This window comes from Streptomyces sp. SID12488, assembly GCF_010548275.1.
Taxonomy (GTDB): Bacteria; Actinomycetota; Actinomycetes; order Streptomycetales; family Streptomycetaceae; genus Streptomyces.
Genome location: NZ_JAAGLT010000001.1, coordinates 794,602 through 850,023, shown reverse-complemented (window position 1 = coordinate 850,023; position 55,422 = coordinate 794,602). Strand labels below are relative to the sequence as shown.

Sequence of the window (55,422 nt, the reverse complement as noted above, 5' to 3'; positions counted from 1 at the left end):
GAACTGGCGTTCAAGATCGCCGGCTCGCAGGCCTTCAAGGAGGCCGCGCGCAAGGCCAGCCCCGTGCTCCTGGAGCCGATGATGGCCGTTGAGGTCACCACGCCCGAGGACTACATGGGTGAAGTCATCGGTGACATCAACTCCCGCCGTGGCCAGATCCAGGCCATGGAGGAGCGTGCCGGTGCCCGCGTCGTGAAGGGCCTCGTGCCCCTCTCGGAGATGTTCGGCTACGTCGGTGACCTCCGCAGCAAGACTTCGGGTCGCGCAAGCTACTCGATGCAGTTCGACTCCTACGCCGAGGTTCCCAGGAACGTCGCCGAGGAGATCATCGCGAAGGCCAAGGGCGAGTAACGCACCCCCTTTACACGCTTTAGGCTTGACCCGACCGCCGGGGGAGACCCGGGAGGGAAATCCCCGGCGGACGGCATCCCAGCAAAGATCACCTGGCGCCGATGAGTAAGGCGTACCAGAACCACTCCGCAGGAGGACCCCAGTGGCGAAGGCAAAGTTCGAGCGGACTAAGCCGCACGTCAACATCGGCACCATCGGTCACATCGACCACGGTAAGACGACCCTCACGGCCGCCATTACCAAGGTGCTGCACGACAAGTTCCCCAACCTGAACGAGGCCTCGGCCTTCGATCAGATTGACAAGGCTCCGGAAGAGCGTCAGCGCGGTATCACGATCTCGATCGCGCACGTCGAGTACCAGACGGAGGGTCGTCACTACGCCCACGTCGACTGCCCGGGTCACGCGGACTACATCAAGAACATGATCACCGGTGCCGCGCAGATGGACGGCGCGATCCTGGTCGTGGCCGCCACCGACGGTCCGATGCCGCAGACCAAGGAGCACGTGCTCCTGGCCCGCCAGGTCGGCGTGCCGTACATCGTCGTCGCCCTGAACAAGGCCGACATGGTGGACGACGAGGAGATCCTGGAGCTCGTCGAGCTCGAGGTTCGTGAGCTCCTCTCCGAGTACGAGTTCCCGGGCGACGACCTTCCGGTCGTCAAGGTCTCGGCGCTCAAGGCGCTCGAGGGCGACGCCGAGTGGGGTCAGTCGGTTCTCGACCTCATGGCCGCCGTCGACGAGGCGATCCCGACCCCCGAGCGTGACGTCGACAAGCCGTTCCTCATGCCCGTCGAGGACGTCTTCACGATCACCGGTCGCGGTACGGTCGTCACCGGCCGTATCGAGCGTGGTGTCCTGAAGGTCAACGAGACCGTTGACATCATCGGCATCAAGCAGGAGAAGACCACCACCACGGTCACCGGCATCGAGATGTTCCGCAAGCTGCTCGACGAGGGCCAGGCGGGCGAGAACGTCGGTCTGCTCCTCCGTGGCATCAAGCGCGAGGACGTCGAGCGCGGCCAGGTCATCATCAAGCCGGGCTCGGTCACCCCGCACACCTCGTTCGAGGCGCAGGCGTACATCCTGTCCAAGGACGAGGGCGGCCGTCACACGCCGTTCTTCAACAACTACCGCCCCCAGTTCTACTTCCGTACCACGGACGTGACCGGTGTCGTTACCCTCCCCGAGGGCACCGAGATGGTCATGCCGGGCGACAACACTGAGATGACCGTCGAGCTCATCCAGCCCATCGCCATGGAAGAGGGCCTGAAGTTCGCTATCCGTGAGGGTGGCCGGACCGTGGGCGCCGGCCAGGTCATCAAGATCAACAAGTAGTTCTTGTTGGCTTGACAGCCTGACCCCGGCAGCTCTCACGAGCTTCCTGAGGAGGCCCGTACGACTTCGGTCGTACGGGCCTCTTCGCTGTGCCCGGGTTTGCCTGGTTGCTGTAACGAAACTATTCGGCGCGCACGACCCGTTCCCCCCGCTGGTCACTCCCCCCACTATTTGTCATGCCACTGACCAAATTCGGGCGGAGGGGTGGGTACGTCATGTCTGGGTCCGTCAGCCGAAGGGCTGTGCTCGGTGCGGGGGCCGGTCTTGCCGCGGTGCCGGTGCTGTCGGGGGTCGCGTGGGCTGGGGAGGGCGCGGTGCGCCGCACGGACTCCGGTGCGTACATCTCGTTCACCGGCGGCGCGTTCGCGGTTGTCGGGGCGCCGGTCGTCGTCAGCGCCGAGGACCACCCCGGAGTCGTACGCGTCGCCGGTGACCTGCGGGACGACATCGAACGCGTCACGGGTGTACGTCCGGCCGCCACCATCGCCCGCGAGGTGATCCTTGTCGGCACGATCGGGCGCAGCCCGCTGATCGACGGTCTGATCCGCGCCGGCAAGCTGGACGTCAGGGGCATCGCCGGCCGCTGGGAGACCTCGCTCCAGGCGGTCGTGGAGCGCCCGATGCCCGGCGTCGACCGGGCGTTCGTCATCGCGGGCAGCGACCCGCGCGGCACGATCTTCGGGGCGTACGACGTCTCGTACGGCATCGGAGTCTCGCCCTGGTACTGGTGGGACGACGTGCCGCCGGTCCACCGGGACGCGGTGTACGTGCTGCCGGGGAGGCATACACAGGGCAGCCCGGCCGTGAAGTACCGGGGCGTCTTCATCAACGACGAGAACCCGGCACTGGGGACCTGGGCCCCTCGCTTCTTCGGCCCCGGAAAGGCGCCGGGTCACCCCGGAGGCTTCAACGCGGCCTTCTTCGAGCGGGTCTTCGAGGTGCTGCTGCGCCTGAAGGCGAACTATCTCTGGCCGGCCGTGTGGGGCAGGGCGTTCGCCGAGGACGACCCGGAGAACCATGCTCGGGCGAAGGCGTACGGCATCGTCATGGGCACGTCCCACGAGGCGCCGATGATGCGGGGCATCGAGGAGTGGAACCGGCACGCGGTACCGGCCGTGCGCGACAGCGCGGGGAACGTGGTTACTCCGGGGCGGGACCCGTACGGGGGCACGGGAGAGTGGTCGTACCGTCGGAACGCGGCGGCCGTCCGGGCCTACTGGCGGGACGGCATCCAGCGGATGGTGGACGAGGACTTCGAGGGCGTCGTCACCCTGGGCATGCGCGGCAACGGCGACACGAGCCTCCCGGACGGCGACGGCATCGAGCTGATGCGGGAGATCATCGGGACGCAGCGCGAAATCATCGCGGAAGTGACCGGCAAACCGGCGCGGGAAACCCCGCAGGTGTGGACCCTCTACAAGGAGGTCCAGCGCTACTGGGACCGGGGGCTGCGGGTGCCCGGCGACGTCACCGTCGTCCTGACCGACGACAACTGGGGCAACATCCGCAAGCACCCGGACCCGGCGGAGCCGGCGAGGAGCGGCGGATACGGCCTGTACTACCACTTCGACTACGTGGGCGTCGGCCGCAACTACAAGTGGGTGGACACCACCAACCTCCAGAACCTCTGGGACCAGCTCCACCAGGCCCACGCGTACGGCAACCACGGCCTGTGGGTGGCGAACGTCGGAGACCTGAAGGGCAACGAACTCCCGGCGGAGTTCTTCCTCGACTACGCCTGGAACCCGACTCGTTGGGATCTGTCCAACCTGGAGGAGTGGGAACGCCGGTACGCCCGCCAGAACTTCGGCGCCGAGCACGCGACGGCGATCGCCTCGATGCTCGCCGAGTACGGGCGGCTGCAGGCCCGCCGCAAGCCCGAGTTGCTCAACCGCCGCATCACACTCGACCCCGCGAAGGACCCGACGAAGGACGAGTCGGCGATCGTGTACGACGACCAGGAGACCCCCTTCGCCTTCGGCCACCGGGAGTTGGAGCGGGCGACGGAGGACTGGCGGAAGCTGGGGAAGGAAGCGGAACGGGTGGGCAGGCGCCTGCCGGCCCGGTCGAAGGACGCGTGGTACGAGCTGGTCGGATACGCGGTGGAAGCGACCGCCAACCTGTACGGCCTGCGCGAGGCCGAGTTCAAGAACCTCCTCTACGCATCGCAGGGGCGGGCGGCGACCAACGACCGGGCGACGGAGGCGGAAGCCGGCCTGGAACGGGACTTCGCGCTCGCCGACCGCTTCAACCACCAGGTGGCGAGCGGCAAGTGGGAGGGCTTCCAGACCCAGCCGCACATCGACTACGGGGACGTGGCACGGTACGGCCCCAACGCGCCCTGGCAGCAGCCGGAGAAGGACAACGTGGCGCTCCCGGATGTGCTGTTCCCGGCGGTGCGGCGCGTGGAGCTGCCGGTGGGCGGGGAGTTGGGGGTGGCGGTCGACGGATCCGAGGACTCGGGGGAGTGGTGGCCGGGGGGATCCTCCGGTCCGGCCGCGCTGCCGGTGTTCAGCCCGTACCAGACGCGGCCCGGCCAGTACGTCGAGGTGTTCAACCGCGGGCGTACGCCCTTCGAGTACCGGGTGGAGTCGTCGGTGCCGTGGCTGGTGGTCGACCGGAGGAGGGGGCGGGTCGAGCAGCAGGTGCGGTTGGCGGTTTCGGTGGACTGGGCGCGGGTGCCGGAGGGGCGTACGGATGCGTTGCTGACGGTGTCGGGTGCGGGGGCGTCGGTCACGGTCGGGTGCGCCGCGGAGAAGCCGTCGCGCAAGCAGCAGCGGGGGCTGCGGGGATTTGTGGAGGCGGGGGGCTATGTGGCGATCGACGCCGACAACTACGCGCGACTGGTGGGGAGTTGGCGGCGGCTGGACCGCATCGGCCGTACGGGAGCGGGGATGACACCGTGGCCGGTGACGGCTCCGCGCCGCACGCCGGGTGGGGCTTCGTCCGCACGCCTGGAGTACGAGGTCGGCCTGCTGGCGGCGGGTGAGGTGACGGTGTGGGCGTATCTGTCGCCGCGCAACCCGACGCTCCCGACGGGCGGGCTGCGCTACGCGGTCTCGTTCGACGGGGCCGAGCCGCAGCAGGTCGACATCCACGCGGTCACGGGTGCGAACGACGGCCTGATGAACAAGCAGTGGGCCCGCCACACGTCCGACAACGTGAACATGACGGCGACCAGGCACACGGTGGCTGCGGCGGGCGTCCACCGGCTGAAGTTCTGGGTGGTCGACCCGACGGTGGTGGTGCAGCGGCTGGTGATCGACACGGGCGGGCTGACACCGACGTATCTGGGGCCGCTGGAGAGCCGGCGCGTTCGCTGAGCACGAGCAGGCAGGAAACACACCGAGTGAGGGGACCGTACATGAACGTCTTCCGCATGCCCGTTTCCGCCGTGGCGCTGGCGGGGGTGGCGCTCCTGATCACCGGCGCGGGTGCGCAGCCGGCGTCGGCGCACCCGAAGCCCGTCCCGCTGCGGACACTGGCGGCCGGTACCGGCGTACGCATCGGTACCGCCGTGGACATGGCGGCGCTGGCCGACGACACGATGTACCGCAGAACGACCGCACGGGAGTTCAACTCGGTGACGGCCGAGAACGTCATGAAGTGGGAGTCGGTGGAGCCGACCCGGGGGACGTACGAGTGGGGGCCGGCGGACGACCTGGTCCGCTTCGCACGGGCGCACGGGCAGGCGGTACGGGGACACACGCTGGTGTGGCACAACCAGTTGCCGGGATGGCTGACGGCGGGGGTGGCGGACGGCTCGATAGGGGCGGAGGAGTTGCGGGGGATACTGCGGGACCACATCACTGCCGAGGTGAAGCGGTACAAGGGCCGGATTTACCAGTGGGATGTGGTGAACGAGGTCTTCGAGGACGACGGCTCGTTCCGGAACTCCATCTGGCTGCGTGAGCTGGGCCCGTCGTACATCGAGGACGCCTTCCGCTGGGCCCACGCGGCCGACCCGAAGGCCAGGCTGTTCCTGAACGACTACAACGTCGAGGGCGTCAACGCGAAGTCGACCGCCTACTACGACCTGGCGAAGCGGCTGCGGGCGCAACGGGTCCCGGTCCAGGGCTTCGGCATCCAGGGGCACCTGGCCATCCAGTACGGCTTCCCGGGCCAGGTCGCCGAGAACCTCGCCCGCTTCGAGAAGCTGGGCATGCAGACGGCGTTCACCGAGGTCGACGTACGCATGATCCTGCCGGTGGAGGAAGGGAAGCTGGCGGCGCAGGCGACGTACTTCCGGGGGCTGCTGGACGCGTGCGTCCAGGCGCGACGCTGCACTTCGTTCACGGTGTGGGGCTTCAGCGACAAGTACTCGTGGGTGCCTGGGGTCTTCGGCGGGCAGGGGGCGGCGACGCTCATGGACGAGGAGTTCGGGCGGAAGCCGGCGTTCGCGGCGGTGGGTGAGGGGCTGAGGGAGGGGGCCTGACGGTTTCGACAGGATGCCGGGGATGCCGGGGACTCGTACCCGATCCCGGTGTCAGGGTCAGAGGAAGTGCCCGCTGGCCAGGTAGGGAGCCGGGGCAGGCATGTCACGGACGGCGATGTAGCCCTCCTGGCCGATGTCGAGACGGGCGGCGAGGCCGACGTCGACCGCCCACTGGTTCGGCGTGGTGATGCAGTTGACGAGGGTCCGCCCACGCGCTGAGGCCAGGGCCTCCCACAGCAGGCTCTGCGCGGTCTCGGGGCGCGCGGCGGCGAGCAGGGATGCTCGTCCCCGGTCGTCGATGTAGACGTACCCGGGTTTCTCGCGGTCCTCGGACACGACCAGTCGCAAGGTGTCGAGCATGTAGAAGTGGTCGGGGCCGTGGCCCGCGCCCCGGAGGTCCCGGTCCAGCCGGTCCATCCACTCGAAGTCGTCAGCCCGGCCCTCCCTGAGGCCGCCGATCGCGGGGAGCGTGGACCGGTCGACGGTGCCCGTCATCCGCATCTGGGGGTGCAGGGAGAAGCCCGCGAGCCGGTAGCGGCGGGTGGCGCCGGGGTGGACGCTGGACGAGAAGATGCCGGGGCGCCCGGCGGCGTGGGCGAGGGCGGCGTCGATCAGGCGCTTGCCGAGGCCCTGTCCCTGGTGGCTGGGCAGGACGCCGTAGGTCGCGAGGAACCAGAGGCCGTCGCGGTTCTGCGAGATGGCGAACCCGACTGTCCGGTCGGACCGGTCGGACCGGTCCGATCCCGTCTCCTTCTCCACGGCGACCCAGCAACCATCCGGATCCACGCCCAGGAAGAAGCGCATCCGGTCGATCCACCGCTTCGAGGTGATCGCCGAACGCGGCTCGGCCTCGGGATCACTCACCCGCCTGGTACTGCTCTCCGCCTCGAAGAAGGTCACGGCGGAAGCCCGTTCCGCTGATGGGAGATCGGCTTCTTCCATCGGCCTGACCGATACGGAGTCCATTCGGGCAGGGTAGGTAACGGCCGGGCCGGGCCGCATCAGGGTTTCGCGCCTCCCGCTCCCCTCCACCCCTCATCCCACCCCGCACTCCGCCCAGACCGTCTTCCGAGGGCGCGGCCCCAGCCACACGCCCCACCGGTCCGCCAGCGCCTCGACGATCACCAGCCCCCGCCCCGACTCGCTGTCCGGCGCCGACTCCCGCACCCCCGGCAGCAGGTCGTCCCGGGTGTCCGTCACCTCGATGCGGAGGGTGGCGCCGATGACGTACAGCATGAGCCTGAAATCGCGGCCCGGTACGCGCCCGTGGGTCACCACGTTCGCCGCGAGTTCCGCGACGAGGTGCTCCGCGGGGTCCAACGGGAGTCCCCAGTCGCACAGTTGCTGGACGGCGAGCTGACGGGCCTGCCGGGCTCCACGGGGCGTGGGCGGCAGCAGGGCGCTGAAGTTGCGGATGTGGCCGGGGTGTTGGGTCCGGTGATCGGCGGTTTCCTGATTCATGTCACTCAGCGTGGCTGAACATGCTTGCCTTGACGTGCGGTGACGCCTGTGCGTATCCGCGCTGTCCGGTTCTTGTCTCGCTCTGTCTCGGCTGTCTCGGATGACGTGCGGGTACGGGTGCGCGTTGGAGGTGGGTGGGCATGAGCAACGAAAACGAAGGTAACCAGGGTGTGGACGAGTCCGGCTGGGATCTCGAACCCGGCGACGAGAGTGCGCCGTTGATCGAGGCGGTCGGGCGACTCGTCAGGTTCTGCCGTGAGCAGGCCGGGATGAGGGTGGCCGACTTCGCCCAAGTCATGGGGTACGGCGAGGACATGATCCGCAAGATCGAGCGCGGGGCGCGGATCCCGAGGGTGGAGTTCCTGGACCGGGCCGACGATGTTCTGAACGCGCATGGGCACCTGCGGGCGTTCATGGAGGACGTGGAGAGGGCTCAGTACCCGAAGAAGGTGCGTGAGCTGAAGGAATTGGAGGACCGGGCCGTTGAGATGCTGCTGTACAGCAACCACAACGTCCACGGGTTGTTGCAGACGCGGGAGTTTGCGCAGGCGCTGCTCGCCACTTGGCGGCCCAAGCTCTCGGTCGAGGGCCTGGACGGGGCTGTCGCCGGGCGCATGGCTCGGCAGGCCGTCTTCCAGCGGGAGCCCGCTGCAGAACTCAGTTTCGTCCAGGAACAGGTGACTCTTGAACGCCCGATCGGCGGGACAATGGTGCTGCGCCGACAGCTCGAACACCTGCTGGAGATCGCCCAATTGCCGAACGTCGAGTTCCAGGTGATGCCGACGGCACGCGCGGATCACCCGGGAACAAGCGGTCGTATCCAGGTGCTGAAATTCGGGGACGGGACGGGAGCCGGGCGCACCGACGACGAGTTCGGAGGACGGCCGGTCTCCAGCCCGAGGCAGCTCCAGATCCTCGAACTGCGGTATGGCATCATCCGGACTCAGGCGCTCTCCCCGGGGGAGTCGCTGGCCTTCATCGAGCAAGCGCTGGGAGCACTATGAGCGCCACGGAACTCAACTGGTTCAAGAGCAGTTACAGCGACAGCAGCAACCCCAGTGACTGCGTCGAGATAGCCACAGCCCCCGGTGCCGTCCACATCCGCGACTCCAAAGCCACCCAGGGCCCCCGCCTCACCCTCGCCCCCACCACCTGGGCCGAGTTCATCTCGTACGCTTCCGGCAGTTGATCGAGTAACTGCCAGAAGAAGGTGTGCATGAACGCAGGTATACGGGGCCGAAGACGTACCGTCGCAGTGATCGCGACAGCCGGAGCCCTCGCGCTCTCGGTGCTCAACGCGCCGGCCGCGCAGGCGACGGACACGGGCATCGTCGTGACGGACCTCGTCATCAACGACAACAAGCCGATCGTTGTCGGCACTTCGAGGGTGGTGGAACCGCCCGTCAGCCTCTACGTGACCCTGCCTGCCGGGTACAGCACGGCCGATCCGTTCCGCTGGGACGTGTCCCCCTTCCTTTACCGGGGAAGCCTGGCCAACTATGGGCACAACTACGTGGGGCTGGGCAGTCTCACCTGCTACGAGCTCAGCTCCCGGAAGGCCCGTTGTGAGGGTCACCTCCGTATCGATCCCGATCCGACGCACTACGAAGTCGACTCCAACAGCGACGCCACAAAGTGGAAGATCGCCTTGCACCTCATGCTGTTCAAGGCCAATGGCAACCTCCAGGCCGAGGAGCGTGAGTCGAGGCCGGGAACCGTTCCCCTCCGACGCGCCGCGAATCTCACAGTCGCCGACGCCACCCCCGAGCCGGTCGCCAAGGGCAAGAAGATCACCGTCGCCGGCAAGCTCACCCGGGCGAACTGGACCACCCACAAGAACGGCCCCTACGCCGGCGCCAGCGTGAGACTCCAGTTCCGCGCCAAGGGCGCGTCCGCCTTCAAGACGCTCAAGTGGGTCACCACCAACAGCGCGGGTGCCCTCCGCACCCAGGTCACGGCCTCCACCGACGGGGACTTCCGGTGGATGTTCTACGGCAACGCCGTGACCGGCACCGCGACCAGCGGCCAGGACTACATCGACGTGCGCTGACCGTCGTACGACGTCACCGAGGTCGTACGCAACCGTCCGGTCAGTGAGTGAGCCGTGCTCCCAGCAGGGGCAGCAAACGCTCCCGCAGTAGTCGCCGGGCCGGGTCCCAGGACGGCCACAGGAGTTTGTGGTGGGTGCCGTCCGTCATGACCACCTCCAGACCGGAGGTGGTCACCCCGCCGTGCAGGCGCGCCGCGCCCATCCCCGCGAACGAGATCACCTTGTTCGTGGGATGGGCGGCCAGGACGGTCTCCGCGTCGTGGGCGATGAGCCGGTACGGGTCCCGTGTGGTCAGACCGGAGCCTCCGGAGTTCACCAGTGTCGTCAGCAGACCGCTGCGGATGCGCAGCAGGCCCTCGGGGAGCAGCCACAGCTCGCCGTGGATCCAGTCCAGCCAGCCGGTCGTACAGGTACTGGTCAGCAGGCGGGCCTGTACCAGGCGTACGCGGGACGCGCGGGCCACCGATTGCGTCAGCAGCGCGCTCCACGCGTCGAGGGACGAGACCCGGTGGCGTTCTCCGACAGGCTCGGCCGCCGAGAGGAAGAAGACTCGCGCCCGGCCGGCTCCGTGCAGTTCCACGGTGAGCTGGACCTGCCGGGACGGGGACTCGATTTGTACGGCCAGGGCGCCCGCGTCCCGTGACCAGAGGACGTCCGAGACCTGCAGGCCCTCCGCCCGCCAGGCCCGTATGTGCGATTCCAGGCGGGCTGCCGCCTCGTTCAGGTCCATGTCGTGCGTCACACCGGAATCATGGCCGATGCCGCCGACCGGGGGACACGCGCCGTGCGCGTTTGACCTTCGTCACCCTGGGGGTATTCTCTCCGGCTCGATTGGCGGAGGCGCTGCCCCGTATGGCAGACTGTCCGAGTTGCTCGGTCGAGTTGTCGATGCTGCGCGCCTCCCGCCGGGAGGACCGAAAGCGAGTCCCACAGTACTCGTCGCCCAATCTGTCGTAAGGCAGCGCTGGGGCGGACGTACGGGAATCTTTCGGGAAGCGTCAGTGCGGCACCGGCCAGGCGCCCGGTGGGTTCGCGTCAGGAGAATTTGACGCAGTCGCCCCCGGCCCGCGGTTCCGGAAGGGCCGTGCTTCCCGTGCAGGGACGTCTCATATGGGACATCTGTGTCGGTGAGAGCGCGACACACCCGACCGCGTGGGTCGGACAAGCAGGACGACGAAGTGAGTACGGAACACCGGGTTCCAGAGCGTACGAAGAGACAGGACTACTGAGTAGCCATGGCGGGACAGAAGATCCGCATCCGGCTCAAGGCCTACGACCACGAGGTCATCGATTCCTCGGCGAAGAAGATCGTCGAGACGGTGACACGCACTGGTGCGTCGGTCGCGGGCCCGGTGCCGCTGCCCACTGAGAAGAACGTGTACTGCGTCATCAAGTCCCCGCACAAGTACAAGGACTCGCGGGAGCACTTCGAGATGCGCACGCACAAGCGCCTGATCGACATTCTCGACCCGACGCCCAAGACCGTTGACTCTTTGATGCGACTCGACCTCCCGGCCGGTGTCGACATCGAGATCAAGCTCTAGGGGACGGTGATCTGAGAATGGCTAAGCAGATCAAGGGCATCCTGGGCGAGAAGCTCGGCATGACGCAGGTGTGGGACGAGAACAACCGTGTTGTTCCCGTCACCGTCGTCAAGGCCGGTCCGAACGTCGTGACCCAGGTCCGTACGAATGACTCCGACGGCTACGAGTCGGTCCAGATCGCCTTCGGCGAGATTGACCCTCGCAAGGTGAACAAGCCCCTCAAGGGTCACTTCGCCAAGGCTGACGTCACCCCCCGCCGCCACCTCGTCGAGATCCGTACCGCTGGTGCCAGCGAGTACACCCTCGGCCAGGAGATCACCGCCGAGACCTTCGAGGCCGGCGTCAAGGTGGATGTGACCGGCAACAGCAAGGGCAAGGGCTTCGCCGGTGTCATGAAGCGTCACAACTTCCATGGTCTCGGCGCCGGCCACGGTGTCCAGCGCAAGCACCGCTCTCCCGGCTCCATCGGTGGCTGTGCCACCCCTGGCCGTGTCTTCAAGGGCATGCGCATGGCGGGCCGCATGGGTAACGAGCGGGTCACCACCCAGAACCTGACCGTCCACGCCGTTGACGCGGAGAAGGGTCTGCTGCTCATCAAGGGCGCGATTCCTGGTCCGAACGGCGGCCTCGTCCTGGTCCGCACCGCGGCCAAGGGGGCCTGAGGTACCGATGAGCACTGTTGACATCCTTTCGCCCGCTGGCGAGACAACCGGAAGCGTCGAGCTCCCCGCGGAGATCTTCGGCGTAGAGAAGATCAGCATCCCGCTGCTTCACCAGGTCGTCGTCGCACAGCTGGCCGCTGCCCGTCAGGGCACGCACAAGACCAAGACCCGCGCCGAGGTCCGTGGTGGCGGTAGGAAGCCCTACCGTCAGAAGGGCACCGGCCGCGCCCGTCAGGGTTCGACCCGTGCGCCGCAGTTCGCAGGCGGTGGCGTCGTCCACGGCCCGCAGCCGCGTGACTACTCGCAGCGGACCCCGAAGAAGATGAAGGCCGCGGCCCTGCGCCACGCCCTCACCGACCGGGCCCGCAACGCTCGAATCCACGTCATCACCGGCGTGATCGAGGGCGACACGCCTTCCACCAAGGCCGCGAAGAGCTTCCTCGGCAAGGTCAGCGAGCGCAAGAACGTGCTCCTGGTCATCGAGCGCTCCGACGAGGCCGGGCTGCTTTCTGCCCGCAACCTGCCCCAGGTGCACATCCTGGACCCGGGCCAGCTGAACACGTACGACGTTCTCGTCTCGGACGACGTGGTCTTCACCCAGGCCGCTTTCGAGTCCTTCGTGTCCGGCCCCAAGGCCACTGACACCGAAGGGAGCGAGGTCTGATGGCGATCCGTCACCCCGCCATTGCCTCCAAGGCGGCCAAGGCCGCCAAGGCCGCGCGCGTCGCCAAGGCGAAGCGTCACGAGGCCGAAGGCAAGAACACCGTCGTCACGCCGGTCAGCAAGTCGTACACGGACCCCCGTGACGTCCTGCTGAAGCCGGTCGTGTCCGAGAAGAGCTACGCGCTCATCGACGAGAACAAGTACACGTTCATCGTCGCTCCCGGCACCAACAAGACCCAGATCAAGCAGGCCGTCCAGGCGGTCTTCTCGGTCAAGGTCACCGGGGTCAACACGATCAACCGCATCGGCAAGCGCAAGCGCACCAAGAGCGGTTTCGGTAAGCGTGCTGACACCAAGCGCGCGATCGTGACCCTCGCCGAGGGCGACCGTATCGACATCTTCGGCGGTCCGGCCGCGTAAGCGGGTCGGATCGTCCGATATCGGACGAGGACTGAGAAATGGGAATCCGCAAGTACAAGCCGACTACGCCGGGCCGCCGTGGCTCCAGCGTCGCCGACTTCGTCGAGGTCACGCGGTCCACGCCGGAGAAGTCGCTGGTTCGCCCCCTGCACAGCAAGGGCGGCCGTAACAATTCCGGTCGTGTGACCGTTCGCCACCAGGGTGGCGGACACAAGCGCGCCTACCGCGTCATCGACTTCCGTCGCCATGACAAGGACGGCGTGCCGGCGAAGGTCGCGCACATCGAGTACGACCCCAACCGCACCGCGCGCATCGCGCTGCTGCACTACGCGGACGGCGAGAAGCGCTACATCATCGCGCCCCGCAACCTGTCGCAGGGTGACCGCGTCGAGAACGGTCCCGGGGCCGACATCAAGCCGGGCAACAACCTGGCGCTCCGCAACATCCCGGTCGGTACCACGATCCACGCGATCGAGATCCGACCCGGTGGCGGCGCCAAGTTCGCCCGCTCCGCCGGTGCCTCGGTGCAGCTGCTGGCGAAGGAGGGCACGATGGCCCACCTTCGTATGCCCTCCGGCGAGATCCGTCTGGTCGATCAGCGCTGCCGCGCCACGGTCGGCGAGGTCGGCAACGCCGAGCAGAGCAACATCAACTGGGGCAAGGCCGGCCGTAAGCGCTGGCTGGGCGTCCGCCCGACCGTCCGCGGTGTGGCGATGAACCCGGTTGACCACCCGCACGGTGGTGGTGAAGGCAAGACCTCCGGTGGACGTCACCCGGTCTCGCCGTGGGGTCAGAAGGAGGGTCGTACTCGTTCGCCGAAGAAGGCTTCGAACAAGTACATCGTCCGCCGCCGCAAGACGAACAAGAAGCGCTAGGAGCGGGTTTAGATGCCGCGCAGTCTCAAGAAGGGGCCCTTCGTCGACGACCACCTCATCAAGAAGGTGGACGTACAGAACGAAGCCGGTTCCAAGAACGTCATCAAGACCTGGTCCCGTCGCTCGATGATCATCCCGGCCATGCTGGGCCACACGATCGCGGTGCACAACGGCAAGACCCACATCCCGGTGTTTGTCACCGAGTCGATGGTCGGCCACAAGCTCGGCGAGTTCTCGCCGACGCGCACCTTCCGGGGTCACGTCAAGGACGACCGGAAGTCGAAGCGCCGCTAACGCGGGGTGGAATCGACCATGACAGACACTGGAAGGACAACCATGGAAGCCAGGGCCCAGGCGCGGTACATCCGCGTTACGCCCATGAAGGCCCGCCGCGTGGTGGACCTTATCCGTGGCATGGATGCCACGGAGGCTCAGGCGGTCCTGCGTTTCGCCGCGCAGGCCGCGAGCGTGCCGGTCGGCAAGGTGCTTGACAGCGCCATCGCCAACGCCGCGCACAACTACGACCACACCGACGCCGGCAGCCTCGTCATCACTGAGGCGTACGTCGACGAGGGTCCGACCCTGAAGCGGTTCCGTCCGCGTGCCCAGGGCCGCGCCTACCGGATCCGCAAGCGGACCAGCCACATCACCGTGGTCGTCAGCAGCAAGGAAGGAACCCGGTAATGGGCCAGAAGGTTAACCCGCATGGGTTCCGGCTCGGCATCACCACGGACTTCAAGTCCCGGTGGTACGCCGACAAGCTGTACAAGGACTACGTCGGTGAAGACGTCGCCATCCGTCGGATGATGACGTCCGGCATGGAGCGCGCCGGCATCTCGAAGGTTGAGATCGAGCGCACCCGTGACCGCGTCCGCGTCGACATCCACACCGCGCGTCCGGGCATCGTCATCGGCCGCCGTGGCGCCGAGGCCGACCGTATCCGCGGCGACCTGGAGAAGCTGACCAAGAAGCAGGTCCAGCTCAACATCCTCGAGGTCAAGAACCCCGAGCTCGATGCTCAGCTGGTCGCTCAGGCCGTCGCCGAGCAGCTGTCCTCCCGCGTCTCCTTCCGTCGCGCCATGCGTAAGAGCATGCAGTCGACGATGAAGGCCGGCGCCAAGGGCATCAAGATCCAGTGTGGTGGCCGTCTCGGCGGCGCCGAGATGTCCCGCTCGGAGTTCTACCGCGAGGGCCGTGTGCCCCTGCACACGCTCCGCGCGAACGTGGACTACGGCTTCTTCGAGGCCAAGACGACCTTCGGCCGTATCGGTGTGAAGGTCTGGATCTACAAGGGCGACGTCAAGAACATCGCCGAGGTCCGCGCCGACAACGCCGCTGCCCGTGCGGGTAACCGCCCGGCGCGTGGCGGTGCCGGTGGCGCCGCCGACCGTCCGGCCCGTGGTGGTGGCCGTGGTGGCGAGCGTGGCGGCCGCGGCCGCAAGCCGCAGCAGGCTCCCGCTGCCGAGGCCCCCAAGGCCGAGGCTCCGGCGGCTGCCGCTCCGGCTGCTGAAAGCACCGGAACGGAGGCCTGACCGAAATGCTGATCCCCCGTAGGGTCAAGCACCGCAAGCAGCACCACCCGAAGCGCCGTGGCATGGCCAAGGGCGGTACGGCGGTCTCGTTCGGCGAGTACGGCATTCAGGCCGTCACGCCGGCATACGTGACCAACCGCCAGATCGAGGCGGCCCGTATCGCGATGACCCGCCACATCAAGCGTGGCGGCAAGGTCTGGATCAACATCTATCCGGACCGCCCGCTCACCAAGAAGCCTGCCGAGACCCGCATGGGTTCCGGTAAGGGTTCCCCTGAGTGGTGGATCGCGAACGTGCACCCGGGTCGGGTCATGTTCGAACTGTCCTACCCCAACGAGAAGATCGCCCGTGAGGCCCTCACTCGCGCAGCCCACAAGCTGCCGATGAAGTGCCGGATCGTCAAGCGCGAGGCAGGTGAAGCGTGATGTCGGCCGGTACCAAGGCGTCCGAGCTGCGCGAACTGGGTGACGAGGAGCTTCTCAACAAGCTCCGCGAAGCCAAGGAAGAGCTGTTCAACCTCCGCTTCCAGGCGGCGACGGGTCAGCTCGAGAACCACGGTCGGCTCAAGGCCGTCCGTAAGGACATCGCGCGGATCTACACCCTGATGCGTGAGCGCGAGCTGGGCATCGAGACGGTGGAGAGCGCCTGATGAGCGAGAGCAACGTGACTGAGCAGAGCAGCACCGAAGCCCGTGGCTTCCGCAAGACCCGTGAGGGTCTCGTCGTCAGCGACAAGATGGACAAGACCGTCGTCGTCGCTGTCGAGGACCGCGTGAAGCACGCGCTGTACGGCAAGGTCATCCGCCGTACGAACAAGCTCAAGGCTCACGACGAGCAGAACGCCGCCGGCGTCGGCGACCGTGTCATCATCATGGAGACTCGGCCGCTGTCCGCCTCGAAGCGGTGGCGCATCGTCGAGATCCTCGAGAAGGCCAAGTAGTCCCTGCGGGGTTTTGAACCCGTAGACAGACTCGCCGCTCCGGCGGGAGATCCGTAAGGCGACTTACGGACCTCCCACCGGAACCGGCCGGGCTGCGTGAGTCACTTACGCAGCCCGCCGGGCGGCCCAAGTAATTCCTGCGGGGGCTACCCGCAGGGCAGTTCCGCCAGGCTCCGGTACGGGGTTGTACAGACAACCCCGTATTGGGGAACCGGCAGACAATCAGGAGATAGACGTGATCCAGCAGGAGTCGCGACTGCGTGTCGCCGACAACACTGGTGCGAAGGAAATCCTTTGCATCCGTGTCCTCGGTGGCTCCGGTCGCCGCTACGCGGGCATCGGCGACGTCATCGTCGCCACCGTCAAGGACGCGATCCCCGGTGGCAACGTGAAGAAGGGTGACGTCATCAAGGCCGTCATCGTTCGCACCGTCAAGGAGCGCCGCCGTCCCGACGGCTCGTACATCCGCTTCGACGAGAACGCCGCTGTCGTTCTTAAGAACGACGGCGACCCTCGTGGCACCCGTATCTTCGGCCCGGTGGGCCGGGAGCTGCGCGAGAAGAAGTTCATGAAGATCATCTCGCTCGCGCCGGAGGTGCTGTAAGCATGAAGATCAAGAAGGGCGACCTGGTTCAGGTCATCACCGGTAAGGACAGGGGCAAGCAGGGCAAGGTCATCGCGGCCTTCCCCCGTGAGGACCGCGTCCTGGTCGAGGGTGTCAACCGGGTCAAGAAGCACACCAAGGCCGGCCCGACCGCAAAGGGTTCGCAGGCCGGCGGCATCGTCACGACCGAGGCGCCCGTCCACGTCTCCAACGTCCAGCTGGTCGTTGAGAAGGACGGCAACAAGGTTGTCACGCGTGTCGGTTACCGCTTCGACGACGAGGGCAACAAGATCCGCGTTGCCAAGCGGACGGGTGAGGACATCTGATGACTACCACCACGACTCCGCGTCTCAAGACGAAGTACCGCGAGGAGATCGCGGGCAAGCTGCGTGAGGAGTTCTCCTACGAGAACGTCATGCAGATCCCCGGTCTCGTCAAGATCGTGGTCAACATGGGTGTCGGCGACGCCGCCCGTGACTCGAAGCTCATGGACGGTGCCGTCCGTGACCTGACCACCATCACGGGTCAGAAGCCGGCCGTCACCAAGGCCCGTAAGTCCATCGCGCAGTTCAAGCTGCGCGAGGGCCAGCCGATCGGTGCCCACGTCACGCTTCGTGGCGACCGCATGTGGGAGTTCCTGGACCGCACCCTGTCGCTCGCGCTGCCGCGCATCCGCGACTTCCGTGGTCTGTCTCCCAAGCAGTTCGACGGCCGTGGCAACTACACCTTCGGTCTCACCGAGCAGGTCATGTTCCACGAGATCGACCAGGACAAGATCGACCGCACCCGGGGTATGGACATCACCGTGGTGACCACGGCGACCAACGACGCTGAGGGCCGCGCGCTCCTCCGTCACCTCGGCTTCCCCTTCAAGGAGGCGTAAGCGAGATGGCGAAGAAGGCTCTGATTGCCAAGGCTGCTCGTAAGCCCAAGTTCGGCGTACGTGGTTACACGCGCTGCCAGCGCTGTGGCCGTCCGCACTCCGTGTACCGCAAGTTCGGCCTGTGCCGCGTCTGCCTTCGTGAGATGGCTCACCGTGGCGAGCTGCCGGGCGTGACCAAGAGCTCCTGGTAATCCCGCTTTTTAGGGATTCCCGAAGCTCTCGGTAAGCAAATGGGTTGGTCAGGTGCCCATCCCTCCATGGCTTAGGCTAGGAGGGTTGGGCGCCTGATTGCCGCCCGTACGACTTACTACGCCGTAGGTCCCCCGCACCGCACCCGTCCCGCCACTGAGTGAGTGGGGAGAGGGATGGCGCATCCAGGAAACCCCGGCGAGAGAGGCCGAAGGCCAATTCATGACCATGACTGATCCGATCGCGGACATGCTGACTCGTCTGCGTAACGCGAACTCGGCGTACCACGACGATGTCGCGATGCCGCACAGCAAGATCAAGTCGCACATCGCGGAGATCCTCCAGCAGGAGGGCTTCATCACCGGCTGGAAGGTCGAGGACGCCGAAGTCGGCAAGAAGCTCGTCCTCGAGCTGAAGTTCGGCCCGAACCGTGAGCGCTCCATCGCGGGCATCAAGCGGATCTCGAAGCCGGGTCTGCGTGTGTACGCGAAGTCCACCTCCCTGCCCAAGGTGCTCGGTGGCCTCGGCGTGGCGATCATCTCCACGTCGCACGGTCTCCTCACTGGACAGCAGGCCGGCAAGAAGGGCGTAGGCGGAGAAGTCCTCGCCTACGTCTGGTAGAAGGGAACGGAGGAAACAGCTATGTCGCGTATTGGCAAGCTCCCCATCACGGTTCCCGCCGGCGTGGACGTCACCATCGACGGCCGTACGGTTTCGGTGAAGGGCCCCAAGGGCTCTCTCTCCCACACCGTCGCTGCGCCGATCGACATCGCCAAGGGTGAGGACGGCGTTCTCAACGTCACCCGCCCCAACGACGAGCGTCAGAACAAGGCCCTGCACGGCCTGTCCCGCACGCTGGTGGCGAACATGATCACCGGCGTAACCGCGGGTTACGTGAAGAAGCTCGAGATCAGCGGTGTCGGTTACCGCGTGGCGGCGAAGGGCTCGAACCTCGAGTTCGCGCTCGGCTACAGCCACCCGATCACCGTCGAAGCGCCCGAGGGCATCAGCTTCAAGGTCGAGAACCCGACGCGGTTCTCGGTCGAGGGCATCGACAAGCAGAAGGTCGGCGAGGTTGCGGCCAACATCCGCAAGCTGCGCAAGCCTGACCCGTACAAGGCCAAGGGCGTCAAGTACGAGGGCGAAGTCATCCGGCGCAAGGTCGGAAAGGCGGGTAAGTAAGCCATGGCATACGGTACGAAGATCGCTAAGGGCGACGCTTACAAGCGTGCTGCCATCAAGCGTCGTCACATCCGGATCCGTAAGAAGGTCAACGGAACGGGTGAGCGTCCCCGCCTGGTGGTAACCCGCTCGAACCGCCACATCGTGGCCCAGGTCATCGACGACATCAAGGGTCACACCCTGGCGTCGGCTTCGACCCTGGACGCCTCGATCCGCGGTAACGAGGGCGAAGACAAGTCGGCGCAGGCCGGCAAGGTCGGCGCACTCGTGGCCGAGCGCGCCAAGGCCGCCGGTGTCGAGTCCGTCGTGTTCGACCGTGGTGGCAGCCGGTACGCCGGGCGTATCGCCGCCCTGGCCGACGCCGCCCGCGAAGCCGGGCTCAAGTTCTGAGCCGCCCGTCGCGCTCGCGACTTAACCGTCGCAGCGCAGCGTAGCTAGCGGAAAAAGAGAGAGGTAATCCAATGGCTGGACCCCAGCGCCGCGGAAGCGGTGCCGGTGGCGGCGAGCGGCGGGACCGGAAGGGCCGTGACGGCGGCGCTGCTGCCGCCGAGAAGACCGCGTACGTTGAGCGCGTTGTCGCGATCAACCGCGTCGCCAAGGTTGTGAAGGGTGGTCGTCGCTTCAGCTTCACTGCGCTCGTCGTAGTGGGCGATGGCGATGGCACCGTCGGTGTCGGTTACGGCAAGGCCAAGGAGGTGCCGGCCGCGATCGCCAAGGGTGTTGAAGAGGCCAAGAAGCACTTCTTCAAGGTCCCCCGTATCCAGGGCACCATCCCGCACCCGATCACGGGCGAGAAGGCCGCGGGCGTCGTCCTGCTCAAGCCTGCTTCCCCCGGTACCGGCGTTATCGCCGGTGGCCCGGTGCGTGCTGTCCTGGAGTGCGCCGGCGTTCACGACATCCTGTCGAAGTCGCTCGGCTCGTCCAACGCGATCAACATCGTGCACGCGACCGTGGCGGCCCTCAAGGGCCTGCAGCGTCCCGAGGAGATCGCGGCTCGCCGTGGTCTGCCCCTCGAGGACGTCGCCCCCGCGGCTCTGCTCCGTGCGCGTGCGGGAGCGGGTGCGTAATGGCTCGCCTCAAGGTCACGCAGACGAAGTCGTACATCGGCAGCAAGCAGAACCACCGTGACACCCTGCGCTCCCTTGGTCTCAAGGGCATCAACACGCAGGTCGTCAAGGAGGACCGCCCCGAGTTCCGCGGAATGGTTCACACCGTCCGCCACCTCGTGACGGTTGAGGAGGTCGACTGATCATGGCGGAAAACAGCCCGCTCAAGATCCACAACCTCCGTCCTGCCCCGGGCGCCAAGACCGCCAAGACCCGTGTGGGTCGTGGTGAGGCGTCGAAGGGTAAGACGGCTGGACGTGGTACCAAGGGCACGAAGGCCCGTTACCAGGTTCCGGCGCGTTTCGAGGGTGGCCAGATGCCCCTCCACATGCGTCTCCCGAAGCTCAAGGGCTTCCGGAACCCGTTCAAGACCGAGTACCAGGTCGTGAACCTCGACAAGCTGGGCGCCCTGTACCCGGAGGGTGGCGAAGTCACCGTCGAGGGGCTCGTCGCCAACGGTGCGGTTCGCAAGAACAGCCTCGTCAAGGTCCTCGGCCAGGGCGAGATCTCCGTGGCGCTGCAGGTGACGGTTGACGCCGTCTCCGGCTCCGCCAAGGAGAAGATCACCGCCGCCGGCGGTACCGTCACCGAGTTGCTCTGAACACCACAGGCGTCTCGATGACTTGAGCGATCCCTACCGGGGATACCCCACAAATGGGGTATCCCCGGTTGGTCGTTCCTAGGAGCCATGGTCGCCGGTAAGGTGGCCAGCACTGTCAAGTTGAGTCCGCTGTGTTCATGAGGAACTCCGGACCCCTCTCGGCTGTTAGTTATCTGTCAACGTATTCGTCGAACCTCAAAACCGTCACCTCTACGCAGTAGCGCGGGGGTCGCAGGAGGCACCGTGCTCACCGCGTTCGCCCGGGCGTTCAAGACGCCCGACCTGCGCAAGAAGCTGCTCTTCACGCTCGGCATCATCGTGGTCTATCGGGTGGGCACGCACATCCCGATCCCAGGTGTCGACTATCAGAACGTCCAGACGTGTATCGACTCCGTCTCGAAGAGCGGAAGCCAGGGCCTGTTCGGTCTGGTGAACATGTTCAGCGGCGGGGCGCTGCTGCAGATCACGATCTTCGCGCTGGGCATCATGCCGTACATCACGGCGAGCATCATCCTGCAGCTGCTGACGGTGGTGATCCCGCGGCTGGAAGCCCTCAAGAAGGAGGGCCAGGCGGGCACAGCGAAGATCACGCAGTACACCCGTTACCTGACTGTGGCTCTCGCCATCCTCCAGGGCACCGGCCTGGTCGCCACCGCGCGCAGCGGCGCGCTCTTCAGCGGCTGCACCGTCGCCAGCGAGATCGTCCCGGACCAGTCGATCTTCGTGACCATCACCATGGTCATCACCATGACCGCCGGCACGGCCGTCGTCATGTGGCTCGGTGAGCTCATCACCGACCGCGGTATCGGCAACGGCATGTCCATCCTGATGTTCATCTCGATCGCCGCCACCTTCCCGTCCGCGCTGTGGGCCATCAAGACCCAGGGCACTCTGGCGGACGGTTGGATCGAGTTCGGTACGGTCATCATCGTCGGCCTCGTCATGGTCGCGCTGGTGGTCTTCGTCGAGCAGGCGCAGCGCCGGATCCCGGTCCAGTACGCGAAGCGAATGATCGGCCGCCGGTCCTACGGCGGTACGTCGACGTACATCCCGCTCAAGGTCAACCAGGCCGGCATCATCCCTGTGATCTTTGCCTCGTCGCTGCTCTACATCCCCGCGTTGGTCGCGCAGTTCTCCGGCGGCACTTCCGGCTGGAAGACGTGGATCGAGGCGAACCTGACCAAGGGTGACCACCCGATTTACATCGCCACGTACTTCTTGCTGATCGTTTTCTTCGCGTTCTTCTATGTCGCCATCTCCTTCAACCCCGAAGAAGTAGCCGACAACATGAAGAAGTATGGTGGCTTCATCCCGGGCATCCGGGCTGGTCGGCCGACTGCTGAGTACCTGAGTTACGTACTCAACCGGATCACCTGGCCGGGTTCGCTGTACCTGGGTCTGATCGCTCTCGTCCCGACGATGGCGTTGGTTGGTTTCAATGCAAACCAGAACTTCCCGTTCGGCGGGACCAGCATCCTCATCATCGTGGGTGTCGGTCTTGAGACCGTGAAGCAGATTGAGAGCCAGCTCCAGCAGCGCAATTACGAAGGGTTCCTCCGCTGATGCGTATCGTCCTCGTCGGGCCGCCTGGTGCCGGGAAGGGAACGCAGGCCGCGTTCCTCGCCAAGAACCTGTCGATCCCGCACATCTCCACGGGCGACCTCTTCCGGGCCAACATCAGCAAGCAGACGGAACTCGGGAAACTCGCGAAGTCCTACATGGACGCGGGCAACCTGGTGCCGGACGAGGTCACGATCGCGATGGCCAAGGACCGCATGGAGCAGTCCGACGCGGTGAACGGCTTTCTGCTGGACGGTTTCCCGCGGAACGTTTCGCAGGCCGAGGCGCTGGACGAGATGCTGAAGGCCGAGTCCATGAAGCTGGACGCGGTCCTCGACCTGGAGGTCCCCGAGGACGAGGTGGTCAAGCGCATCGCCGGCCGCCGCATCTGCCGTAACGACTCGGCGCATGTCTTCCACGTGACGTACCAGGCGCCGAAGGCCGAGGGTGTCTGTGACACCTGCGGTGGCGAGCTGTACCAGCGGGACGACGACTCCGAGGAGACGGTTCGCAAGCGGCTGGAGGTCTACCACACGCAGACCGAACCGATCATCGACTACTTCAAGACGCAGGGACTGGTCGTCACCATCTCCGCGCTCGGCAAGGTCGACGAAGTCACCGCTCGGGCCATGAGCGCCCTTCGGCGTGACGAGGACGGTAAGTAGCAGCGTTCGAAATTCTGTAGAGAAGCCCCCGTCGTCCGCCTCGGACGACGGGGGCTTCTTCACTGCTCTGACCCTCGACGATGCTGGCAGTCGCTTTCCCTGATGACCGGGGAGACCACACAGACGCCGCCGCCGTTCCAGCGGGCCGGCCGGGTTTCGAAGCACCGACCGGGGTCTTGCTGTTCGGGACATGACACATTCGCCGTTTCGGCGTACATCCGTACGTACGCGTATCCTGGAGCGCCGCAGTACCAGTGGCCAGGAGGCGCAACTCATAATGGTGCAGATCAAGACCCCCGAGCAGATCGCCAAGATGCGCGAGGCGGGGCTTGTCGTCGCCGCCATCCACGCGGCCACTCGTGAGGCGGCCGTGCCGGGTGCCAGTACGAGGGATCTGGACGAGGTCGCCCGGAAAGTGCTCGCGGAGCACAACGCGAAGCCGAACTTCCTTGGGTACGGCGGGTTCCCGGCCACGATCTGTACCTCTGTCAACGAGGTCGTCGTCCATGGCATCCCGTCCGACGAGGTCGTGCTGAAGGACGGGGACATCATCTCCATCGACTGCGGCGCGATCATCGACGGCTGGCACGGGGACGCGGCGTACACGGCGTTCGTGGGGTCGGGGCACGCTCCCGAGCTGATCGAGCTGTCGCGGGTGACGGAGGAGTCGATGTGGGCGGGGATCGCGGCGATGAAGCTGGGGAACCGGCTGGTCGACATCTCGCGTGCGATCGAGACGTACATCCGCCGTCAGCCCAGGGCGGGCGGCGGGCGGTACGGGATCATCGAGGACTACGGCGGGCATGGCATCGGGACCGAGATGCACATGGACCCGCATCTGCTGAACTACGTCGAGCGCAAGCGGGGGAAGGGGCCGAAGCTGGTCCCCGGGTTCTGTCTCGCGATCGAGCCGATGGTGTCGTTGGGTACGCCGAGGACCGAGGTCCTCGCGGACGACTGGACGGTCATCACGACGGACGGGACCTGGTCGTCGCACTGGGAGCATTCGGTGGCGTTGACCGAGGCGGGGCCGTTGGTGCTTACGTCTCCCGACGGGGGGCTGGCGAAGTTGGCGGAGCATGGGGTGACTGCGGCGCCGGATCCGCTGGCGTAGCGGCTTTTCTCGCCCCCGCCGCCCCTACCCGTCCCATCCCCAGGGGCGCAGCCCCTGCGCCCCTGGCGGGGACTGCGTCCCCTGCGCCCCTGGCGGGGACTGCGTCCCCTGCGCCCCTGGCGGGGACTGCGTCCCCTGTACCCCGCCTGGGGCTATGCCCTTGGGTTCCGGGGTTGTGGCTCTGGAGCTCGGCGGGGCTGTGTCTTCGGGTCTTGGCGGAGGTGCGTCGCCTGTGCCCCGGTTGGGGCTTTGTCCCTGGACCCCGGGGTCCGTCGGGGCTGTGTCCGCCGCCCCTGTGCTGGTTAAGGATCACGGGTGCGGGGCATCCTTCCTCGATTCGTCTTTCCGGGTGTGCTGACGTAGACTGACTCGTCGGCTCTCGTGCACCCGCATGTCCGCATGCGCCCATTAGGGGAACGCAAGGGAGTCGATCAAGGTAGTCGATTCGAAGGGCGAAGCGTGGCCAAGAAGCAAGGTGCCATCGAGATCGAGGGCACTGTCGTCGAGTCTCTTCCGAACGCAATGTTCAAGGTTGAGCTCCAGAACGGCCACCAGGTCCTGGCACACATCAGCGGCAAGATGCGTATGCACTACATCCGCATCCTCCCTGACGACCGGGTCGTGGTGGAGCTGTCTCCGTACGACCTGACTCGAGGCCGCATCGTCTACCGATACAAGTAGATCTTGCCCACGTCCCGTGAAAGCGGGACCGCCGGCACCTGACCCGGAGAACCTCACCCCATGAAGGTCAAGCCGAGCGTCAAGAAGATCTGCGACAAGTGCAGGGTGATCCGCCGTCACGGTCGGGTCATGGTCATCTGCGAGAACCCGCGCCACAAGCAGCGCCAGGGCTGACGCACGACCCACCTTCTGCACCCGCAGAAATTCGCGCGACGCGAGCAGTACATGTTCATACGCAGGGCCCAGGTCCGAAGTTCGGTGATTCATCGTTCAGCGGAGTTGATACCCCCGGTCGGAGGCCGGGGACCCAGTTCGTACCTCATACGGCGGCTGGGAAACGGTCTTGTGGAAGACCTCCGAACGACAACTGGAGCCATTGAATGGCACGCGTTTCCGGTGTTGACATCCCGCGTGAAAAGCGTGTGGAGGTCGCCCTTACCTACGTGTTCGGCATCGGCCGGACCCTTTCCCAGCTGACGCTGGCGGAGACGGGCATCGACCCGAACATCCGTGTTCGGGACCTCTCCGAGGAGCAGCTCGTCGCGATCCGCGAGTACGTGGACGCTCACTTCAAGACCGAGGGTGACCTCCGTCGCGAGATCCAGGGCGACATTCGCCGGAAGATCGAGATCGGCTGCTACCAGGGTATTCGCCACCGCCGTGGCCTGCCCGTCCACGGTCAGCGCACCAGCACGAACGCTCGTACCCGCAAGGGCCCGCGTCGCGCCATCGCCGGCAAGAAGAAGCCGGGCAAGAAGTAGTCCTCAGCGGACAACGCTTCATCAGCGGTCTTCGCTGTAGGACCGACCACCTCCCCGTAGGAGTAGTAGATGCCCCCCAAGGGTCGTCAGGGCGCTGCCAAGAAGGTGCGCCGCAAGGAAAAGAAGAACGTCGCTCATGGGCACGCTCACATCAAGAGCACGTTCAACAACACGATCGTCTCGATCACGGACCCCGCGGGCAACGTGATCTCCTGGGCCTCCGCCGGCCACGTCGGCTTCAAGGGCTCGCGCAAGTCCACCCCCTTCGCCGCGCAGATGGCCGCCGAGTCGGCTGCCCGTCGCGCGCAGGAGCACGGCATGCGCAAGGTTGATGTGTTTGTGAAGGGTCCGGGTTCGGGTCGTGAGACCGCGATCCGTTCGCTCCAGGCCACCGGTCTCGAGGTCGGCTCCATCCAGGACGTCACCCCGACCCCGCACAACGGCTGCCGTCCGCCCAAGCGCCGTCGCGTCTGAGTTGCGGTTGTCTTAGGTTTCGGGCGGTACGGCTCTTCGGAGGCGTGCCGCCCGTACCCTTGTATTACTAGTCGGGCATCAAATAGCGGGTGTCCATGACTGAAGGATTTCCACATGCTGATCGCTCAGCGTCCCTCGTTGACCGAAGAAGTCGTCGACGAGTTCCGCTCCCGGTTCGTCATCGAGCCACTGGAGCCGGGATTCGGCTACACCCTCGGTAACTCCCTCCGCCGGACTCTGCTGTCCTCGATTCCGGGTGCGGCTGTCACCAGCATCCGCGTCGACGGCGTTCTGCACGAGTTCACCACCGTGCCGGGTGTCAAGGAGGACGTCACCGACCTCATCCTCAACATCAAGCAGCTCGTGGTCAGCAGTGAGCACGATGAGCCGGTCGTGATGTACCTGCGCAAGCAGGGGCCGGGTCTCGTCACCGCCGCCGACATCGCGCCGCCGGCCGGTGTCGAGGTGCACAACCCCGATCTCGTCCTCGCCACGCTCAACGGCAAGGGCAAGCTGGAGGTTGAGCTGACCGTCGAGCGCGGTCGCGGCTACGTCTCGGCTGTGCAGAACAAGCAGGTCGGTCAGGAGATCGGGCGTATTCCGGTCGACTCGATCTACTCGCCGGTTCTGAAGGTCACGTACAAGGTCGAGGCCACGCGTGTCGAGCAGCGCACCGACTTCGACAAGCTGATCGTCGACGTCGAGACCAAGCAGTCCATGCGTCCCCGTGACGCGATGGCTTCCGCCGGTAAGACGCTGGTCGAGCTGTTCGGGCTCGCACGTGAGCTCAACATCGACGCCGAGGGCATCGACATGGGCCCGTCCCCGACCGATGCCGCGCTGGCCGCTGATCTCGCGCTGCCGATCGAGGAGCTTGAGCTCACCGTTCGGTCGTACAACTGCCTGAAGCGCGAGGGCATCCACTCCGTGGGTGAGCTCGTGGCTCGTTCCGAGGCGGACCTGCTCGACATCCGTAACTTCGGTGCGAAGTCGATCGACGAGGTCAAGGCTAAGCTTGCCGGGATGGGTCTTGCTCTCAAGGACTCGCCTCCCGGGTTCGACCCGACCGCCGCGGTTGACGCCTTTGGCGCCGACGACGACGTGGATGCGGGCTTTGTGGAGACAGAGCAGTACTAGTCGCTTTGCGAGGCGGCCTGAATTTGGCTGCGGGACCGCTGTGGTTGGTCGCGCAGCCTGCGCCCCTCACGGGGCGCGGAGCCTCCGGGCATCTTGAAAGAGGTGGCCGGATCTTCGACGGGCATCCGCCCGCTCGGATACTGACTTCGGTACCTGATACGGCCGGGGCAGACACCTAGGAGAAACCATGCCGAAGCCTGCCAAGGGCGCCCGTCTGGGCGGCAGCGCCGCGCACGAGAAGCTGCTTCTTGCGAACCTCGCGAAGTCGCTCTTCGAGCACGGCAAGATCACGACCACCGAGGCGAAGGCGCGCCGGCTTCGTCCGTACGCCGAGCGTCTGGTCACCAAGGCGAAGAAGGGCGACCTTCACAACCGCCGTCAGGTGCTCCAGGTCATCACGGACAAGAGCATCGTGCACACGCTCTTCACCGAGATCGGCCCGCGCTACGACAACCGCCCGGGTGGTTACACCCGTATCACCAAGATCGGTAACCGTCGTGGCGACAACGCGCCCATGGCTGTCATCGAGCTGGTGGAGGCCCTGACCGTGGCCCAGCAGGCCACCGGTGAGGCCGAGGCGGCGACGAAGCGCTCCGCGAAGGACAGCGAGGCCGTTGTTGAGGCCAAGGCCGAGGAGACCCAGGTCGAGGACGCCAAGGTCGATGTGACCAAGGCTGATGAGGCCGCCGCCGAGGAGTCCAAGGACGCGTAAGCGTTCTGCCGGGGGACTGTGCGTTGAAGGCCGCGGCGCCGTCGTGGCTTGTCGCGCAGTTCCCCGCGCCCCTTTAGGGCGTTGGCGGGTCCGTTCCTTTCGAGGGCGGGCCCGCTTTTGTGTTGTTGAGAGGATCTCTGTGTGAGTGATGACGTGGAGCCCGGGTTCGTGCGGGTGCGGCTGGACCTTTCCTATGACGGCACCGCGTTCTCCGGGTGGGCCAGGCAGCCCGGGGGACGGCGGACCGTGCAGGGGGAGATCGAGGACGCCCTGCGGACGGTGACCCGGTCCGGGGAGGCCACGTACGAGCTGACCGTGGCCGGGCGTACCGATGCCGGGGTGCATGCCCGGGGGCAGGTCGCCCATGTCGATCTGCCGGTGGAGGTGTGGGGCGAGCATCGGGAGAAGCTGCTCAAGCGCCTTGCCGGGCGGCTCGGCAAGGACGTGCGGGTGTGGAGTGCGGTGGAGGCGCCGGCCGGGTTCAACGCGCGGTTCGCCGCCCTGTGGCGGCGTTACGTGTACCGGGTCGGTGATCGAGCCGGTGGGGTGGATCCGTTGCTGCGCAACCATGTGCTCTGGCACGACTGGGAGTTGGACGTCGCCGCCATGGACGCCGCTGCCAAGTCCCTTGTCGGGGAGCATGACTTCGCCGCGTACGCGAAGAAGCGCGAGGGCGCGTCGACGGTTCGTGAGGTCCTCGACTTCGGGGTACGCCGGCGGCTGGACGGTGTCGTCGAGATCGAGGTCCGCGCCGACGCGTTCTGCTACAACCAGGTGCGTTCCATGGTCGGCGCGCTGCTGTTCGTGGGCGACGGGCACCGGGATGTGGAGTGGCCGCGGCGGGTGCTGGACGCGCGGGTGCGTGACAGTGCCGTCCACGTCGTACGGCCGTACGGGCTGACCCTGGAGGAGGTCGCCTATCCGGCGGACGACCAGCTTGCCGGGCGGCAGTTGCAGGCCCGGCGGGTGCGGGGCGAAGTGCACTGAGAAGGTGAAGGTGCTGGGAAGTGCACGACGTTCAATGGCCGACGATCAGTGATCGTCGGCCATTGCGAGCGGGGGAGGGGGGCCTCGGGTGTACTACTGGCTGGCCGCCGACGCCTGGGCCTCGCCGCGGCGTCTGATCTGGCGGAAGGCGAACTCGGCCAGGTCGTCGCCCGTGGTGAAGACGTCTGTGCTCTTCGTCGTCACGTTCTTGCCGTCGGTGAAGCCGGCGATCGTGAAGTAGGCGTAACGGCCGTAGGAGTTGGTCGTCGAGCGGCAGATCGCCGCGCGGCAGAAGGTCGGGACGCCGCCGCCGGACAGGGACTCGACGATGCTCTTCTTGTCCGCCGTGGTCTTGACCTTCGTGGCCTGCGCCTCGGTGTCGAAGACGGCCACGCCGACCGTCACCGCGATGCCGTCCTTGCTGTACGTGACGCGCAGGAAGCGCGTGCACCTGTTGTCCGTGAGGATCTTCGGAAGGGTGCTCTTCGCGGCCGACGCGCAGTTCGTCGTGTCGGCGGTCGGGCCCTTCTTGTAGAGGCGCTCGCCCATCGTCAGCTGCGTACCGGGGAAGAGGATGTCGGGGTTCAGCGCCGCCGTGTCCTTCTTCGCACTGGATATGAAGTCCTTCGGATCCAGTGGCGGAGGGGCGCTCGTCGGCGCGAACGACGGCGCCGTCGAAGCGGTGTCGCTGGGGATGTCCGCGGTGGCGGGCAGGCCGGAGGTCGGCTTGTTGGAGGCCTGGTTGCCGCCGTCCGCGTTGACCACGGCCATCGCGACGGCCGTGCCCACGCCGACGGTGGCCACCGCGGCCGCGACGATCAGCAGGAGTCTGCGGCGTCTGTTACGGGTCTCGGACGCGTCGGCGAGCGCCGCCCAGTCGGGGGCCTGGCCGCCGATCTGGCCGCCCCACGGCTGCTGCGGGGCCCGGCCGCTCTGGTCGTCCCACGGTTGTTGCGGGGAATTCGGTTTCCAGGGATCCCACTGAGGTCCCCCCTGCCCAAAGCTCATGGGCGCATCTTAGACGCCGTGCAACCCCTGTGCCGATGCGTCTCAGGGCCTTCTCATGGGCCACAGGGGTAACGCGGTCGGGGCGCGGTCAGGGTTCGGTCGGGGTTCAGGTGGGTTTCTGACGCACCGGCCCGTACTGTCCGTTGCGGCGGCCGTTGGGCGGGTCTACACGTGCCCGTCCGCCTGTGTTCGCCCCGTGCCCGCCGGGCTCGTTTTGACCCGTCCGGGGCAGCGCGGGTAGCCTGGGCATTCGTTATGCGTATCGGCTTCGTCGTTCTCACGCGAGAGGCCCTTACGTAGGTTCCCTGGAGCAGTTTCCAGTGGGCGGCATACGGGCATCGATCCCGGCAATTGTCGTCCCCAGCTGCACGATCGCTTCAGTGATGCCATGTGTCAGGACCCATCCACTGAAGAAGCGAAGGCTACGAAGTGCGTACGTTCAGCCCTAAGCCCGGCGACATCACTCGCCAGTGGTACGTCATCGACGCCCAGGATGTCGTCCTGGGCCGTCTGGCCACCACTGCCGCGAACATTCTGCGCGGCAAGCACAAGCCGATTTACGCGCCCCACGTCGACGCTGGTGACTTCGTCATCATCATCAACGCCGACAAGGTGCACCTCTCCGGCAACAAGAAGACCCAGAAGATGGCGTACCGCCACTCCGGTTACCCGGGTGGTCTGCGCTCCGTCCGTTACGACGAGCTTCTGGCGAAGAACCCCGAGAAGGCCGTCGAGAAGGCCATCAAGGGCATGATCCCCAAGAACACCCTGGGCCGTCAGTGCCTCTCGAAGCTGAAGGTCTACTCGGGCGACCAGCACCCCCACGCTGCCCAGCAGCCGGTGCCGTTCGAGATCACCCAGGTCGCGCAGTAGTTCCGGCCACCCCCTAAGACGTAGAGAATTCTGAGGAGAATCGTGGCCGAGACCACTGTCGAGCAGCCGCTCGACGAGAACGCCGATGTCGAGTTCGAGAACGCCGACGTCGAGAGCTACACCACCGAGTCCGAGGCGCCCGTAGCCGAGGGCGAGTACGCGGAGGCCCTCGACGGCCGCTTCGGCGACCCGCAGCCGGCCGCCGGCCTGGGCCGTCGCAAGAACGCCATCGCCCGCGTCCGGATCGTCCCGGGCACCGGCAAGTGGAAGATCAACGGTCGCACCCTTGAGGACTACTTCCCCAACAAGGTGCACCAGCAGGAAGTCAACGAGCCCTTCAAGGTGCTCGAGCTCGACAACCGCTATGACGTTGTCGCCCGCATCACGGGTGGCGGTGTCTCCGGTCAGGCCGGCGCCCTGCGCCTCGGTGTGGCCCGTGCGCTGAACGAGGCCGACGTGGACAACAACCGCGCCGCCCTCAAGAAGGCCGGCTTCCTCCGTCGTGACGACCGCGCGGTCGAGCGCAAGAAGGCCGGTCTCAAGAAGGCCCGCAAGGCCCCGCAGTACAGCAAGCGTTAATCGCTCGCTGTTCTCGGACGTTTCACACGTCCCGTACGCATCGCCCCGGCGGCACTTTCCGTGCCGTCGGGGCGGTTCGTTTACAGGGGACGTCAGCTGTCAGAGGCTCTTGGCTACCTATCACAGGCCTGCGGTGCAGGATCGGGGAACGCACCCGACAGCCTGGAAACAGGCACAGGGGATATACGTAGCCAGGTCGGGCATGGACACTCGGCATGAGCCGCACGACAACCAGGCACCTCAGCGCATGAGCCGTACGTACGTACAGTGCGCACATTCCAGCATCTTCGGAGGACACCAGTGGGACGACTCTTCGGCACGGACGGCGTGCGCGGTGTCGCCAATGTGGACCTGACGGCCGAGCTGGCTCTCGGCCTGTCCGTCGCGGCGGCCCATGTACTCGGCGAGGCGGGTTCGTTCGAGGGCCACCGGCCGGTCGCCGTGGTCGGACGGGACCCACGTGCGTCAGGGGAGTTCCTGGAGGCCGCCGTGGTCGCGGGCCTCGCCAGCGCGGGCGTCGACGTCCTGCTGGTCGGCGTGCTGCCCACCCCGGCGGTCGCCTTCCTCACCGCCGAGCTGGAAGCCGACCTCGGCGTGATGCTCTCGGCCAGCCACAACGCCATGCCGGACAACGGCGTCAAGTTCCTGGCCCGGGGCGGCCACAAACTCGACGACGAGCTGGAGGAGCGGATCGAGGCGGTGTACGAGGAGCACCGCACCGGCGCTCCCTGGGACCGTCCGACGGGCGGCGGTGTGGGCCGGGTGCGGTCGTACGACGAGGGCTTCGAGCAGTACGTCACCCATCTCGTCGGGGTGCTTCCGAACCGGCTGGACGGTCTGAAGGTCGTGCTGGACGAGGCGCACGGCGCTGCCAGCCTGGTCTCGCCCGAGGCGTTCACCCGGGCCGGCGCCGAGATCGTCACCATCGGCGCGGAGCCGGACGGCCTCAACATCAACGACGGCTGCGGCTCCACCCACCTCGGCAAGCTCCAGGCCGCCGTACTCGAACACGGCGCCGACCTCGGCATCGCCCACGACGGTGACGCCGACCGCTGCCTCGCTGTCGACCACACCGGCGAGGAGGTGGACGGCGACCAGATCATGGCCGTACTCGCGCTGGCGATGCGGGAGCGTGGCGTACTGCGTGCCGACACCGTTGTCGCGACGGTGATGTCCAACCTGGGCTTCAAGCTGGCGATGGAGCGGGAAGGGCTGTCTCTGATCCAGACGGCGGTCGGGGACCGTTATGTGCTGGAGGAGATGAAGGAGCACGGGTACGCGCTGGGCGGTGAGCAGTCAGGGCACGTGATCATCTCGGACCACGCGACCACCGGTGACGGGACGCTGACCGGGTTGCTGCTGGCGGCTCGGATCGCGCAGACCGGTCGTACGCTGAAGGATCTCGCTGCGGTGATGGTGCGGTTGCCGCAGGTGCTGGTGAATGTGCCTGATGTGGACCGGACACGGGTGGGCTCTTCGGCCGAGCTGGCGGCTGCGGTTGCTGATGCCGAGCGTGAACTGGGGGCTACGGGGCGGGTGTTGTTGCGGCCTTCCGGGACCGAGCCGTTGGTTCGGGTGATGGTCGAGGCGGCGGATATTGATCAGGCTCGGTCTGTGGCTGGGCGGTTGGCGGATGTCGTGAAGTCCGCCTTGGGGTAGTTCGCGGTGCCGGGTTCGGGGTGGGGGATCTGTTTCGTTGTGGGCCGCGGGTTCGTCGTGGCTTGTCGCGCCCACGCGGCGGAGCCGCAAATGTCAGAGCCCCGCGCCCCTATGGGGGCGCGTCTCAGACAGCTCGCGGTGATTTTCTCTGCCTGCTCCACAGCCATTTCTGGGCCAGGAGTGTGAGTGTGGCGGCCAGGATGATGCCCAGGAGGTTCAGGAGGAGCTGGATGGTGGAGCCCGTGGTCTGGTTGGTGTCGCCGTAGCTCAGGGCCACTGCCGCGTTCGCGGCGGCCGGGATCGTTGTCACGGAGATGGCGACACCTACCAGGGCGCCGGACTTCGCCGATGTCAGGGAAAGGGTGCCGGCTACGCCGGCCAGGACCGCCACGACGAACGAGAACCAGTCGTAGGCGTAGACAAAGCCGGTGTTGGGGCGGTCCGCCTCCAGTTTCGCCTCGGTGAACAGGCCGACGGCGTCCATGAATTGGCTGAAGCCGACCGTCACCAGCATCGCCGCCGCGAAGCCCACCAGCAGGGCGATCAGTGAGCGGGCCGCCAGTCTCGGGCGGCGTTGGACGAGGGCTGTGCTCAGGCCGGCCAGGGGGCCGAACTCCGGGCCGACCGCCATCGCGCCGACGATCAGGATCGCGTTGTCGAGGACCACGCCGCAGGCCGCGATCATCGTGGCGAGCGTGATGAAGGCGACGTACGTGATCGACAGTGTCGACTCCTCGTGCGTCGCGTCCGCGAGGTGCTCCCACAGAACCGCGTCCGCACCCTCGCCCGGCGCCTCCTTCTCCGCCTTGTCGGCGCGCTTGGAGAGCGACAGGTCGATGTTCTCCACGGCGATCGAACCGGTCGTGTCGAGGTCCAACTCCCTTAGACCGGCGATGAGTTCGTCGCCCGCTTCCCGTGCCACGTCACACATCACGACGTCCCCGGCGGGGTTGCGGGCGGCGCCGGGGAGGACGACGAGGTGGGTGGTGCCGACCGTCTTCTCGATCAGGCGGACCACGTCGTCGGTTCTGTCGGCCGGGGTGATGAGGCGTAGGTGGAGCATGGGGGCAGGGTAACCGGGCCATGTGCGGCGCAGGTTGTGGCGGGGCTACAGCTTGCGCAGGCTGAGTCGTTGCACCTTGTGGTCCGGGCCCTTGCGGATGATGAGGGTGGCGCGGCCCCGGGTGGGAGCCACGTTCTCCAGGAGGTTCACCTTGTTGATGGTGCGCCAGGTGGTGCGGGCGTAGTCCAGGGCCTCCTCCTCCGACACCTGCGTGTACTTGCGGAAGTACGAGGACGGGTTCTGGAACGCCGTCTCGCGCAGCCGGCGGAAGCGGTTGAGGTACCAGCGCTCGATGTCCTCGGGGCGGGCGTCGACGTACACGCTGAAGTCGAAGTAGTCGGCGAGGCCGACGCGGGTGCGGCCGTCGCTGCCGGGGAGGGCGGGCTGGAGGACGTTCAGGCCCTCGACGATCAGGATGTCGGGGCGGCGGACCGTGAGCTTCTTGTCGGGGACGATGTCGTAGATGAGGTGGGAGTAGACGGGGGCCGTGACCTCGTCCTTCCCGGCCTTGATGTCCGCGACGAAGCGGGTGAGGGCCCGGCGGTCGTACGACTCGGGGAAGCCCTTGCGTGACATCAGGCCACGGGACGTCAGCTCCTCGGTGGGGAGCAGGAAGCCGTCCGTGGTCACCAGTTCTACGCGCGGGTGTTCGGGCCAGCGTGAGAGCAGTGCCTGGAGGAGACGGGCGACGGTTGATTTGCCTACGGCTACCGATCCCGCGACGCCTATGACGAACGGGGTGCCGGTCTGGGCGCCCTGTTCACCCAGGAAGGTGTTCAGGGCGCCTCTCAGCCCGTCCGTGGCGCCGATGTAGAGGTTGAGGAGGCGGGAGAGCGGGAGGTAGATGTCCCGCACCTCGTCCAGGTCGATGACATCGCCCAGACCGCGCAGCTTCTCCACCTCCTCGGCCGTGAGGGGGAGAGGCGTCTTGTCGCGCAGCGCGCTCCACTCGGCGCGGGTGAGGTCGACGTAGGGAGTCGCCTCCGGCCGCTGCCGGTGGGCGCTCCGGGGCATCGAGGAGACCGGAGAGATCACAGTCCATTGTTACGGGAGTGTGGACGGGGTGGGGGGTGGAGAGGGGTGGAGTGCGTCACGCCGGGGGCACGGCGCGGCACGTCACTGCACGGCACTACACGGCGCGGCACGTCATGTCACGAGTCAGTGTCGAATGCGGGTTCGAGAATCTTCCCATGGGGTCCGTACGTAAAGTGCGTGCAAAGCAGGTATCACGAAGATCCAAAGAGCCCGAAGAGAAAGAGCTTTCCCCCTTGAGGAACACCGTCGTTCGCCGTACCGCACTCACCGCCTCCGTCGCCGCGCTCGCCCTTCTCGGCACCGCCTGCGGTAGCTCCTCCGACACAGCCGAAACCCCCGGCGGTGGCGACAAGGCCGGCGAGGGAAAGACCGCCGCCAAGGCCCTCACCGCCGCCGAGTTGGCGAAGGCCGCCCTCGTGCAGGCCGACGTCAAGAGCGGGACCCTCACCGAGAAGGTGCCGGCCAAGGACGACATCGCCCAGGACAAGGTGTCGTCGACGGACGCGGCGTGCGCGCCGCTCACGTTCCTCCAGTCCGGCACCTACGTCGGCAAGCCGGCGGCCGTGGTGAAGCGGGCCTGGAAGGGCGACGCCAAGAAGCCCGCCGCCGGGGCGAGCGACGAGGACCAGTTCCTCGCCGCCCTCGACCTCGAGCAGGCCCTCATCACGCTGGCCTCCTACGAGGATGGCGGCGCCGAGCAGGCGATGAAGGACCTCAACACGGCCGCCACGAAGTGTGCCGGTGGGTTCGCCTACACCGTGGCCGGCACGAAGACCGACGCCGCGAAGGTGGCGACCACCACGGCGCCCGAGGGAGCCGACGAGGCGCTCGCCCTGACGGTGAGCGTGGACGCCGAGGGCGTGAAGGCGCCGATGAAGAGTGTGGTCGTCCGCAAGGGCGCCACCGTCGTCTACATCCCCGCCATCAACTTCGCCGCGGCCTCCACCGGCAAGGACTTCACCTTCCCCACGGAGCTCGTCGACGCGCAGCTGGCCAAGCTCGGCTGAGTATCCCCATCTCGGACCCGTTCCCGTCGGGGGCTTCGTGCTCCCGGCGGGAATTTCCGATATCGGGCACGCGGTGCCCAGGTGTGGTGCGTGTTCGATCGTAGGCTGCGCAGCATGTGCGGAATCGTGGGTTACGTGGGGTCGCAGTCGGCTCTCGATGTCGTGATGGCCGGGCTGAAGCGGCTGGAGTACCGGGGGTACGACTCGGCCGGGGTGGCTGTCCTGGCCGATGGCGGGCTGGCCGGTGCCAAGAAGGCCGGGAAGCTCGTCAACCTGGAGAAGGAACTCGTCGAACGGCCACTGCCGGCAGGGGGCACGGGCATCGGGCACACCCGGTGGGCCACCCACGGCGGGCCGACCGACGCCAACGCCCACCCGCATCTCGACAACGCCGGGCGCGTCGCCGTCGTCCACAACGGGATCATCGAGAACTTCGCCTGTCTGCGGGCGGAGTTGGCCGAGCGGGGGCACGAACTCTCCTCCGAGACAGACACCGAGGTCGTCGCCCATCTGCTCGCCGAGGAGTTCTCCTCCTGCGCGGATCTGGCCGAGGCCATGCGGCTCGTGTGCAGGCGGCTTGAGGGTGCGTTCACGCTGGTCGCGGTGCATGCCGACGAGCCCGACGTGGTGGTCGGGGCGCGGCGGAACTCGCCGCTCGTGGTGGGCGTCGGAGAGGGCGAGGCCTTTCTCGCCTCGGACGTCGCCGCGTTCATCGCCCACACGCGGTCGGCCATCGAGCTGGGCCAGGACCAGGTCGTGGAGCTGCGCCGGGACGGGGTCACGGTGACGGGCTTCGACGGTGGTCCGGGGGACGCGCGGTCGTATCACGTCGACTGGGACGTGTCGGCCGCGGAGAAGGGGGGCTATGACTACTTCATGCTCAAGGAGATCGCCGAGCAGCCCAAGGCTGTCGCCGACACACTGCTCGGGCGTATCGACGCGGCAGGCTCACTGACGCTCGACGAGGTGCGGATTCCCGCGAGTGCGCTGCGGGAGGTCGAGAAGGTCGTCGTCGTCGCCTGCGGTACGGCCTTCCACGCCGGGCTGATCGCCAAGTACGCCATCGAGCACTGGACGCGCATTCCGTGCGAGGTGGAACTGGCGAGCGAGTTCCGGTACCGGGATCCCATTCTCGACTCGCGGACCCTGGTCATCGCCATCTCCCAGTCCGGCGAGACCATGGACACCCTGATGGCGCTGCGGCACGCCCGCGAGCAGGGTGCCAAGGTGCTGGCCATCTGCAACACCAACGGTTCGACGATCCCGCGCGAGTCGGACGCCGTGCTGTACACGCACGCGGGGCCCGAGGTCGCCGTCGCGTCGACCAAGGCGTTCCTCACGCAACTGGTGGCCTGCTATCTGGTCGCCCTGTATCTGGGGCAGGTGCGCGGCACGAAGTGGGGCGACGAGATCCGGGCCGTCGTGCGGGACCTGGCGGAGATCTCCGGTGCGGTCGAACGGGTGCTGGAGACCATGGAGCCCGTGCGTGAGCTGGCGCGTTCGCTCGCCGACAAGAACACGGTGCTGTTCCTCGGGCGGCATGTCGGGTATCCGGTGGCGCTGGAGGGCGCGCTCAAGCTGAAGGAGCTGGCCTATATGCACGCCGAGGGCTTTGCCGCCGGTGAGTTGAAGCACGGGCCCATCGCGTTGATCGAGGAGGACGTGCCGGTCGTCGTGGTCGTGCCCTCGCCGCGTGGACGGTCCGTCCTCCACGACAAGATCGTGTCCAACATCCAGGAGATCAGGGCCCGGGGGGCGCGGACCATCGTCATCGCGGAGGAGGGGGACGAGACGGTGGTGCCGTACGCCGATCACCTGATCCGCATTCCGGCCACCCCGACCCTGCTCCAACCGCTCGTCGCCACGGTGCCGTTGCAGGTCTTCGCCTGTGAGCTGGCCACGGCTCGGGGCAACGAGGTGGACCAGCCCCGGAACCTGGCGAAGTCGGTGACGGTGGAGTAGTTCCCCTGACCGGCCACTGACGTGACCAGCCAACTCGCCTGACGGGGTTACGGGTTCACGGTGCCGCCCGTGCCACCGTGCTCGCCCGTTCCGTCAGGTGGGGTGGCAGGAGTGTCGCCTCCGGGGCGTGGCCTGTGCCGTTCAGCTTCTTCATCAGGAGGTCCACGGCCAGTGTCCCGACCTCCGCCGACGGTATGGCGACCGAGGTGACCGGTACGGGCAGGTTCTCGGCGACGTCGTCCGGGCAGATCGCGGTGACGGAGAGGTCGCCGGGGACCCGTAGGCCGAGGTGCTCGAAGGCGTCGATCAGGGGTTCCAGGATCGCTTCGTTGTGGACGACGACCCCCGTCAACGCCGGGTGCTCGCGCAGGAGTTGCTCCGCGACCACCCTCGCCGCGGCCGGTGTCGCCTCGCAGGGGTGGACCGAGGACGACAGCCCGCCCCGGTCCGCCGCCGCCGTGAATCCCTGGACCACGCGCTGGGCGAACGCGGTCCGGCGTACGTACACCTCGGGCGGTGAGCCGACCAGGGCGATCACCCGGTGTCCCAGGGCCGCGAGCCGTTCGACACACAGCTCGCCCGCCGCCTTGAAGTCCAGGTCGATGCAGGTCAGGCCGGCCGGCTCTGAGGGGAAGCCGATCAGGACCGACGGCAGGTCCAGCGCGCGCAGCAACGGCAGCCGGGGGTCGTTGAGTTGGACGTCCATCACGATCAGCGCGTCCACCAGGGCAGTGTCCGCCACCCGGCGCAGACCGGCCTCGCCCTCCTCCTGGGTGAGGAGCAGGACGTCGTGGTCGTGGCGGCGCGCTGCCGTGACCACCGACACCGCGAACTGCATCGCGACCGGGACGTGGATGCCGGTTCGCAACGGGATCACCAGCGCCAGGACGTTGGAGCGGCTGCTCGCCAGGGCCCGGGCGCCCGCGTGGGGGCGGTAGCCGAGTTCGTGGATGGAGCGTTCGACGCGCTGCCGGGTCTCCTCGGAGATCGGGCGCTTGCCGCTCAACGCGTACGACACCGTGCTCGGGGAGACCCCGGCGTGCCGTGCCACATCGGTGATCTTCACCATCACTCGCCTCCCGAATCGACCGACCCCGGCGCCACCGATCCCTGTTCCGCCGACTTCGGTTCGGCCGGTCCCAGCTCCACTGTCAGGAACCCGGTGCCCGCCTTCGCCCGTACTTCGCGGCTGCCCGCTGCCAGTCCCCACGGCGTCGACGGATCGCTGCACGACGCGCGCAGGGTGTCGCCCTCGCGGACGACCGTGAACGTCAAGTCGCCTATCGGGACCGTTACTTGGGCGCCGAGCTCCAGGCCGTACGCGTGCAGCGTGACCCCGTCGGCGTACACGTAGTCGGGGCGGTCGTCCACCGCGCCCACCGGGATCACCGACCCGGGGCGCACCAGCAGCGGCACGCTGTCGAAGCCGTGGCGCTCCCGTACCCAGCGGGGGCCGGTCACCGTGCGGCCGGTGAGGAAGTGGGTCCACTCGCCCTCGGGGACGTAGTACGAGACCTCGCCCTCGTCGCTGAACACCGGCGCGACCAGCAGGTCCGGGCCGAGCATGAACTGCCGTTCCAGGTGGGCGCATCCGGGGTCGTCCGGGAACTCCAGGACCATCGCCCGCATCATCGGGACGCCCTCGGTGTGGGCGGTGCGGGCGGCCTCGTACAGATATGGCATGAGGCGGAGCTTCAGCCGGGTGAACAGCCGCAGTACGTCCACGGCCTCCTCGTCGAACAGCCACGGCACCCGGTAGGTGGAACTGCCGTGCAGACGGCTGTGGGAGGAGAGGAGGCCGAAGGCGATCCAGCGTTTGAAGAGCGCCGGGCTCGGCGTGCCCTCGAAGCCGCCGATGTCGTGGCTCCAGTAGCCGAACCCGGAGAGCCCGAGGGACAGTCCGCCGCGCAGCGACTCCGCCATCGACTCGTAGGTCGCCTCGCAGTCGCCGCCCCAGTGGACCGGGAACTGCTGGCTCCCGGCGGTCGCCGAACGCGCGAACACGACCGCCTCGCCCTCGCCGCGGTGCTTGCGCAGCACGTCGAAGACGGTCCTGTTGTAGAGGTACGTGTAGTAGTTGTGCATCCGCTCCGGGTCCGAGCCGTCGGCGAACTCCACGTCCAGCGGGACCCGTTCACCGAAGTCGGTCTTGAAGCAGTCGACGCCCTGGGCGAGCAGCGCCTCCAGCTTCGAGGAGTACCAGTCGCGGGCGGCCGGGCTGGTGAAGTCGACCAGGGCCATGCCCGGTTGCCACAGGTCCCACTGCCACATGCTGCCGTCCGGTCGGCGCAGCAGGTGGCCAAGTGCCTTGCCCTCCGCGAAGAGTGGCGAGCGCTGGGCTATGTACGGGTTGATCCAGACGCTGATGTGCAGGCCCTTCGACTTCAGCCGCTGGAGCATGCCCTCGGGGTCGGGGAACACCCGCGGGTCCCACTGGAAGTCGCACCAGTTGAACTCGCGCATCCAGAAGCAGTCGAAGTGGAAGACGGAGAGGGGGAGTTCGCGCTCCTGCATGCCCTCGATGAACGACGTCACCGTCTCCTCGTCGTAGGAGGTGGTGAAGGACGTCGACAGCCACAGGCCGAACGACCACGGTGGCGGAAGTGCCGGGCGGCCGGTCAGGGCCGTGTACTTGCGGAGGATGTCCTTGGGGGTCGGGCCGTGGATGACGTAGTACGTCAACTGCTGTGTCTCGGCGCTGAACTGGACCCTGGACACCGCCTCCGAGGCGACCTCGAAGGAGACCCGGCCGGGGTGGTCGACGAAGACTCCGTAGCCCGCGTCCGTGAGGTAGAACGGGACGTTCTTGTAGGCCTGTTCGGTCGCCGTGCCGCCGTCGGCGTTCCACATGTCGACGACCTGGCCGTTCTTGACCAGCGGGCCGAAGCGTTCACCGAGGCCGTACACGCTCGTCCCCACCCCCAACCCCAGCTGCTCGCGCAGATAGTGGGCGCCGGTTGCCCTGTCCCGCATGATGCCCATGCCCTTGGGGCCGCTGCTGGTGAGGACGCGGCCGTGGGCGAGGAAGTCGACGTGCCAGGGGCTGGTGCGGCTGACCCGGACGGAGAGGGTGCCGGAGGTCAGGGTCGCGTGCTCCTCGTCGTACTCGGTGTGTGTCGTCAAGTCCTCCTTTCTCAGCTCGAACTGGGGGCTCTGCGGCTGCTCGCCCTGGAAGTGCGTGAAGGTGACGCCGATGACGTCGGGCATCGGAGCGTGGGCGCTGATCGTCACGACCGGTCCCTTCAGCAGGTCGCCGCGGTGGCGGATGGGCTGGGTCGGCGCGTGGATCTCCAACACGCCGTCGGCGTCCGTCACATCGAGGACCTCGACCGGGTGGGCGGCGGTGACGCCCTCGCGCAGCAGCCAGTAGCCGTCGGTGAACTTCACAGCCGGAACCCCTTCACTTGACGGCACCCACGGCGATGCCGCGCGTGAGCGTTCGCTGGAAGACGAGGAAGAAGACGAGGGCGGGCAACACCCCGAGCAGAGCAGCCGCGTTGGTCATCGTGGCGTCCATCAGGCGCTGGCCCTGGAGGACGCCGAGGGCCACCGACACCGTCTGGTTGTCGTTGGAGATCAGCATCACCAGGGGGAGCAGGAACTCGTTCCAGGTCCAGATGAAGAAGAAGACGAGGAGCACACCGAGGGTGGGGCGGCTGACCGGGACGACGATCCGCCACAGCACCTGCCACTTGTTCGCGCCGTCGATCCGCGCGGCCTCGATGATCTCCCGGGGGAACTGGCCCAGCACCGAGGAGAGGAGATACGTACCGAAGGCCGCCTGGATGACGGTGAAGACGATGATCACGCTCAGGCGAGTGTCGTAGAGCCCTGCCTCCTTGCTCAGGTAGTACACCGGGTAGACCAGTGCCTCCTGCGGCAGCATGTTGGCGAGGACGAAGAAGGCAAGCACCCACGTGCGGCCCCTGATCCGGCCGATGCCGATCGCGTACGCGTTCAGCACGGACAGGACGACCGCCAGGATCGCCACCGACCCGCTGATCAGTGCCGAGTTGACGAGTTTCTGCCCGAAGTCGACCCGTTCCCAGAAGTCCTTGATCCCGTCGAGGTAGATGCCCTCGGGGAGGCTCAGCGGGCCGTTCGCGGAGTACTCGGCGGGCGACTTCACGGCGTTGACGGCGACGATCAGGAACGGCACGACCATGAACATGGCGGCGAGGACGAGGGCGATGAGCACCGGGTGGCGGCGGTAGCGGCGCAGGGCTGTCGTCATGCCCGTCCCCCTGTCGGAGCGTCCTCGGCGTCCTCGGCCCGGGTCTGGAGCTTCAGGCCGATGAGCGAGACGGCGAGGATGATCACTGTCAGGACGGTGGAGACGGCGGCGCCGTAGCCGACCTGGGTCTTCTCGAAGAACGTGGTGAAGGAGAAGTACGACGGGACGTTGGTCGCGCCGCCCGGACCGCCCTTCGTCAGGACGTACACCGCGCCGAACACCTTCAGCGCGGCGATCGTGCACCAGGTGAGGACGACGAAGATCTCGGGGCGGATCTGCGGCACCGTGATGTGCCGGAAGCGGCGCCACCAGCCGGCGCCGTCCAGTTCGGCGGCCTCGTAGAGCTGGGGGTCGACGCGTTGCAGGCCCGCCATGAAGACGACCAGCGGGAAGCCGAGCTGCACCCAGACCATCACGCCCATCACGCTGTAGAGCGCGATGTCCGGGTCGCCGAGCCAGTCCTGCTGCCAGGAGCCGAGCCCGACGGCTTTCAGCACCTCGTTCAGCGAGCCGTTCTCGGGCGCGAGGATCCAGCTCCAGACGATGCCGGCGACCGCGATCGGCAGCACCTGCGGGAGATAGAAGCAGGCGCGGAGCACGGCCGCCCAGCGGCTTCCGAAGTGCTTGCCGACGTAGTCGAACAGGGCGGCGGCCAGGACGAGTCCGACCGCGGTGGGCACGGCCGCCATCGCCACCACCATGAACAGGCTGTGCCGGAACGACGCCCAGAACTCCGAATCGTCCAGCAGCGCCCGGTAGTTGGCGAGCCCCGACCACTCCGGGGTGCCCACACCCCGCCAGTCGGTGAAGCTCACCCCGGTGTTCATCAGGAACGGCACGACGATCACGGCGAGGAAGGCGACCGCTCCGGGGAGGAGAAAGAGGGTGTACGAGTCCGTGCGGCGACGCGAACTCCCTTGCTGTCGCGCGCCGTTGGCGAACCGGCCCAGTCCGCCACCGCGCCCGCCGCCGCCCCGTCCGCCGGTCCGTTCGACGGTGACTGTCATGTCTTCGGTACGCCCTTGTCGTACGCCTCCTGCAACGAGTCGAGGACCGCGTCCGGTTTCGCGCTGCCCGTGATCAGCTTCTGGGTCTCGGAGACGAGGACGTCGTAGAAGCCGGGGACCGGCCAGTCGGGGTAGAAGGCGAGTCCGTCCCTGCCGGAGAGGGTGTTGAAGTCGGCGATGAGCGACTTGGCCTGCGGGTCGGTGATGGCGGCCGGGTCGGCGGCCACCGGGACCCCGCCCTTGTTGCCCAGCAGGTTCTGGATCTTCTTCGACATGGTGATGTCGATGAAGTCGTAGGCGAGCTCCTTGTTCCCGGCGCCCTTGGGGACGACCCACAGGTTGCCGCCGGAGCCGGGAGAGAGACTGCTGCCGGGCCACAGGAAGGTGCCCCAGTCGAACTTCGCCTCGCTCCTGAAGCGGCCGTACCACCAGCTGCCGGAGAACAGGATCGGGCTCTTGCCCTGGATGAAGGAGACCCCGGCGTCCTCCGCCTTCAGACCGCTGGAGTTCTTGCCGAAGTACCCCTTCTTCACCCAGTCGGCGAAGGTCTCGGCGCCGTACGTCCAGGCCGCGTCGTGGAAGTCCGTCTTGCCCTTGTACAGCTCGTACTTGTCGACCCAGGCGCGGTCCGCCTTCGACAGGGCGAGTTGGTAGAGGTACTGCTGGGCCGGGTACTCGGCGCCCGCGCTCGCCAGCGGGGTGATGCCCTCGGCGACGAACTTGTCCATGGCGGCGGTGAGTTCGTCGAACGAGGTCGGCACGGCGATCCCGTGCTGCTTGAAGAGGTCCTTGTTGTAGAACACCATCGTGTACTCGGCGTAGTTGGGCACGCCGTACCAACTGCCGGAGCCCATCACGCCGTTGGTGTCGTACTGGCTGGTGGTGCGGACACCGGCGCCGATCTTCTTGTCCCAGCCGCGCTTCGTCACCTCGGCGGTCAGATCGGTGAGCAGACCCTGCGTAGAGAGCAGCCCGGCCGTCGCGTTGCCCTTGTTGTACTCCATCAGGTCGGGCGCGTCGGAGGAGTTGAGGACCATCGGGGCGGTCTTCTGGATCTGTTCGAAGCCCTTCTCCTCGAACCTCACTTTGACACCCGGATGCGTCGCCTCGAACTCCTTGATCGCCGCCTTCCAGGCAATGCCCATCGCGCTGTCCGGGCCCTCGTAGTGCCAGAGGCGCAGGGTCTTCCCGTCGGACGATCCGCTGTCCGAGCCGCCGCAGGAGGCCAGCAGCAGGGCCCCGACCAGGGTCGAAGCCGCCGTTATCATGAACCTGCCACGTCTTGTCGCCGTCAACATCCAGTGCCTCCAGGGGAGTCGGATGGATCTCGGTCACCTGTTGTGCCGGGTCGTCGAACTGATTCGACCCGTGTAGTCGAAGCGCTTCGACGGGCGAAGGTATGTGCGACGTCCGGGCGAGTCAATGGGGTGCGCGCGAATTGGCCTGCGGGTCATGCGAGTGGCGCGGGCGGTACGGGTCGTACCGGTCGTACAGGTTCTACCGGTCGTGAAGTACGGGTGAATGAGCCCCGGTTCGTGAGTGTGGGCGTGAGCAGCGACAGCAGCAGCGCGCTCGCCGCCGCCGCGACCGGGACGCCGAACCCCGCGGTGGCCGACACCTGTTCCGCGGCCCACCCGCCGACCGCCGAACCGCAGGCGATGCCGCCGAGGAGGCCGGTCACCGCGAGGGTCATGCCCTCGTTCAGACGGCCCTCGGGGGTGCGGCTCTGGACCAGGGTCATGTTCGTGATCATGGTGGGCGCCGTGGCCGTCCCGGCCACGAGCAGCGCGCCCGCGAGGACGAGGAGCGAGCCGGTCAGGGCGGCGGCGAGCAGTGGCAGCGCCATCAGCGCAGTCATCGCAGCCAGGCACCAGCGGTGCCGCCGCTCGGCGGGCCCGGCGGGCCGCAGTGACCCGTACAGCAGACCGGCCGCGAAGGACCCGGCCGCCTGGAGGGCGAGTACGGCACCGGCAGCCGCCCGGTGCCCCCGCTCGTCGGCGAAGGCGATCGTGACGACCTCCATCGACCCGAACACGGCGCCCGTGGCCAGGCACACGGCGAGCAGCGGGCGCATCCCGGGGGCGCGCAGCGGAGACGTACCGCGCGGGTGAAGCCCTTCGACGCCGGGCCGGACGGGCGGCTCGGTCGATCGTTGGGCGGTGAAGAGGAGTACGCCGGTCATCATCAGGACCGCCCCGACCAGCGTGCCCGCCTCGGGGAACAACGCCCCGCAAAGGAGGGCCGCGAGGACCGGGCCGAGCATGAAACAGAGCTCGTCGACGGCCTGTTCGAAGGAGTTGGCGGTGTGCAGGGCCTTCTCGTCGCCGTTCAGGAGATGGGCCCAGCGGGCGCGTGACATGCCGCCCGTGTTGGGGGTCGTGGCGGTGGCGGCGTACGCGGCGAAGAGGGTCCAGTCGGGGGCGCCGTAGTGCGCGCAGAGCAGCAGGGCGAGGGAGCCGAGGGCCGCAAGTGCGGTGGCCGGTACGGCGATTCGGGCCTGGCCGTACCGGTCGACGAGCCGTGCGGTCCAGGGGGCGACCACGGCTGTCGCGGCGAGCCCGGTCGCGGTGACGGCGCCGGCGAGGGCGTATGAGCCGCGCGACCCGGCGATCATGATGACCGCGCTCACGCTGAACATGCCCATGGGGAGCCGGGCGACCAGGTTCCCTGCGGTGAAGGCGCGGGCGCCCGGGACGGCGAAGAGGTGGCGGTACGGGCCGTGCGGGCGGCGGCCGACGGTCGTAGGTTTCCGGGTACGGGGGCCGAAGTCGGCGATGACCAGGGCGTCCTGGGTGACGGTGAAAAGCGGCTGGGAGGGAGGCCGGGGTGGTGGTTGCGGCATGCGCCCACCGTCGCCCGGGGTCGATCGCTGGGTCCAACACCTGATCCCCGGCGATTAACGCACTCTCGTTGTAAGTTCGCCGGATGTCTGCCCCGAAGCACCTCGACCCCCGTCTCCTGCGCGCCTTCGTCGCCGTCGCCGAGGAGCTGCACTTCACCCGGGCCGCCGCCCGCCTCTATCTGGCCCAGCAGGCGCTGAGCCGTGACATTCGGCGCCTGGAACGGGAGTTGGGCGCCGACCTCTTCGTACGGTCGACCCGGCGGGTGACGCTGTCGGCGGACGGTGAGCGGCTGCTGCCGTACGCCCGGCGGGTGTTGGCGGCCCACGACGAACTGTTGGCCGTGTTCGGGGAGGCCCGGCCGCTGCTGGTGGACCTGAACTCGCCGGGGCTCTCGACCGGGCGGCGGGTGCTGCACCTGGCGCGTGAACTCGCCCCGGAGTACGAGCTGATGGCCCGGTTCGAGAGTGGACTCGCCTTCGCGGCGGCGGAGTTGCTCGCGGGCCGGCTCGACGCGTCGTTCGGACGGTTCGCGGGCCTGGATCCGGTGCTGCGGGCGCAGTTGGACCAGCAACTCGTGCGCTACGAGCCGATGGCGGTCGTCCTGCCTGAGGACCACCGGCTGGCCGCGCTGCCCGAGGTGCCGTTGGCGGCGCTGGCGGGGGAGGCCGTGTACGCCGGTGCGGGGAACCCGCGGACCCCGGAGTGGACCGACCTCGCGCGTCAGCTGTTCGCGGGGCGCGGCATCGAAATCGCGCCACCCGCGCCGCTTGCCGTGGGCGACGAGGAGTTCCAACGGATCATGGCGAAGATGCGGACCCCCGTCCTCGCCGTGGTGGATTTCCCGGCGCTGCCTCGGACGGTGGTGCGACCGCTGGTCGACCCCGTTCCGCTCTCCCCCGTGTCGCTGGTGTGGCGGAGGGGTCTGGAGCACCCGGGAATTAACTCTCTGCGACGGGCGGCGGCCCGCCTCGCGGCGGAGGAGGGGTGGTTGCGGAGGCCTGTCGGCGGCTGGATTCCGGCCAGGGACAACAACATCATTTCGGTTCACAAGTGACACATGGCAAACACGGGACCACCATGTGCGCTACATTCGAGGCCCGGATGCAGTGTGATAAATGGGGGCGCTCGGATCGGATGGGGGTCCGATTCGAACATCGATAGTACGAGAATCCCGGAATCGTACACGCGCCCGAAAGATTCCCGTGGGGGGTTGTGCGTGCGTGTGAAAAAGTGGCGTGAAGACGCCCAACCGGTACGGTCCGACGCCGAAGGCGCCACCGTGTCCGGAACCCAGCAGCTACCCGGAGTTACCCCAGGCGGCACCGGTCCCGTGCCCCGACAGCGGCACGCCGGAACACCGGTCCACGCCGGGCGGTCCGGAGGCAGAGGCGCGCACGCCCAGCCGCGCTCGGGTGGGAACGGAGCGCCCGGAGCGACCGGATCAGCCGGAACGTTTCCCGGTCGCCCGTGGGAGAACCCGGCGGAGTTCGGCCACACCCACGACCCGCACGAGGTGACGGTCCAGCTCGACGGAGTGGGCCGGCAGTTCGAGGAACTCCTCGTACGGCAGGCCACGGAGGGCCCGGACGCCGGGCCCGGTGACGGCCCCGTCTTCGTCGACGAGACCGGCCGCCGCAGCCGCCGGTACCGCCGGATCGGGATGGCCGTCGGCATCTCCTGCGCGGTGTACGCCGTCGTCATCGTCGCCACCCTCCTCTCCGGCAACTCGGATGCGCCCTGGCTGCCGGTACCGGGCCAGCAGGACGAGCAGCCGGCGGGCAAGGTCGACACCTCGCCGCTGCCCGCCGAGTCGGTGCGGCCGTCGGACTCGCCCGGGGTCGTGCCGGCCCCGGGGACGTCGGTGAGCGCGGGAGTCACTCCGCCGCAGGGGACCGCCCCCGTCACCCCGGGCACCTCACCCAGCGCTGCCACGAAGCCGGGTGCGACCCTCGCGCCCAGCGCCTCGGCCAGCGCCGGCAAGCCCGATCCGGGGACCACGACGCCCGGTCCGGCCCCCGAGCCGTCCGTGTCGGTGTCCAGCGCGCCGCCGGAGCCGAGCCCTTCGGAGAGCGTCGTCACCTCGCCCGACCCGTCGCCGTCGCCCTCCCCGGCCACCGACGGCGGCACCGGCACGGTCGCCAATGGTCCGAGCGACCCGACCCCGATCGCCGAGAGCCCGGCCGAGCCGAGCGGCTCCGGCGCCACCGGCGACCCGGGCGCCTCGACAGCGCCGGCCGGCTCGACGGCGTAGGAGCTCCCCATGTCATCTCGCGGCGCCGGCCATCCGGTCGGTCCGCTCCCCGGCCGCCGGCAGTCGCAGCGACCCGACCTGGATCGTCGAGCGCCCGTTCGCGCCGAGTGGCCCCGCTGCCACCGGCGATCCGGGCACCTCGGCGGCGTAGGAGCTTTCGGTGTCACCTCGCGGCGCCGGCCATCCGGTCGGCCCGCTCTCGGGCCGTCGACGGTGACACCGGCACGGTTGCCGACAGTTCTGGCGACCCGGCCAGATCCCGATCGCCGAGCGCCCGGCCTGGCCGAGTGCCCCCGCTGTCACCGGCGAACCGCTTGCCCCGACCAGCGGAAGATCCGCTGACCCGCCGCCCCTGTCCTGATCTCCTCGTCCCCGGAGAACAACCTCTGATGGCATCCCGCACCCGCCGCCACGGCGCCCGAAACGGCGCCGAGGGCGCCGCCCGGCGCCGACGGCTGCCCATGCGCCTGCTGCTTCCCTCGCTCATCCTGGTCGCCCTGATGGCGATGCTGATGCTGCGCGGGTACGTGCACAGCGAAATCCTCGCCGACCACCGCATCCAGGCCGAGGCCTCCACCGACCGGGTGCCGGAGAAGATCCTGGAGGGCGGCCCGGTCATCGACACCAGAAGCGGCCAGACCGCCAGCCTGAACGTGCCCGACCACCGGCTCGTCCTCACGTTCGACGACGGCCCGGACCCCGAGTGGACCCCCAAGGTCCTCGACGTCCTCAAGAGACACCACGCGCACGCGGTCTTCTTCGTCACCGGCACCAACGCCTCGCGCTACCCGGAACTCGTACGGCGCATGGTGGCCGAGGGCCACGAGGTGGGGCTGCACACCTTCAACCACCCCGACCTCTCCTTCCAGTCGAAGGCCCGGATCGACTGGGAGCTGTCCCAGAACCAGCTGGCGCTCGCCGGTGCGGCGGGCATCCGTACCTCGCTGTTCCGGCCGCCGTACTCCTCCTTCGCCGACGCCATGGACGACAAGTCGTGGCCGGTCACGGAGTACATCGGCAAGCGTGGCTACATCACCGTGGTCAACAACACGGACAGCGAGGACTGGCGCAAGCCGGGCGTCGACGCGATCATCCGCGAGGCCACCCCCAAGGGCGGCAAGGGCGCGATCGTCCTCATGCACGACTCCGGCGGCGACCGCCACCAGACCGTCAAGGCCCTCGACCGCTTCCTGCCCGACATGAAGAAGCGGGGGTACACGTTCCGGAACCTCACCGAGGCCCTCGACGCGCCCAGCGCGCACACACCGGTCGCCGGTGTCGAACTGGCCAAGGGCAAGGCGTGGACGTTCCTGGTCCAGGCCTCCGACAACATCACCGACGTACTGGTCGTCGGTCTCGCGATCATCGGCGTGCTGGTGTTCGCCCGGTTCGGCCTGATGCTGCTGCTCTCCGTCCTCCACGCCCGCCGCACCCGCCGCCCCGACTTCAGCTGGGGCCCGCCGATCACCGAACCCGTGTCGGTGCTCGTCCCGGCGTACAACGAGGCCAAGTGCATCGAGGCCACCGTGCGTTCACTGATGCGGAGCGAGCATCCCATCGAGGTGATCGTCATCGACGACGGGTCGAGCGACGGCACGGCACGCATCGTCGAGGACCTGGGCCTGCCCAACGTACGCGTCGTGCGCCAGCTCAACGCGGGCAAGCCCGCCGCCCTCAACAGGGGTGTGGCGAACGCCCGTTACAACCTGATCGTGATGATGGACGGCGACACGGTGTTCGAGCCCGGCACCGTCCGCGAACTCGTCCAGCCCTTCGGCGACCCGCGCGTCGGCGCCGTCGCGGGCAACGCCAAGGTCGGCAACAAGGACTCCCTGATCGGCGCCTGGCAGCACATCGAGTACGTGATGGGCTTCAACCTGGACCGCCGTATGTACGACGTCCTGGGCTGTATGCCGACGATCCCGGGCGCGGTCGGCGCGTTCCGGCGCAGCGCCCTGAAGCGGGTCGGCGGGATGAGCGACGACACGCTCGCCGAGGACACCGACATCACGATGGCCCTGCACCGCGACGGCTGGCGGGTGGTGTACGCGGAGAACGCGCGCGCCTGGACCGAGGCCCCGGAGTCCGTCCAGCAGCTGTGGTCCCAGCGCTACCGCTGGTCGTACGGCACCATGCAGGCGATCTGGAAGCACCGCCGCTCGATGATCGAACGGGGCCCGTCGGGCCGCTTCGGCCGCGTGGGCCTGCCCTTCGTGTCGCTGTTCATGGTGGTGGCACCGCTCCTCGCTCCCCTGATCGACGTGTTCCTGCTCTACGGACTGGTGTTCGGCCCGACCGAGAGGACCGTCCTCGCCTGGCTGGGCGTCCTCGCCATCCAGCTGATCTGCGCGGCCTACGCGTTCCGCCTCGACCGGGAAAAGATGACCCACCTGATCTCGCTGCCCCTGCAACAGATCCTCTACCGCCAGCTCATGTACGTCGTCCTGCTCCAGTCCTGGATCACCGCCCTCACCGGCGGCCGGCTGCGCTGGCAGAAACTGCGCCGCACCGGCGTCGTGGGCTCGGCACCCGACGCCGTACCGGCCGCCCGGACGAGCGGCACCGCCGACCGGAGGCCCGTGGCATGACCGAACGACATACGGCGGCCACGACGCCGTACGACGAGACCAACGAGACCACCACACCCTCGTACGGAGTTCCGCAGCAGCCTGCGCCCGAGGAAGCGACCACCGCAGAGCCCCGTTCGCCCCGGGCGGCGAAGCCGGGCCGCGACCGCTATCTCGACCTGCTCCGCAGCATCGCCCTGGTCCGGGTCGTGGTGTACCACCTGTTCGGCTGGGCGTGGCTGACCGTGCTGTTCCCGTCCATGGGCGTGATGTTCGCGCTGGCCGGTTCCCTGATGGCCCGTTCCCTGAAGCGCCCGGCACTCGGCGTGATCCGGGGCCGGATACGGCGCCTGCTGCCCCCGCTGTGGGCGTTCAGCGTGGTGGCGCTGGTGCTGATGTTCTTCGCCGGCTGGCAGCCGGCCAAGGATCCCGACCACGGCGGCACCTGGGGCCTGGTCGAACTCCTGAACTACCTCATCCCGATCGGCACCCCGCCCTACCCGTGGAGCATCGGCTCCAAGTCCGGGCTCCTGGAGAACACCTGGGCGAGCCAGGCCGCGGGCCCCCTCTGGTACCTGCGGGCCTACCTGTGGTTCGTGATCGCCTCGCCGCTGCTGCTGTGGGCGTTCCGCCGGTTCCCCTGGCCGACACTGCTCGCCCCGCTGGCCCTGACGGCGGTCGTCGGTACGGGAGTTGTCGACATCCCCGGTGAGACGGGCAACGCGGTGACCGACTTCGCGGTGTACGGCGGCTGCTGGGTGCTGGGCTTCGCCCACCACGAGGGCCTGCTGAAGAGGATCCCGCGCTATCTCGCCGTGTCCTGCGCGGTCCCGCTCATGGCCTTCGGTATCTGGTGGGCCTCGGGCCACAAGGGCCCCGACGGCTGGGACCTGAACGACATCCCGCTGGCCCAGGCGATGTGGTCGTTCGGGTTCGTGGTGATCCTGCTCCAGTACTCCCCGTCGTGGCAGGAACTGCCGGGGCGCCTGGCGAAGTGGGACAGGCTGGTCACGCTCTCCAACAACCGAGCGGTCACGATCTATCTCTGGCACAACTTACTCATCATGGCCACGGTCCCTTTGATCGACCGTCTGTACGAACTCCCGTTCATGACCGACGGGATGGTGTCCGCGCTGGACACGACGTACAACCTGTGGATGTTCATCCTGGTCTGGCCCCTGATCGGCCTGACGATACTGGCACTGGGCTGGATCGAGGACGTAGCCGCGAAGCGGAGCCCACGGCTTTGGCCGGACGGGCACGGGGCGAAGCGGGGGGGCGGGCGACGGCGGGGGTGAGCGCGAGAGACGGGGGAGTGGGACGGCCCGGCACCTTGGTGGGTGCGGGGTTTCCTGCGCGAGGCCTTCCTGGTCTCGGCCGCCGGGCCATCGGTCAACCGGCTCCCTGGGCTCCGGCCACCTGGGTCCTGGGCCAGTACCTGGCCACCCGGGTCCTGGGCCGGTCACCCGGCCCCGGCCACCCGGTCACCGGCGTCTGGTCATCGGGCCGGGGCCCGATGACCACCGTCCCGCGATCATCGGGCCCCGGCCCTCTGACCCCCGGCCCCGGTCACCCGGCCCCGGCCACCTGGTCACCGGCACTTGTGCCCCGGCCACCTGGCCACCGGGCCCCGCCCCTCTCGCCACCGGCCCCGGGCATCGGTCACCGGATCCTGGCCATCTGGCTACCGGCACCTGACCATCGGGTCTCAGTCATCTGGCCACCGGGCCCCGGGCACCCCGCTACCGGCCACCATCCGCCCAGCACCGGCGACCCGGCCGCCCGACCTCGGCTTCCGGCCCCCGGGCGATCGGGTCAGAGCAGGAGCAGTAGGACGGCCAGGGCGACGAGCAGTGAGTCGATCCGGTCCAGCAGGCCGCCGGAGCCGGGCAGCCAGCGGCCGGTGTCCTTTGCCTGTGCCCCTCTTTTGACCATGGACTCGAGAAGGTCTCCGGCCGGGCCGCCGACCGCCACCGCCACTGCCATCGGCCAGGTCAGAGTGGACAACACCGCGAGCATGCCGACGCCGGCCGCAGCCCCGGCCAGGGTCCCGCTCCACCGCTTGGCCGGTGACAGTGGCGACAGCCTCGGCCCGCCCAGCCCCCGACCGGCGAAGTACGCCACGATGTCAGCGATCGAGACCGCCATGAACAGCGCGAGCGCGCTCGCCCCCAGCGGCACCAGGGAGGCCACCACACTCAGCCAGGCCAGCCCGAGGAGACCCGCGCAGAGCCGGCGCAGGCCATGATCGGCGTCGCCGGCCAGGAGCGGCACCGCGGCCACGGCGAGCGCCCCGATCGCGACCACCCGGAGCACCTGCCCGGGCGCCAGCCAGGCGGTCAGCACCACGCCCGTCACCGCCGCGGCCAGCACCACCCGGTCCACCCGGCTCAGCCGCATCAGTCCGCCGAACTCCATCACCGCGATAACCCCGACCACGATGGCGAGGACCGCGGTGCCCGGGCGGCCCCACCAGAACGCACCGGTGACCAGCGGCACCCCGACTGCCCAGGCGCACCATCGGACCATCAGCTCGCGGCGCCGGGAAGCCGCCACCGCGACGCCGCCCAGCGCCAGCGCCCCACCGAGGCAGGGCGCCAGGGAAGCCACGGTGATCACCGGGCGGATCCGGCGACCGGAACGCCATCGATCCGGGGACCGAGCGCGGCCGAACGCGGCAGCAGTATCTCCAGCGCGGCCTGGAAGGCGGCCACGATGCACGCGTTCTCGGCGGTGTCCTTGACCGCGACGCGCACAGTGCGCCCTTCGTACTCCGGCGACAACGGCGACAGATCTCGCAGGTACACGTTGTGGCGGCGGCACTCGTCGACCACCTGTGCGGCACTGGGTCCGCCGTACGGCAGGGTCACGTTGAGAAAGTTCGCCACGCCCTCCTCGATCATCACGGTCTCGTCCAGCCCGGCCAGGTCGGCGGCCAGTCGCCGCCGCAGCGCGTGGGTGCGAAGCCAGCGGTCGCTGTAGTAGGCCGGGTCACGCAGGGCCGCCACCGCGGCCAGCTGAGCGGGGAGGCTGACCGGCCAGGGTGGCGTCCACCGGCGCAGCCGCGCCGCGGTGGCAGGCTCGGCCACCAGGTACGCGGCCCGCATTCCGGACAGCGCGTACATCTTGGAGAGTGAGGTGCAGACCACCACCCGCGGGTCCGTGGCGGCGAGGCCGGCGAGCGACTCGGTCGGGTCGGCATAGCCCAGGTATGCCTCGTCGATCCACCAGCGGGTCGCGGCCGGGGCGGCGGCGATCAGTGAGCGCAACTCCGCGGCGGGCGCATGGCGGCCGGTCGGGTTGTTGGGGTTGACGACCACCACGAGGTCGTAGCGACCGGCCCCGACGGCAGCCGCCAGCCGGGCCGGATCGATCCGCCAGCCGTCCTCGCGGCGCAGCCGGAACCGGTCCACCCGGCATCCGATCACCCTCTCGGTGACGTGGGCGTACTCGCCGTAGCCCGGATCCATCAGCAGCACCCTGCTCTCCGGGGTCAGCCACTGGCCGAACGCCCGGAAGATCAGGTCGGACGAACCGGCGCCGACCGCGAGCGTCTCCTCCGGCAACCCCCGGGCCGCGGCGATCTCCGCCAGCAGACCCTCGGCGCCGGTCGGCGGCGAGGTCCGTGCGGCCCAGGCCGGATCCTCGGCGAGCGCCGCCCGCACTCCGGGGGCCGGTGGGAACCAGGCGTCCAGCACGTCGGCCGCGACCACCTGGTGCCGCCGGTGCAGGCTACGGAAGTCCGTGCCGATGGCGGTGAACGAGGCACCGCCGTGCTCGCAGCCGTCCGGCCGGGGTGCGAACGGCATGTCCAGCTGCCAGTCCACTCCGGACCGCAGACGCTCCAGCGTGGTGCGGTAGCGGTCCATCGTGGCCATCGTCAGCTCGGTCACGTTCCCGGTCAGCACCTCGAACGTCAACGCACCGCTGTGGACGGTACGGCCGACCGGACGCAGGCCGGCGGCCAGGTACATGCCGAGCAGTTCGGTCCGCCCCATCGCCACCATCCGGCGACCGCCCCGGGAGGCGATCCAGCGCAGCGCCGCGTACATCAGCAGCGGTGCTGCCGCCGAGGCCCGCCATCGCGGCTCGACAGTGAGGATGCGCACCTCGAACAGACCGCCCTCGCTCAGCAGCGGCAACTCGTCACGGGTGAGGTACTTGTCCAGCGCGTACCGCCCCAGCCAGGGCGGAGTCAGACTGACAAACCCGATACGGTCCGCCCCTCGCGCCGCGACCAGATAGACGTTGTCGCCGTCCAGCCCGTCGCGAAGCCGCCCGGTCGGATCCGGCACATGCTGGCCCAACTCCTGTGCGTACACCCGATGGCGCAGTTCGTGGAGCCACTCCCGATCCTCCGGTGTGGCAACGCGCAACTGCAGATGACGACGCATGGGGACCTCTCTCGAC

At 67.9% G+C, this 55,422-nt stretch carries 61 protein-coding genes (1 of these 61 only partly in view); 47 read left to right on the top strand and 14 right to left on the bottom strand.

The genetic code is table 11. From position 1 onward, the window contains the following. The 4 genes from fusA to G3I56_RS03935 form a co-directional block, all read left to right on the top strand. Positions 1-351, top strand: partial view of an elongation factor G gene (gene fusA, locus G3I56_RS03950; protein ID WP_164407120.1) — the final stretch only. It extends 1,776 nt beyond the left edge of the window; only the last 351 of its 2,127 coding nucleotides appear in the window; the start codon falls outside the window, past its left edge; its stop codon occupies positions 349-351. A 142-nt stretch (positions 352-493) separates the two neighbouring features. Further along, positions 494-1,687: an elongation factor Tu gene (gene tuf, locus G3I56_RS03945; RefSeq protein ID WP_164407118.1), complete on the top strand. Its 1,194-nt coding sequence runs from the start codon at positions 494-496 to the stop codon at positions 1,685-1,687. Positions 1,688-1,902: 215 nt separating this feature from the next. Next, on the top strand, positions 1,903-5,010 hold the full coding sequence (locus tag G3I56_RS03940; protein ID WP_164407117.1) for a glycosyl hydrolase 115 family protein: 3,108 nt from the start codon (positions 1,903-1,905) through the stop codon (positions 5,008-5,010). A 41-nt stretch (positions 5,011-5,051) separates the two neighbouring features. After that, positions 5,052-6,122 (top strand): endo-1,4-beta-xylanase, encoded by a 1,071-nt coding sequence (locus G3I56_RS03935; protein ID WP_164407116.1) that lies wholly within the window; start codon positions 5,052-5,054, stop codon positions 6,120-6,122. 57 nt (positions 6,123-6,179) lie between these two features. On the opposite strand, the gene G3I56_RS03930 is transcribed toward G3I56_RS03935, so the two are convergent. After that, entirely contained in the window at positions 6,180-7,088 is a 909-nt protein-coding gene (locus G3I56_RS03930) for a GNAT family N-acetyltransferase (RefSeq protein ID WP_239134654.1), read from the bottom strand. A gap of 69 nt (positions 7,089-7,157) precedes the next feature. After that, positions 7,158-7,583: an ATP-binding protein gene (locus G3I56_RS03925; protein ID WP_164407115.1), complete on the bottom strand. Its 426-nt coding sequence runs from the start codon at positions 7,581-7,583 to the stop codon at positions 7,158-7,160. 140 nt (positions 7,584-7,723) lie between these two features. On the opposite strand from G3I56_RS03925, the gene G3I56_RS03920 reads away from it, so the two are divergent. From G3I56_RS03920 to G3I56_RS03910, 3 genes are read left to right on the top strand one after another with little or no spacing between them, the layout of a single operon-like run. After that, on the top strand, positions 7,724-8,587 hold the full coding sequence (locus G3I56_RS03920) for a helix-turn-helix transcriptional regulator (RefSeq protein WP_164407114.1): 864 nt from the start codon (positions 7,724-7,726) through the stop codon (positions 8,585-8,587). Beyond that, complete coding sequence (locus G3I56_RS03915; protein WP_164407112.1) at positions 8,584-8,772, top strand: DUF397 domain-containing protein; 189 nt, start codon at positions 8,584-8,586, stop codon at positions 8,770-8,772. Before G3I56_RS03920 ends, G3I56_RS03915 begins: the two co-directional genes overlap by 4 nt. Before the next feature lie 27 nt (positions 8,773-8,799). Next, complete coding sequence (locus G3I56_RS03910) at positions 8,800-9,633, top strand: hypothetical protein (protein WP_164407111.1); 834 nt, start codon at positions 8,800-8,802, stop codon at positions 9,631-9,633. A 40-nt stretch (positions 9,634-9,673) separates the two neighbouring features. On the opposite strand, the gene G3I56_RS03905 is transcribed toward G3I56_RS03910, so the two are convergent. Continuing rightward, on the bottom strand, positions 9,674-10,375 hold the full coding sequence (locus G3I56_RS03905) for a hypothetical protein (protein ID WP_164407110.1): 702 nt from the start codon (positions 10,373-10,375) through the stop codon (positions 9,674-9,676). Between the two features lie 493 nt (positions 10,376-10,868). On the opposite strand from G3I56_RS03905, the gene rpsJ reads away from it, so the two are divergent. The 31 genes from rpsJ (at position 10,869) to truA (ending at position 28,924) form a co-directional block, all read left to right on the top strand. Beyond that, positions 10,869-11,177, top strand: a complete 309-nt coding sequence (rpsJ, locus tag G3I56_RS03900) for a 30S ribosomal protein S10 (protein WP_003948644.1) — start codon at positions 10,869-10,871, stop codon at positions 11,175-11,177. Between the two features lie 17 nt (positions 11,178-11,194). Further along, on the top strand, positions 11,195-11,839 hold the full coding sequence (gene rplC, locus G3I56_RS03895) for a 50S ribosomal protein L3 (RefSeq protein WP_164318993.1): 645 nt from the start codon (positions 11,195-11,197) through the stop codon (positions 11,837-11,839). Between the two features lie 7 nt (positions 11,840-11,846). Beyond that, positions 11,847-12,503: a 50S ribosomal protein L4 gene (rplD, locus tag G3I56_RS03890; protein WP_164407109.1), complete on the top strand. Its 657-nt coding sequence runs from the start codon at positions 11,847-11,849 to the stop codon at positions 12,501-12,503. Next, positions 12,503-12,922: a 50S ribosomal protein L23 gene (gene rplW / locus G3I56_RS03885; protein WP_164318987.1), complete on the top strand. Its 420-nt coding sequence runs from the start codon at positions 12,503-12,505 to the stop codon at positions 12,920-12,922. The genes rplD and rplW overlap by 1 nt, the downstream gene beginning before the upstream one ends. Positions 12,923-12,960: 38 nt before the next feature. Continuing rightward, positions 12,961-13,797, top strand: coding sequence for a 50S ribosomal protein L2 (rplB, locus tag G3I56_RS03880; RefSeq protein WP_164407108.1), 837 nt, complete (start codon positions 12,961-12,963; stop codon positions 13,795-13,797). A gap of 12 nt (positions 13,798-13,809) precedes the next feature. Beyond that, the gene (rpsS, locus tag G3I56_RS03875; RefSeq protein WP_006376029.1) at positions 13,810-14,091 is read left to right on the top strand and encodes a 30S ribosomal protein S19; all 282 of its coding nucleotides are present in this window, start codon (positions 13,810-13,812) and stop codon (positions 14,089-14,091) included. A 42-nt stretch (positions 14,092-14,133) separates the two neighbouring features. Then, on the top strand, positions 14,134-14,481 hold the full coding sequence (gene rplV / locus G3I56_RS03870) for a 50S ribosomal protein L22 (protein ID WP_164318980.1): 348 nt from the start codon (positions 14,134-14,136) through the stop codon (positions 14,479-14,481). Continuing rightward, a complete protein-coding gene (rpsC, locus tag G3I56_RS03865) occupies positions 14,481-15,329 on the top strand; it encodes a 30S ribosomal protein S3 (RefSeq protein ID WP_164407106.1) in 849 nt (282 codons plus the stop codon). Before rplV ends, rpsC begins: the two co-directional genes overlap by 1 nt. 5 nt (positions 15,330-15,334) lie before the next feature. Further along, positions 15,335-15,754: a 50S ribosomal protein L16 gene (rplP, locus tag G3I56_RS03860; RefSeq protein WP_164318975.1), complete on the top strand. Its 420-nt coding sequence runs from the start codon at positions 15,335-15,337 to the stop codon at positions 15,752-15,754. Further along, entirely contained in the window at positions 15,754-15,978 is a 225-nt protein-coding gene (rpmC, locus tag G3I56_RS03855) for a 50S ribosomal protein L29 (RefSeq protein WP_005481220.1), read from the top strand. Before rplP ends, rpmC begins: the two co-directional genes overlap by 1 nt. After that, positions 15,978-16,268, top strand: a complete 291-nt coding sequence (gene rpsQ / locus G3I56_RS03850) for a 30S ribosomal protein S17 (RefSeq protein ID WP_164318972.1) — start codon at positions 15,978-15,980, stop codon at positions 16,266-16,268. The genes rpmC and rpsQ overlap by 1 nt, the downstream gene beginning before the upstream one ends. 235 nt (positions 16,269-16,503) lie before the next feature. Then, entirely contained in the window at positions 16,504-16,872 is a 369-nt protein-coding gene (rplN, locus tag G3I56_RS03845; protein ID WP_006376015.1) for a 50S ribosomal protein L14, read from the top strand. 2 nt (positions 16,873-16,874) lie between these two features. Then, positions 16,875-17,198: a 50S ribosomal protein L24 gene (rplX, locus tag G3I56_RS03840; RefSeq protein ID WP_164318969.1), complete on the top strand. Its 324-nt coding sequence runs from the start codon at positions 16,875-16,877 to the stop codon at positions 17,196-17,198. After that, a complete protein-coding gene (gene rplE, locus G3I56_RS03835; RefSeq protein WP_164318966.1) occupies positions 17,198-17,755 on the top strand; it encodes a 50S ribosomal protein L5 in 558 nt (185 codons plus the stop codon). The genes rplX and rplE overlap by 1 nt, the downstream gene beginning before the upstream one ends. 5 nt (positions 17,756-17,760) lie before the next feature. Further along, on the top strand, positions 17,761-17,946 hold the full coding sequence (locus G3I56_RS03830; RefSeq protein WP_003948630.1) for a type Z 30S ribosomal protein S14: 186 nt from the start codon (positions 17,761-17,763) through the stop codon (positions 17,944-17,946). Between the two features lie 220 nt (positions 17,947-18,166). Next, positions 18,167-18,565, top strand: a complete 399-nt coding sequence (rpsH, locus tag G3I56_RS03820; protein ID WP_081218894.1) for a 30S ribosomal protein S8 — start codon at positions 18,167-18,169, stop codon at positions 18,563-18,565. Positions 18,566-18,586: 21 nt separating this feature from the next. Continuing rightward, on the top strand, positions 18,587-19,126 hold the full coding sequence (rplF, locus tag G3I56_RS03815; protein ID WP_164407105.1) for a 50S ribosomal protein L6: 540 nt from the start codon (positions 18,587-18,589) through the stop codon (positions 19,124-19,126). A 3-nt stretch (positions 19,127-19,129) separates the two neighbouring features. Beyond that, positions 19,130-19,516 (top strand): 50S ribosomal protein L18, encoded by a 387-nt coding sequence (gene rplR / locus G3I56_RS03810; RefSeq protein ID WP_164407104.1) that lies wholly within the window; start codon positions 19,130-19,132, stop codon positions 19,514-19,516. Between the two features lie 71 nt (positions 19,517-19,587). Beyond that, positions 19,588-20,193 (top strand): 30S ribosomal protein S5, encoded by a 606-nt coding sequence (gene rpsE / locus G3I56_RS03805; protein WP_006376045.1) that lies wholly within the window; start codon positions 19,588-19,590, stop codon positions 20,191-20,193. Beyond that, positions 20,193-20,375, top strand: a complete 183-nt coding sequence (gene rpmD, locus G3I56_RS03800; RefSeq protein WP_055553514.1) for a 50S ribosomal protein L30 — start codon at positions 20,193-20,195, stop codon at positions 20,373-20,375. Before rpsE ends, rpmD begins: the two co-directional genes overlap by 1 nt. 2 nt (positions 20,376-20,377) lie before the next feature. Next, positions 20,378-20,833, top strand: a complete 456-nt coding sequence (rplO, locus tag G3I56_RS03795; protein ID WP_164318957.1) for a 50S ribosomal protein L15 — start codon at positions 20,378-20,380, stop codon at positions 20,831-20,833. Between the two features lie 243 nt (positions 20,834-21,076). After that, entirely contained in the window at positions 21,077-22,396 is a 1,320-nt protein-coding gene (secY, locus tag G3I56_RS03790; RefSeq protein ID WP_164407103.1) for a preprotein translocase subunit SecY, read from the top strand. Beyond that, entirely contained in the window at positions 22,396-23,058 is a 663-nt protein-coding gene (locus tag G3I56_RS03785) for an adenylate kinase (protein ID WP_164407101.1), read from the top strand. Before secY ends, G3I56_RS03785 begins: the two co-directional genes overlap by 1 nt. A 277-nt stretch (positions 23,059-23,335) precedes the next feature. Continuing rightward, entirely contained in the window at positions 23,336-24,172 is an 837-nt protein-coding gene (map, locus tag G3I56_RS03780) for a type I methionyl aminopeptidase (protein WP_164407100.1), read from the top strand. Positions 24,173-24,631: 459 nt separating this feature from the next. Next, positions 24,632-24,853, top strand: a complete 222-nt coding sequence (gene infA, locus G3I56_RS03775; protein ID WP_003948620.1) for a translation initiation factor IF-1 — start codon at positions 24,632-24,634, stop codon at positions 24,851-24,853. 60 nt (positions 24,854-24,913) lie between these two features. Beyond that, complete coding sequence (gene rpmJ / locus G3I56_RS03770) at positions 24,914-25,027, top strand: 50S ribosomal protein L36 (protein ID WP_003998809.1); 114 nt, start codon at positions 24,914-24,916, stop codon at positions 25,025-25,027. Between the two features lie 206 nt (positions 25,028-25,233). After that, positions 25,234-25,614, top strand: a complete 381-nt coding sequence (gene rpsM / locus G3I56_RS03765; protein WP_164318945.1) for a 30S ribosomal protein S13 — start codon at positions 25,234-25,236, stop codon at positions 25,612-25,614. A 69-nt stretch (positions 25,615-25,683) separates the two neighbouring features. Next, on the top strand, positions 25,684-26,088 hold the full coding sequence (gene rpsK / locus G3I56_RS03760; RefSeq protein ID WP_006376016.1) for a 30S ribosomal protein S11: 405 nt from the start codon (positions 25,684-25,686) through the stop codon (positions 26,086-26,088). A gap of 114 nt (positions 26,089-26,202) precedes the next feature. Next, on the top strand, positions 26,203-27,225 hold the full coding sequence (locus tag G3I56_RS03755) for a DNA-directed RNA polymerase subunit alpha (RefSeq protein ID WP_164407099.1): 1,023 nt from the start codon (positions 26,203-26,205) through the stop codon (positions 27,223-27,225). 187 nt (positions 27,226-27,412) lie between these two features. Further along, positions 27,413-27,937, top strand: coding sequence for a 50S ribosomal protein L17 (rplQ, locus tag G3I56_RS03750; protein ID WP_164407098.1), 525 nt, complete (start codon positions 27,413-27,415; stop codon positions 27,935-27,937). A 141-nt stretch (positions 27,938-28,078) separates the two neighbouring features. Continuing rightward, positions 28,079-28,924 (top strand): tRNA pseudouridine(38-40) synthase TruA, encoded by an 846-nt coding sequence (truA, locus tag G3I56_RS03745; RefSeq protein WP_164407096.1) that lies wholly within the window; start codon positions 28,079-28,081, stop codon positions 28,922-28,924. Positions 28,925-29,017: 93 nt separating this feature from the next. On the opposite strand, the gene G3I56_RS03740 is transcribed toward truA, so the two are convergent. Further along, positions 29,018-29,932, bottom strand: a complete 915-nt coding sequence (locus G3I56_RS03740; RefSeq protein ID WP_164407095.1) for a hypothetical protein — start codon at positions 29,930-29,932, stop codon at positions 29,018-29,020. 429 nt (positions 29,933-30,361) lie between these two features. On the opposite strand from G3I56_RS03740, the gene rplM reads away from it, so the two are divergent. From rplM to glmM, 3 genes are all read left to right on the top strand, one after another. Further along, positions 30,362-30,805, top strand: coding sequence for a 50S ribosomal protein L13 (gene rplM / locus G3I56_RS03735; protein WP_006376008.1), 444 nt, complete (start codon positions 30,362-30,364; stop codon positions 30,803-30,805). A 42-nt stretch (positions 30,806-30,847) separates the two neighbouring features. After that, positions 30,848-31,384 carry a 30S ribosomal protein S9 gene (gene rpsI / locus G3I56_RS03730; RefSeq protein WP_164407094.1) on the top strand — a complete coding sequence of 179 codons (537 nt, stop codon included), beginning with the start codon at positions 30,848-30,850 and terminating at the stop codon, positions 31,382-31,384. Between the two features lie 300 nt (positions 31,385-31,684). Then, positions 31,685-33,043 (top strand): phosphoglucosamine mutase, encoded by a 1,359-nt coding sequence (gene glmM / locus G3I56_RS03725; protein WP_164407093.1) that lies wholly within the window; start codon positions 31,685-31,687, stop codon positions 33,041-33,043. 124 nt (positions 33,044-33,167) lie between these two features. Here glmM and G3I56_RS03720 read toward each other — a convergent pair whose 3' ends face one another. Further along, a complete protein-coding gene (locus tag G3I56_RS03720) occupies positions 33,168-34,106 on the bottom strand; it encodes a DUF389 domain-containing protein (protein ID WP_164407091.1) in 939 nt (312 codons plus the stop codon). Between the two features lie 45 nt (positions 34,107-34,151). Continuing rightward, positions 34,152-35,141, bottom strand: a complete 990-nt coding sequence (coaA, locus tag G3I56_RS03715; RefSeq protein ID WP_164318925.1) for a type I pantothenate kinase — start codon at positions 35,139-35,141, stop codon at positions 34,152-34,154. A 233-nt stretch (positions 35,142-35,374) separates the two neighbouring features. On the opposite strand from coaA, the gene G3I56_RS03710 reads away from it, so the two are divergent. Beyond that, a complete protein-coding gene (locus G3I56_RS03710; protein WP_164407090.1) occupies positions 35,375-36,148 on the top strand; it encodes a hypothetical protein in 774 nt (257 codons plus the stop codon). A gap of 114 nt (positions 36,149-36,262) precedes the next feature. After that, positions 36,263-38,110, top strand: coding sequence for a glutamine--fructose-6-phosphate transaminase (isomerizing) (gene glmS / locus G3I56_RS03705; protein ID WP_164407269.1), 1,848 nt, complete (start codon positions 36,263-36,265; stop codon positions 38,108-38,110). Between the two features lie 55 nt (positions 38,111-38,165). Here glmS and G3I56_RS03700 read toward each other — a convergent pair whose 3' ends face one another. The 6 genes from G3I56_RS03700 to G3I56_RS03675 all read right to left on the bottom strand — a co-directional run bounded on the left by G3I56_RS03700 (position 38,166) and on the right by G3I56_RS03675 (position 46,193). Then, positions 38,166-39,179 (bottom strand): LacI family DNA-binding transcriptional regulator, encoded by a 1,014-nt coding sequence (locus tag G3I56_RS03700; RefSeq protein WP_164407089.1) that lies wholly within the window; start codon positions 39,177-39,179, stop codon positions 38,166-38,168. Continuing rightward, on the bottom strand, positions 39,179-41,497 hold the full coding sequence (gene yicI, locus G3I56_RS03695) for an alpha-xylosidase (protein WP_164407088.1): 2,319 nt from the start codon (positions 41,495-41,497) through the stop codon (positions 39,179-39,181). Before yicI ends, G3I56_RS03700 begins: the two co-directional genes overlap by 1 nt. A 13-nt stretch (positions 41,498-41,510) precedes the next feature. Beyond that, complete coding sequence (locus G3I56_RS03690; RefSeq protein WP_164407087.1) at positions 41,511-42,344, bottom strand: carbohydrate ABC transporter permease; 834 nt, start codon at positions 42,342-42,344, stop codon at positions 41,511-41,513. Then, positions 42,341-43,351, bottom strand: a complete 1,011-nt coding sequence (locus G3I56_RS03685; protein ID WP_164407086.1) for a sugar ABC transporter permease — start codon at positions 43,349-43,351, stop codon at positions 42,341-42,343. Before G3I56_RS03685 ends, G3I56_RS03690 begins: the two co-directional genes overlap by 4 nt. Further along, entirely contained in the window at positions 43,348-44,649 is a 1,302-nt protein-coding gene (locus tag G3I56_RS03680) for an extracellular solute-binding protein (protein ID WP_203688972.1), read from the bottom strand. Before G3I56_RS03680 ends, G3I56_RS03685 begins: the two co-directional genes overlap by 4 nt. A 152-nt stretch (positions 44,650-44,801) precedes the next feature. Beyond that, positions 44,802-46,193, bottom strand: a complete 1,392-nt coding sequence (locus tag G3I56_RS03675; RefSeq protein WP_164407084.1) for an MFS transporter — start codon at positions 46,191-46,193, stop codon at positions 44,802-44,804. A gap of 83 nt (positions 46,194-46,276) precedes the next feature. Here G3I56_RS03675 and G3I56_RS03670 point away from each other — a divergent pair, with 83 nt between their 5' ends. The 4 genes from G3I56_RS03670 (at position 46,277) to G3I56_RS03655 (ending at position 52,310) form a co-directional block, all read left to right on the top strand. Further along, on the top strand, positions 46,277-47,248 hold the full coding sequence (locus G3I56_RS03670) for a LysR family transcriptional regulator (RefSeq protein ID WP_164407083.1): 972 nt from the start codon (positions 46,277-46,279) through the stop codon (positions 47,246-47,248). A gap of 276 nt (positions 47,249-47,524) precedes the next feature. Then, positions 47,525-48,445, top strand: a complete 921-nt coding sequence (locus tag G3I56_RS43145; RefSeq protein WP_203688971.1) for a hypothetical protein — start codon at positions 47,525-47,527, stop codon at positions 48,443-48,445. 389 nt (positions 48,446-48,834) lie between these two features. After that, a complete protein-coding gene (locus G3I56_RS03660) occupies positions 48,835-51,033 on the top strand; it encodes a glycosyltransferase (RefSeq protein ID WP_164407082.1) in 2,199 nt (732 codons plus the stop codon). Continuing rightward, positions 51,030-52,310 (top strand): acyltransferase, encoded by a 1,281-nt coding sequence (locus tag G3I56_RS03655; protein WP_164407081.1) that lies wholly within the window; start codon positions 51,030-51,032, stop codon positions 52,308-52,310. Before G3I56_RS03660 ends, G3I56_RS03655 begins: the two co-directional genes overlap by 4 nt. Before the next feature lie 517 nt (positions 52,311-52,827). On the opposite strand, the gene G3I56_RS03650 is transcribed toward G3I56_RS03655, so the two are convergent. Continuing rightward, positions 52,828-53,631: a phosphatidate cytidylyltransferase gene (locus G3I56_RS03650; protein WP_343239849.1), complete on the bottom strand. Its 804-nt coding sequence runs from the start codon at positions 53,629-53,631 to the stop codon at positions 52,828-52,830. Beyond that, a complete protein-coding gene (locus tag G3I56_RS03645; protein WP_164407080.1) occupies positions 53,628-55,406 on the bottom strand; it encodes a histidinol-phosphate transaminase in 1,779 nt (592 codons plus the stop codon). The genes G3I56_RS03650 and G3I56_RS03645 overlap by 4 nt, the downstream gene beginning before the upstream one ends. Between the last annotated feature and the right edge of the window lie 16 nt (positions 55,407-55,422).

Coding starts and splice junctions, on each gene's coding strand:
- G3I56_RS03940 (WP_164407117.1), top strand. CDS start 1,903: ATGTCTGGGTCCGTCAGCCGAAGGGCTGTGCTCGGTGCGGGGGCCGGT.
- G3I56_RS03935 (WP_164407116.1), top strand. CDS start 5,052: ATGAACGTCTTCCGCATGCCCGTTTCCGCCGTGGCGCTGGCGGGGGTG.
- G3I56_RS03930 (WP_239134654.1), bottom strand. CDS start 7,088: ATGGACTCCGTATCGGTCAGGCCGATGGAAGAAGCCGATCTCCCATCA.
- G3I56_RS03925 (WP_164407115.1), bottom strand. CDS start 7,583: ATGAATCAGGAAACCGCCGATCACCGGACCCAACACCCCGGCCACATC.
- G3I56_RS03920 (WP_164407114.1), top strand. CDS start 7,724: ATGAGCAACGAAAACGAAGGTAACCAGGGTGTGGACGAGTCCGGCTGG.
- G3I56_RS03915 (WP_164407112.1), top strand. CDS start 8,584: ATGAGCGCCACGGAACTCAACTGGTTCAAGAGCAGTTACAGCGACAGC.
- G3I56_RS03910 (WP_164407111.1), top strand. CDS start 8,800: ATGAACGCAGGTATACGGGGCCGAAGACGTACCGTCGCAGTGATCGCG.
- rpsJ (WP_003948644.1), top strand. CDS start 10,869: ATGGCGGGACAGAAGATCCGCATCCGGCTCAAGGCCTACGACCACGAG.
- rplC (WP_164318993.1), top strand. CDS start 11,195: ATGGCTAAGCAGATCAAGGGCATCCTGGGCGAGAAGCTCGGCATGACG.
- rplD (WP_164407109.1), top strand. CDS start 11,847: ATGAGCACTGTTGACATCCTTTCGCCCGCTGGCGAGACAACCGGAAGC.
- rplW (WP_164318987.1), top strand. CDS start 12,503: ATGGCGATCCGTCACCCCGCCATTGCCTCCAAGGCGGCCAAGGCCGCC.
- rplB (WP_164407108.1), top strand. CDS start 12,961: ATGGGAATCCGCAAGTACAAGCCGACTACGCCGGGCCGCCGTGGCTCC.
- rpsS (WP_006376029.1), top strand. CDS start 13,810: ATGCCGCGCAGTCTCAAGAAGGGGCCCTTCGTCGACGACCACCTCATC.
- rplV (WP_164318980.1), top strand. CDS start 14,134: ATGGAAGCCAGGGCCCAGGCGCGGTACATCCGCGTTACGCCCATGAAG.
- rpsC (WP_164407106.1), top strand. CDS start 14,481: ATGGGCCAGAAGGTTAACCCGCATGGGTTCCGGCTCGGCATCACCACG.
- rplP (WP_164318975.1), top strand. CDS start 15,335: ATGCTGATCCCCCGTAGGGTCAAGCACCGCAAGCAGCACCACCCGAAG.
- rpmC (WP_005481220.1), top strand. CDS start 15,754: ATGTCGGCCGGTACCAAGGCGTCCGAGCTGCGCGAACTGGGTGACGAG.
- rpsQ (WP_164318972.1), top strand. CDS start 15,978: ATGAGCGAGAGCAACGTGACTGAGCAGAGCAGCACCGAAGCCCGTGGC.
- rplX (WP_164318969.1), top strand. CDS start 16,875: ATGAAGATCAAGAAGGGCGACCTGGTTCAGGTCATCACCGGTAAGGAC.
- rplE (WP_164318966.1), top strand. CDS start 17,198: ATGACTACCACCACGACTCCGCGTCTCAAGACGAAGTACCGCGAGGAG.
- G3I56_RS03830 (WP_003948630.1), top strand. CDS start 17,761: ATGGCGAAGAAGGCTCTGATTGCCAAGGCTGCTCGTAAGCCCAAGTTC.
- rpsH (WP_081218894.1), top strand. CDS start 18,167: ATGACCATGACTGATCCGATCGCGGACATGCTGACTCGTCTGCGTAAC.
- rplF (WP_164407105.1), top strand. CDS start 18,587: ATGTCGCGTATTGGCAAGCTCCCCATCACGGTTCCCGCCGGCGTGGAC.
- rplR (WP_164407104.1), top strand. CDS start 19,130: ATGGCATACGGTACGAAGATCGCTAAGGGCGACGCTTACAAGCGTGCT.
- rpsE (WP_006376045.1), top strand. CDS start 19,588: ATGGCTGGACCCCAGCGCCGCGGAAGCGGTGCCGGTGGCGGCGAGCGG.
- rpmD (WP_055553514.1), top strand. CDS start 20,193: ATGGCTCGCCTCAAGGTCACGCAGACGAAGTCGTACATCGGCAGCAAG.
- rplO (WP_164318957.1), top strand. CDS start 20,378: ATGGCGGAAAACAGCCCGCTCAAGATCCACAACCTCCGTCCTGCCCCG.
- G3I56_RS03785 (WP_164407101.1), top strand. CDS start 22,396: ATGCGTATCGTCCTCGTCGGGCCGCCTGGTGCCGGGAAGGGAACGCAG.
- map (WP_164407100.1), top strand. CDS start 23,336: ATGGTGCAGATCAAGACCCCCGAGCAGATCGCCAAGATGCGCGAGGCG.
- rpmJ (WP_003998809.1), top strand. CDS start 24,914: ATGAAGGTCAAGCCGAGCGTCAAGAAGATCTGCGACAAGTGCAGGGTG.
- rpsM (WP_164318945.1), top strand. CDS start 25,234: ATGGCACGCGTTTCCGGTGTTGACATCCCGCGTGAAAAGCGTGTGGAG.
- rpsK (WP_006376016.1), top strand. CDS start 25,684: ATGCCCCCCAAGGGTCGTCAGGGCGCTGCCAAGAAGGTGCGCCGCAAG.
- G3I56_RS03755 (WP_164407099.1), top strand. CDS start 26,203: ATGCTGATCGCTCAGCGTCCCTCGTTGACCGAAGAAGTCGTCGACGAG.
- rplQ (WP_164407098.1), top strand. CDS start 27,413: ATGCCGAAGCCTGCCAAGGGCGCCCGTCTGGGCGGCAGCGCCGCGCAC.
- G3I56_RS03740 (WP_164407095.1), bottom strand. CDS start 29,932: ATGAGCTTTGGGCAGGGGGGACCTCAGTGGGATCCCTGGAAACCGAAT.
- G3I56_RS03720 (WP_164407091.1), bottom strand. CDS start 34,106: ATGCTCCACCTACGCCTCATCACCCCGGCCGACAGAACCGACGACGTG.
- glmS (WP_164407269.1), top strand. CDS start 36,263: ATGTGCGGAATCGTGGGTTACGTGGGGTCGCAGTCGGCTCTCGATGTC.
- G3I56_RS03700 (WP_164407089.1), bottom strand. CDS start 39,179: ATGGTGAAGATCACCGATGTGGCACGGCACGCCGGGGTCTCCCCGAGC.
- G3I56_RS03690 (WP_164407087.1), bottom strand. CDS start 42,344: ATGACGACAGCCCTGCGCCGCTACCGCCGCCACCCGGTGCTCATCGCC.
- G3I56_RS03685 (WP_164407086.1), bottom strand. CDS start 43,351: ATGACAGTCACCGTCGAACGGACCGGCGGACGGGGCGGCGGCGGGCGC.
- G3I56_RS03680 (WP_203688972.1), bottom strand. CDS start 44,649: ATGTTGACGGCGACAAGACGTGGCAGGTTCATGATAACGGCGGCTTCG.
- G3I56_RS03675 (WP_164407084.1), bottom strand. CDS start 46,193: ATGCCGCAACCACCACCCCGGCCTCCCTCCCAGCCGCTTTTCACCGTC.
- G3I56_RS03670 (WP_164407083.1), top strand. CDS start 46,277: ATGTCTGCCCCGAAGCACCTCGACCCCCGTCTCCTGCGCGCCTTCGTC.
- G3I56_RS03660 (WP_164407082.1), top strand. CDS start 48,835: ATGGCATCCCGCACCCGCCGCCACGGCGCCCGAAACGGCGCCGAGGGC.
- G3I56_RS03655 (WP_164407081.1), top strand. CDS start 51,030: ATGACCGAACGACATACGGCGGCCACGACGCCGTACGACGAGACCAAC.
- G3I56_RS03645 (WP_164407080.1), bottom strand. CDS start 55,406: ATGCGTCGTCATCTGCAGTTGCGCGTTGCCACACCGGAGGATCGGGAG.